50 protein-coding genes and 2 tRNA genes (2 of these 52 only partly in view) are annotated in these 57,055 nt (G+C 71.2%); 12 read left to right on the top strand and 40 right to left on the bottom strand.

The features are described 5' to 3' along the window. Positions 1–270, top strand: partial view of a transcription elongation factor GreA gene (gene greA, locus Q9S78_RS09750; protein WP_018188335.1) — the 3' portion only. 210 nt of this gene lie to the left of the window's left edge; only the last 270 of its 480 coding nucleotides appear in the window; its start codon lies off the left edge, out of view; the stop codon is at positions 268–270. A gap of 10 nt (positions 271–280) precedes the next feature. On the opposite strand, the gene ilvA is transcribed toward greA, so the two are convergent. From ilvA to Q9S78_RS09735, 3 genes are read right to left on the bottom strand one after another with little or no spacing between them, the layout of a single operon-like run. Continuing rightward, positions 281–1,528, bottom strand: coding sequence for a threonine ammonia-lyase (ilvA, locus tag Q9S78_RS09745; RefSeq protein WP_311870110.1), 1,248 nt, complete (start codon positions 1,526–1,528; stop codon positions 281–283). Next, positions 1,525–2,709 carry an AI-2E family transporter gene (locus Q9S78_RS09740; protein ID WP_311870109.1) on the bottom strand — a complete coding sequence of 395 codons (1,185 nt, stop codon included), beginning with the start codon at positions 2,707–2,709 and terminating at the stop codon, positions 1,525–1,527. The genes ilvA and Q9S78_RS09740 overlap by 4 nt, the downstream gene beginning before the upstream one ends. A 58-nt stretch (positions 2,710–2,767) precedes the next feature. Then, positions 2,768–3,334, bottom strand: a complete 567-nt coding sequence (locus tag Q9S78_RS09735) for a LemA family protein (protein ID WP_018188338.1) — start codon at positions 3,332–3,334, stop codon at positions 2,768–2,770. 112 nt (positions 3,335–3,446) lie between these two features. On the opposite strand from Q9S78_RS09735, the gene Q9S78_RS09730 reads away from it, so the two are divergent. Then, the gene (locus Q9S78_RS09730) at positions 3,447–4,259 is read left to right on the top strand and encodes a hypothetical protein (protein ID WP_311857090.1); all 813 of its coding nucleotides are present in this window, start codon (positions 3,447–3,449) and stop codon (positions 4,257–4,259) included. Positions 4,260–4,264: 5 nt separating this feature from the next. Here Q9S78_RS09730 and Q9S78_RS09725 read toward each other — a convergent pair. The 9 genes from Q9S78_RS09725 to Q9S78_RS09685 all read right to left on the bottom strand — a co-directional run bounded on the left by Q9S78_RS09725 (position 4,265) and on the right by Q9S78_RS09685 (position 11,649). Further along, a tRNA-Leu gene (locus tag Q9S78_RS09725) sits at positions 4,265–4,337 on the bottom strand. Positions 4,338–4,417: 80 nt separating this feature from the next. Then, on the bottom strand, positions 4,418–5,809 hold the full coding sequence (locus tag Q9S78_RS09720) for an NAD(P)/FAD-dependent oxidoreductase (RefSeq protein ID WP_018188340.1): 1,392 nt from the start codon (positions 5,807–5,809) through the stop codon (positions 4,418–4,420). Between the two features lie 32 nt (positions 5,810–5,841). Continuing rightward, positions 5,842–7,131 (bottom strand): S8 family serine peptidase, encoded by a 1,290-nt coding sequence (locus tag Q9S78_RS09715; protein ID WP_311870108.1) that lies wholly within the window; start codon positions 7,129–7,131, stop codon positions 5,842–5,844. After that, positions 7,128–7,598, bottom strand: a complete 471-nt coding sequence (locus tag Q9S78_RS09710; RefSeq protein ID WP_040570636.1) for a DUF501 domain-containing protein — start codon at positions 7,596–7,598, stop codon at positions 7,128–7,130. The genes Q9S78_RS09715 and Q9S78_RS09710 overlap by 4 nt, the downstream gene beginning before the upstream one ends. A gap of 87 nt (positions 7,599–7,685) precedes the next feature. Then, the gene (locus Q9S78_RS09705; protein WP_311870107.1) at positions 7,686–8,189 is read right to left on the bottom strand and encodes an FtsB family cell division protein; all 504 of its coding nucleotides are present in this window, start codon (positions 8,187–8,189) and stop codon (positions 7,686–7,688) included. 42 nt (positions 8,190–8,231) lie between these two features. Then, on the bottom strand, positions 8,232–9,512 hold the full coding sequence (eno, locus tag Q9S78_RS09700) for a phosphopyruvate hydratase (RefSeq protein ID WP_018188344.1): 1,281 nt from the start codon (positions 9,510–9,512) through the stop codon (positions 8,232–8,234). Positions 9,513–9,606: 94 nt separating this feature from the next. Then, on the bottom strand, positions 9,607–10,287 hold the full coding sequence (locus tag Q9S78_RS09695) for an O-methyltransferase (RefSeq protein ID WP_311857092.1): 681 nt from the start codon (positions 10,285–10,287) through the stop codon (positions 9,607–9,609). Between the two features lie 8 nt (positions 10,288–10,295). Next, positions 10,296–11,303 carry a DUF1648 domain-containing protein gene (locus tag Q9S78_RS09690; RefSeq protein WP_311857094.1) on the bottom strand — a complete coding sequence of 336 codons (1,008 nt, stop codon included), beginning with the start codon at positions 11,301–11,303 and terminating at the stop codon, positions 10,296–10,298. Next, positions 11,293–11,649, bottom strand: a complete 357-nt coding sequence (locus tag Q9S78_RS09685) for a GntR family transcriptional regulator (protein ID WP_018188347.1) — start codon at positions 11,647–11,649, stop codon at positions 11,293–11,295. The genes Q9S78_RS09690 and Q9S78_RS09685 overlap by 11 nt, the downstream gene beginning before the upstream one ends. Before the next feature lie 32 nt (positions 11,650–11,681). On the opposite strand from Q9S78_RS09685, the gene Q9S78_RS09680 reads away from it, so the two are divergent. Further along, positions 11,682–12,977: an APC family permease gene (locus tag Q9S78_RS09680; protein WP_311870106.1), complete on the top strand. Its 1,296-nt coding sequence runs from the start codon at positions 11,682–11,684 to the stop codon at positions 12,975–12,977. Here the strand turns inward: Q9S78_RS09680 and Q9S78_RS09675 are convergent. The 4 genes from Q9S78_RS09675 to Q9S78_RS09660 form a co-directional block, all read right to left on the bottom strand. Next, entirely contained in the window at positions 12,883–13,761 is an 879-nt protein-coding gene (locus Q9S78_RS09675) for an SGNH/GDSL hydrolase family protein (RefSeq protein WP_311857096.1), read from the bottom strand. The two genes, Q9S78_RS09680 and Q9S78_RS09675, sit on opposite strands and share 95 nt — an antisense overlap. Before the next feature lie 61 nt (positions 13,762–13,822). Further along, on the bottom strand, positions 13,823–14,275 hold the full coding sequence (locus tag Q9S78_RS09670; protein WP_020097053.1) for a YdeI/OmpD-associated family protein: 453 nt from the start codon (positions 14,273–14,275) through the stop codon (positions 13,823–13,825). Positions 14,276–14,306: 31 nt separating this feature from the next. Beyond that, positions 14,307–15,563 (bottom strand): histidine--tRNA ligase, encoded by a 1,257-nt coding sequence (locus Q9S78_RS09665; RefSeq protein WP_311870700.1) that lies wholly within the window; start codon positions 15,561–15,563, stop codon positions 14,307–14,309. A gap of 57 nt (positions 15,564–15,620) precedes the next feature. After that, positions 15,621–16,268 carry a nucleoside triphosphate pyrophosphohydrolase gene (locus tag Q9S78_RS09660; protein WP_020097051.1) on the bottom strand — a complete coding sequence of 216 codons (648 nt, stop codon included), beginning with the start codon at positions 16,266–16,268 and terminating at the stop codon, positions 15,621–15,623. Positions 16,269–16,333: 65 nt separating this feature from the next. Between Q9S78_RS09660 and Q9S78_RS09655 the strand changes: the two genes are divergently transcribed. Beyond that, the gene (locus Q9S78_RS09655) at positions 16,334–17,761 is read left to right on the top strand and encodes a basic amino acid/polyamine antiporter (protein ID WP_311870105.1); all 1,428 of its coding nucleotides are present in this window, start codon (positions 16,334–16,336) and stop codon (positions 17,759–17,761) included. Between the two features lie 72 nt (positions 17,762–17,833). Continuing rightward, the gene (locus Q9S78_RS09650; protein WP_311870104.1) at positions 17,834–20,506 is read left to right on the top strand and encodes a phosphoenolpyruvate carboxylase; all 2,673 of its coding nucleotides are present in this window, start codon (positions 17,834–17,836) and stop codon (positions 20,504–20,506) included. A gap of 59 nt (positions 20,507–20,565) precedes the next feature. Here the strand turns inward: Q9S78_RS09650 and mfd are convergent, their stop codons facing one another. The 3 genes from mfd to Q9S78_RS09635 form a co-directional block, all read right to left on the bottom strand. Continuing rightward, entirely contained in the window at positions 20,566–24,153 is a 3,588-nt protein-coding gene (gene mfd, locus Q9S78_RS09645) for a transcription-repair coupling factor (protein WP_311857104.1), read from the bottom strand. A gap of 53 nt (positions 24,154–24,206) precedes the next feature. Further along, the gene (pth, locus tag Q9S78_RS09640) at positions 24,207–24,791 is read right to left on the bottom strand and encodes an aminoacyl-tRNA hydrolase (RefSeq protein ID WP_311870103.1); all 585 of its coding nucleotides are present in this window, start codon (positions 24,789–24,791) and stop codon (positions 24,207–24,209) included. Between the two features lie 66 nt (positions 24,792–24,857). Further along, positions 24,858–25,487: a 50S ribosomal protein L25/general stress protein Ctc gene (locus Q9S78_RS09635; RefSeq protein ID WP_020097047.1), complete on the bottom strand. Its 630-nt coding sequence runs from the start codon at positions 25,485–25,487 to the stop codon at positions 24,858–24,860. 487 nt (positions 25,488–25,974) lie between these two features. Here Q9S78_RS09635 and gnd point away from each other — a divergent pair, with 487 nt between their 5' ends. From gnd to Q9S78_RS09615, 4 genes are all read left to right on the top strand, one after another. Beyond that, positions 25,975–27,564, top strand: a complete 1,590-nt coding sequence (gnd, locus tag Q9S78_RS09630) for an NADP-dependent phosphogluconate dehydrogenase (protein WP_311870102.1) — start codon at positions 25,975–25,977, stop codon at positions 27,562–27,564. Between the two features lie 80 nt (positions 27,565–27,644). Beyond that, complete coding sequence (locus tag Q9S78_RS09625) at positions 27,645–28,043, top strand: VanZ family protein (protein WP_081626473.1); 399 nt, start codon at positions 27,645–27,647, stop codon at positions 28,041–28,043. 49 nt (positions 28,044–28,092) lie between these two features. Then, on the top strand, positions 28,093–28,818 hold the full coding sequence (locus tag Q9S78_RS09620; protein WP_311857108.1) for a response regulator transcription factor: 726 nt from the start codon (positions 28,093–28,095) through the stop codon (positions 28,816–28,818). After that, positions 28,815–30,299 (top strand): sensor histidine kinase, encoded by a 1,485-nt coding sequence (locus Q9S78_RS09615; RefSeq protein ID WP_311870101.1) that lies wholly within the window; start codon positions 28,815–28,817, stop codon positions 30,297–30,299. The genes Q9S78_RS09620 and Q9S78_RS09615 overlap by 4 nt, the downstream gene beginning before the upstream one ends. Before the next feature lie 102 nt (positions 30,300–30,401). Here the strand turns inward: Q9S78_RS09615 and Q9S78_RS09610 are convergent, their stop codons facing one another. The 7 genes from Q9S78_RS09610 to Q9S78_RS09580 all read right to left on the bottom strand — a co-directional run bounded on the left by Q9S78_RS09610 (position 30,402) and on the right by Q9S78_RS09580 (position 39,707). After that, a complete protein-coding gene (locus Q9S78_RS09610) occupies positions 30,402–31,955 on the bottom strand; it encodes an FAD-dependent oxidoreductase (protein WP_311857110.1) in 1,554 nt (517 codons plus the stop codon). Then, positions 31,952–32,818 (bottom strand): FAD:protein FMN transferase, encoded by an 867-nt coding sequence (locus Q9S78_RS09605; RefSeq protein WP_311870100.1) that lies wholly within the window; start codon positions 32,816–32,818, stop codon positions 31,952–31,954. Before Q9S78_RS09605 ends, Q9S78_RS09610 begins: the two co-directional genes overlap by 4 nt. Then, a complete protein-coding gene (locus Q9S78_RS09600) occupies positions 32,815–33,294 on the bottom strand; it encodes an FMN-binding protein (RefSeq protein ID WP_018188365.1) in 480 nt (159 codons plus the stop codon). Before Q9S78_RS09600 ends, Q9S78_RS09605 begins: the two co-directional genes overlap by 4 nt. 165 nt (positions 33,295–33,459) lie before the next feature. Next, complete coding sequence (locus Q9S78_RS09595; RefSeq protein ID WP_020097039.1) at positions 33,460–34,497, bottom strand: ribose-phosphate diphosphokinase; 1,038 nt, start codon at positions 34,495–34,497, stop codon at positions 33,460–33,462. Then, positions 34,469–35,941, bottom strand: coding sequence for a bifunctional UDP-N-acetylglucosamine diphosphorylase/glucosamine-1-phosphate N-acetyltransferase GlmU (gene glmU / locus Q9S78_RS09590; protein WP_311870099.1), 1,473 nt, complete (start codon positions 35,939–35,941; stop codon positions 34,469–34,471). The genes Q9S78_RS09595 and glmU overlap by 29 nt, the downstream gene beginning before the upstream one ends. A 1-nt stretch (position 35,942) precedes the next feature. Continuing rightward, positions 35,943–36,014 (bottom strand) — tRNA-Gln (locus Q9S78_RS09585). A gap of 69 nt (positions 36,015–36,083) precedes the next feature. Further along, the gene (locus Q9S78_RS09580; protein WP_311870098.1) at positions 36,084–39,707 is read right to left on the bottom strand and encodes a glycosyl hydrolase 53 family protein; all 3,624 of its coding nucleotides are present in this window, start codon (positions 39,705–39,707) and stop codon (positions 36,084–36,086) included. An 86-nt stretch (positions 39,708–39,793) separates the two neighbouring features. Here Q9S78_RS09580 and Q9S78_RS09575 point away from each other — a divergent pair, with 86 nt between their 5' ends. Beyond that, positions 39,794–40,291, top strand: a complete 498-nt coding sequence (locus Q9S78_RS09575; protein WP_311857118.1) for a MarR family winged helix-turn-helix transcriptional regulator — start codon at positions 39,794–39,796, stop codon at positions 40,289–40,291. 7 nt (positions 40,292–40,298) lie between these two features. Beyond that, positions 40,299–41,219 (top strand): pseudouridine synthase, encoded by a 921-nt coding sequence (locus Q9S78_RS09570; RefSeq protein ID WP_311870097.1) that lies wholly within the window; start codon positions 40,299–40,301, stop codon positions 41,217–41,219. Here Q9S78_RS09570 and Q9S78_RS09565 read toward each other — a convergent pair whose 3' ends face one another. From Q9S78_RS09565 to mgrA, 4 genes are all read right to left on the bottom strand, one after another. Beyond that, positions 41,220–43,028, bottom strand: coding sequence for an ABC-F family ATP-binding cassette domain-containing protein (locus Q9S78_RS09565; RefSeq protein ID WP_311870096.1), 1,809 nt, complete (start codon positions 43,026–43,028; stop codon positions 41,220–41,222). Between the two features lie 66 nt (positions 43,029–43,094). Next, positions 43,095–44,405: a GNAT family N-acetyltransferase gene (locus Q9S78_RS09560; protein WP_311870095.1), complete on the bottom strand. Its 1,311-nt coding sequence runs from the start codon at positions 44,403–44,405 to the stop codon at positions 43,095–43,097. Positions 44,406–44,442: 37 nt separating this feature from the next. Next, positions 44,443–45,369, bottom strand: a complete 927-nt coding sequence (locus tag Q9S78_RS09555) for a 4-(cytidine 5'-diphospho)-2-C-methyl-D-erythritol kinase (protein ID WP_018188375.1) — start codon at positions 45,367–45,369, stop codon at positions 44,443–44,445. Next, positions 45,366–46,439, bottom strand: coding sequence for an L-glyceraldehyde 3-phosphate reductase (gene mgrA, locus Q9S78_RS09550; RefSeq protein ID WP_311870094.1), 1,074 nt, complete (start codon positions 46,437–46,439; stop codon positions 45,366–45,368). The genes Q9S78_RS09555 and mgrA overlap by 4 nt, the downstream gene beginning before the upstream one ends. 93 nt (positions 46,440–46,532) lie before the next feature. Between mgrA and Q9S78_RS09545 the strand changes: the two genes are divergently transcribed. Then, complete coding sequence (locus Q9S78_RS09545) at positions 46,533–48,101, top strand: stealth family protein (protein WP_311870093.1); 1,569 nt, start codon at positions 46,533–46,535, stop codon at positions 48,099–48,101. Here the strand turns inward: Q9S78_RS09545 and Q9S78_RS09540 are convergent. From Q9S78_RS09540 to Q9S78_RS09495, 10 genes are all read right to left on the bottom strand, one after another. Then, a complete protein-coding gene (locus Q9S78_RS09540; protein WP_311857127.1) occupies positions 48,061–48,975 on the bottom strand; it encodes a phosphodiesterase in 915 nt (304 codons plus the stop codon). The two genes, Q9S78_RS09545 and Q9S78_RS09540, sit on opposite strands and share 41 nt — an antisense overlap. Before the next feature lie 153 nt (positions 48,976–49,128). Beyond that, complete coding sequence (rsmA, locus tag Q9S78_RS09535; protein WP_311870092.1) at positions 49,129–49,968, bottom strand: 16S rRNA (adenine(1518)-N(6)/adenine(1519)-N(6))-dimethyltransferase RsmA; 840 nt, start codon at positions 49,966–49,968, stop codon at positions 49,129–49,131. Between the two features lie 67 nt (positions 49,969–50,035). Continuing rightward, positions 50,036–50,647 (bottom strand): hypothetical protein, encoded by a 612-nt coding sequence (locus Q9S78_RS09530; protein WP_311870091.1) that lies wholly within the window; start codon positions 50,645–50,647, stop codon positions 50,036–50,038. 24 nt (positions 50,648–50,671) lie between these two features. After that, positions 50,672–51,976, bottom strand: coding sequence for a glutamate-1-semialdehyde 2,1-aminomutase (gene hemL, locus Q9S78_RS09525; protein ID WP_311870090.1), 1,305 nt, complete (start codon positions 51,974–51,976; stop codon positions 50,672–50,674). Then, entirely contained in the window at positions 51,973–52,968 is a 996-nt protein-coding gene (hemB, locus tag Q9S78_RS09520) for a porphobilinogen synthase (protein ID WP_020097025.1), read from the bottom strand. Before hemB ends, hemL begins: the two co-directional genes overlap by 4 nt. After that, positions 52,965–53,735, bottom strand: coding sequence for a uroporphyrinogen-III synthase (locus Q9S78_RS09515; RefSeq protein ID WP_311870089.1), 771 nt, complete (start codon positions 53,733–53,735; stop codon positions 52,965–52,967). Before Q9S78_RS09515 ends, hemB begins: the two co-directional genes overlap by 4 nt. After that, on the bottom strand, positions 53,732–54,643 hold the full coding sequence (hemC, locus tag Q9S78_RS09510) for a hydroxymethylbilane synthase (RefSeq protein WP_311870088.1): 912 nt from the start codon (positions 54,641–54,643) through the stop codon (positions 53,732–53,734). Before hemC ends, Q9S78_RS09515 begins: the two co-directional genes overlap by 4 nt. Continuing rightward, positions 54,640–55,878 carry a ferrochelatase gene (locus Q9S78_RS09505; protein WP_311870087.1) on the bottom strand — a complete coding sequence of 413 codons (1,239 nt, stop codon included), beginning with the start codon at positions 55,876–55,878 and terminating at the stop codon, positions 54,640–54,642. Before Q9S78_RS09505 ends, hemC begins: the two co-directional genes overlap by 4 nt. After that, positions 55,875–56,561, bottom strand: coding sequence for a hydrogen peroxide-dependent heme synthase (hemQ, locus tag Q9S78_RS09500; RefSeq protein WP_311870086.1), 687 nt, complete (start codon positions 56,559–56,561; stop codon positions 55,875–55,877). The genes Q9S78_RS09505 and hemQ overlap by 4 nt, the downstream gene beginning before the upstream one ends. After that, on the bottom strand, positions 56,551–57,055 hold the final stretch of the coding sequence (locus tag Q9S78_RS09495) for a protoporphyrinogen/coproporphyrinogen oxidase (RefSeq protein ID WP_311870085.1). 857 nt of this gene lie beyond the right edge of the window; 505 of the gene's 1,362 nt are visible here — the last part of the coding sequence; its start codon lies off the right edge, out of view; the stop codon is at positions 56,551–56,553. Before Q9S78_RS09495 ends, hemQ begins: the two co-directional genes overlap by 11 nt.

Here is a 57,055-nt window from a genome sequence, read left to right as displayed (position 1 = left end):
GACGCGAAGGTGGGCGTCGCGCCCGAATCCGACGGCACGGTCCTGTCGGGAACCGTCGTCACTGCGATCGTCGCTGGCGGCGAAGAGGTGTTCCTCCTCGGCAACCGCGAGATCGGCGCGAACAGCGAGCTCGACGTCTACAGCGAGGCATCCCCCCTCGGCGAAGCCATCATGGGCCTGCGCGAGGGCGAGAAGACGAGCTACACCGCCCCGAACGGCAAGGAGATCTCCGTCGAGATCGTGAAGGTCGAGACCTACACCGGTCAGTGACCGGGCCCGGTCAGTTCGGGACGACTGTCGGCGCGTAACCGGCGTCCTGCAGGATCGCGAGAACCTGAGCGCGGTGCTCCTCGCCGCGCGTCTCGACGCTCAGCTGCAGGATGACCTCGCTGATCTGCAGGCCCTGTCCGTGGCGGGTGTGCAGCACCTCGATCACGTTCGCTCCCACGACCGACAGCAGCTCGGACACCCGTGCGAGCTGACCGGGACGGTCGGGCAACGGGATCTGCAGGGTCATGTACCGACCGGAGGCCGCCAGGCCGTGCGCGACGACGCGCTGCAGCAGCAGCGGGTCGATGTTCCCTCCCGAGAGGATCGCCGCGGTCGGACCCGACGCGACGACCTTGCCGGTGAGGATCGCGGCCACTCCCACCGCGCCGGCGGGCTCGACGACCTGTTTCGCGCGCTCGATCAGTACCAGGATCGCGCGGGCGATGTCGTCGTCGCTCACCGTGACGACCTCGTCCACGAGGTCCCGGATGATGTCAAACGGGATCGTGCCCGGACGCTTCACGGCGATCCCGTCCGCGATCGTGGGCGACGTGTGCTCCGCGTCCAGCGGACGGCCGGCGAGGAGCGAGCCCGGGTATCCCGCGGAGTTCTCCGCCTGCACGCCGATGACCCGGATTCTGCGACCTTCGGCGGCGGCGCGCGCCTTCACGGCCGCGGCCACGCCGGCGGCGAGCCCTCCCCCGCCGATGCCGACGACGACGGTCTCGAGCCCGGGGATCTCATCCATGAGCTCGAGGCCCAGGGTCCCCTGGCCGAGGATAATGTCGTGATTGTCGTAGGGAGGGATGAACACGGCGCCGGTGCGCTCGGCGAACTCCTGCGCGAGGCGGAGCGGCGTCTCGACCGTCGCCCCCTCGAGGATCACGTCCGCGCCGTATCCGCGCGTCGCGAGGAGCTTGGGTACCGGCACGCCCAGGGGCATGAAGATGGTGGCACGGATGCCGAGGGTCTGCGCCCCGAGGGCGACCCCCTGCGCGTGGTTGCCGGCGGACGCGGCGACGACGCCACGAGCCCGTTCCTCCTCGGTGAGGCGGGACAGCCGGTAGGTCGCACCGCGGATCTTGAACGAGCCGGTGCGCTGAAGGTTCTCGAGCTTCAGGTGCACGGGGGCGCCGAGGACTCCCGACAGGAAGTCGGAGCCCTCCACGGGGGTGCGCGAGACGACACCGGCGAGCTCGGTCGCGGCGGCCTCGAACTCCGCCAGGGTGGGGGCGGCGATCTTCGCCTGTTCGCTCACGCGGTCATCCTCCTGCTTCGCGGCACGGTGCTCCAGATGAGGTCGTCAGGACCGGCATCCACGGGCTTCTCCCACCCTCGCCGCGAGAGGTAGAGCCAGACCACGTTGACGAACGCCGCCAGCGGGACGGCGAACACCGCACCCGCGATCCCGGCGATCATCGCTCCCCCTGCCACGGCCAGCACGACGGCCAGCGGGTGGACCTTGACGGCTGCCCCCATCAGGAGCGGTTGCAGGATGTGGCCCTCTATCTGCTGGACGCCGAGGACGATGACGAGCATCCAGAGGGCGATCCACGGCCCGTTGTAGACGAGGGCGAGGAACACGGCGAGAGCGCCCGTCAGCACCGCTCCGACGAAGGGGACGAACGCGCCGAGGAAGACCAGCACGCCGATCGGGGCCGCGAGCGGCACCCCGAGGAGGGCCGCGCCGACGCCGATGCCGATCGCGTCGATCGTGGCGACGAGCAGCTGGGTGCGGGCATAAGTGATCACCGTGCGCCATCCGGCCCGGCCGGCGCCGTCGACGGCGTCACGGGCGCGCTGGGGGAACAGCCGCACGACCCAGCGCCAGATGCCGCCGCCGTCGGCGAGGATGCAGATGAGGATGAACAGCGTCAGCAGGATGCCGGTGGCCACATGCCCGATCGTCGACCCGATCGCCAGCGCACCCGACCACAGCAGCTGCGCTTGCTCCTGGAGCATCCCGAAGCCCTGCCTGACGGCGTCGTCGATCTCGCGCCCGGTGAGGTGGAGCGGACCGTCGATGAGGTAGTCCCGGAACTGCCCGATCCCCGCGATCGTGCGGTTGCGAACGGATGCCGCATCCTGCGTGATCTGCCAGATCGCCACCCAGAGGAGTCCGCCGATGATGGCGACCGTGACGAGCAGGGTGATGACGAGCGCGAGCCAGCGCGGTAGACGCCGCAGCAGGAGGGTGAACATCGGCCACACGAGAGCGGTGATGAGGATCGCGGCCAGGAGCGGGATGATCAGCAGCCGCAGCTGGATGACGATCCAGACCATGACGGCGATCGCCGCCGCCAGGACGAGGAAGCGCCACGCGTAGGCGGTCGCGATCTTCAGGCCGCGCGGGACAGTCCCCGACACGTCGGTGGACACCGTGCGTGCACGGAGGGAGTCGAAGAAGCCGTTGCGGGGCTTGTCGTCGGTGCCGCTCACTGGCTCATCCTAGGACGCCCGGCCATGCGGGACGGCGCGCCCCCGCCCGGCGTCGCAGTCAGAACTGAATCCTCGGCGGCTCGGCGATCGCCGCACCGTCGACGACCTCGAAGAACTCCCGCTCGCCGAAACCGAGCCGGCGGGCGAAGAGGTTGTTCGGGAACACCTTGATCTTCGTGTTCAGTTCGCGGACGCCACCGTTGTAGAAGCGGCGCGACGCCTGAATCTTGTCCTCGGTGTCGACGACCGCCTGCTGGAGCTGGAGGAAGTTCTGGCTCGCCTGCAGCTGCGGATAGGCCTCCGCGACGGCGAACAGCGACTTGAGCGCCTGCTGCATGTGGCCCTCGGCCACACCCGCGTCCGCGGGCGTGGACGCCGTGAGCGTCTCGGCACGCGCCTGCGTCACGTTCTCGAAGACCGCCTTCTCGTGAGCGGCGTAGCCCTTGACCGTCTCGATGAGGTTGGGCAGCAGGTCCGCACGGCGCTTGAGCTGCACCGTGATGTCGCTCCACGCCTCATCCACCCTCACAGCCAGGGCGACGAGGGAGTTGTAGGTGGCCCACAGGTAGACGCCGACGATGACGAGGAGGGCGACGACGACGAGGACCGGGATGAGGTATTCCATGAATCTCCGATCGATAGCCTCATCATCCTAACGACGGGGACGTCTCCTGTGCGGACCGCGAGCGTCTGTTCCCAGGCGTTGCACACGGGATGCGGCTTGTAGGGTCGCAGGTGTGACGGGTCTGCAGACGCATCGCTCCCTCCGCCTCGCCCTCGTCGGGATCGTGGTGGCCATCGCGGCATCCGTCCTCTTCCAGATGGCGCAGGACGGTTGGGTGCCGCTCCCCTCGATCAGCGCCTACTTCTACTCCCCCGCCCGAGGCGTGTTCGTCGGCGGCCTCACCGCTGCGGCCGTCGCGCTGCTGGCACTGTCGGGACGCGATGCGGAGTCGATCCTGCTCGACGTCGCCGCCGTCTTCGCCCCGCTCATCGCCATCGTCCCGACCGGCTATCGCGAGAGGGCGTTCGTGCCCGACGACGTCCTGCCGACCGTCCGCAACGGCGTGGGCGTCTACATCGTGATGGTCGCGGCCGCCGTCGTCCTGGGGATCGTGCTCGCCGCCCGGGGTGGGATCGCACGGCGGCGGGTCGTGATCGTCGGGAGCATCGCGGTGGTCACCGCGGCCTCGCTGGGCGTCCTCACGTTCACGCCCGGACTCTCCCGGGGCTTTCCCTTCGCCGGGGGCGTCAACCTGCACCTCGTCGCGACCGTCTGCTTCTTCGCGATGTTCGCCGCCGTTCCGCTCGTCACCGTGTTCGGCGGCGGAGAGCGCCCCGCATCCGTCTACCGGCGGGTGTACACGGCCGTCGCGGTCGTCATGGTGGCGGCGCTCGTCCTGACGATCATCGCCGCGATCCGGCATCCCCAGACCGTCGGAGTGCTCATCGGCGAAGCGATCGCGCTCGGCGCCTTCGCCGTGTTCTGGACGACCCAAACGATCGAACGCTGGCGGGATGCCGATCCCCCCAGCATCCTGGCGGGATGAGACCGTACCCCCACTGGGACTCGAACCCAGACTGAAGCGATTTTAAGTCGCCTGCCTCTGCCGTTGGGCTATGGGGGCCCGTGGCCAGGGTATCCCGGCCGCAACGAGAGCGACCCCCGGCCGGCAGGCGCCGGACGGGGGTCGTTCGAAGGGGTCGATCAGCTGGCGACCGTACCGGTCTTCTCCGCGGCGACCGACTTCGGGTCGATCGGGGGTGTCTCGGGAGCCGCCGGGCGCGGACGCGACGCGAACCGCTCGAAGACCTCGCGCGGGTTCTGCAGCGTCTCGAGCGAGACGTTGTCGCGGCCGAGCCAGAAGTTCTGCCACCAGTCGCCGACGACGCGGAACTTGCGCTCGAAGGTGGGCATGGCCAGGCCGTGGTAGCCGCGGTGCGCGATCCAGGCGAAGAAGCCCTTGACCGCGATCTTGCCGGACTGGAACACGCCGTTGTAGAGACCGAGGCCGGCGACGGCGCCCAGGTTCTTGTGGAAGTACTCCTTGGGCTCCTCGCCCCGCAGCACGGCGACGACGTTCTTCGCGAGCAGCTTGCCCTGGCGGACGGCGTGCTGTGCGTTCGGGACGCAGAAGCCCCCCACACCGCCACCGCTCAGGTCGGGCACTGCCGCGACGTCACCGGCCGCCCAGGCGCCCTCGACGAAGGCCTCGGGCGTTCCGACGCGGAGGTCGGCCCGCGTGTTGATGCGGCCGCGCTCCTCGACGGGGAGGTCGCTGCCGCGGACGACGGTCGGGTTCGCCATGACGCCAGCGGTCCAGATGATGACGTCGGTCGGGATGACCTGGCCGGTGGAGAGCTCGACGTTGCCGTCGACGGCGCCCTTCACCTGGGTGTCGAGGTGCACGTTCGCGCCGCGCTTGGCGAGGTCCTTCAGGACCCACTCGCTCGTCTTGAGCGACACCTCGGGCATGATGCGGCCCATGGCCTCGATGAGGTGGAAGTGGGTCTCCTCGAACGTGATGTTCGGGTAGTTCTTCAGCAGCGCACTGGCGAAGGCGCGCGTCTCGGCGAACACCTCGATGCCCGCGAATCCGCCGCCGACGACGACGACCGTGAGCAGGCGGTCCCGCTCGGGGCCGGCCGGGAGGTTCGCGGCGCGGTCGAAGTTGGTGAGGATGCGGTCGCGGATCGCGACGGCCTCTTCGACGGTCTTCAGCCCGATGGCGTTCTCGGCGATGCCGGGGATCGGGAAGGTGCGGGAGACGGCGCCGGCGGTGACGACGATCTGGTCGTACTGCTCCTGCCAGGGCTCGCCGTCCTCGGGGGTTACCGTGGCGGTCTTGCTCGCGTGGTCGATGCCGGTGATCTTCGCCGTCACGACGCGCGTGCGCTTCAGGTGACGACGGAGGCCGACCACCACGTGGCGGGCTTCGATCTCGCCGGCCGCGACCTCGGGGAGGAACGGCTGGTAGGTCATGTACGGAAGCGGGTCGACGATCGTGACCTCGGCCTCACCCTTGCGGAGGTGCTTCTCGAGCTTCCACGCCGTGTAGAAACCGGCGTAGCCGCCTCCGACGACCAGAATCTTGGGCACAGTGGTAGTCACAGTCGGAAGAACTCCTTGATTCAACGGCTCGGCGGTCGCGGGGTGCGCGCCGATCGGATGCGCCGGGCAGCAGCGGTGACCCCGAGCACGACCAGTATAGTCCCCAGGCTGAGAACGACGAGCGGCACCGTACCGTAGCGCAGCGTGTCACTGCTCGGCAGTAAGGGCGACACGGCATCGCTCCTGGGCTCGGCGGCGGGAAGCGGCGCGACCTCATACGGCGTCGGCGTGGCGCTCGGCGCGGGAGAGGACTCGGCGCGACGGTACAGGCGGATCCAGTCGCGCAGGTCGTCCGCGGGGTTCGCCGAGACCGGGGGGACGGACGCCGTCACCGCTTTGGCGGCGTTGATGAGACCGTATCCGTACAGCGCACTGGGTACCTTCTTCACCCGGTCGGAGGGGGTCGCCGTCTTGATGAGCCTGTTGATGACGTTGCCCGCGCTCAGCTCGGGGTGGGCCGAGCGGACCAGCGCGGCGACACCTGCCACGATCGGAGCGGCGCCGCTCGTCCCGTCCCAGATGACGAGGTCGCCGTTGGCGGAGACTCCCAGCAGTTCCTCGCTGGGGGCGGAGATGCCGATCGTGATGCCCTGAGTGGATGCCGTGTTGCTGGCGCGACCCTCGCGGTCGACACCGCCGACGGTGAGGACGCCCGGGATCGTCGCCGGGGCGCCGACCTCCTCGGTGCCGCTCTCGCGATTGCCCGCGGCGACCACCACGACCACGTCGTGGTCGAACGCGTAGAGGAAGGCGTCATCCCACGCGCGATCCCAGTCGAGGGTGTTCGTGGTGAAGGAGAGGTTGATCACGTCTGCGCCATGGTCGACCGCCCAGCGGATCGCTTCGGCGACCTGGTCGACGAAGGGCACGCTCGCGTTGTCTCCGAAGCCGATGGACAGCGACAGGAGGTCGGCTTCCGGCGCGACCCCCGTCATCCCCTTGTCGGGAGCGGTGCCGCGACCGGCCGCCAGGGACGCGACCCAGCTGCCGTGGTTGCGGTCCTCGTCACCGACGGGGGTGCGACCGTCGGCCGTGCCCACGCCTGAGAAGTCGGCCCCGCCGACGACGGCACCGTCGAGTTCCTTCGGGCCTCGTCCGATGCCGGTGTCGATGACGGCGATCGTCGTCCCGGCGCCCTTGGTCGTCTTCCAGGCGTCGGCGATGCCGTACTCCTTCAGCCAATACTCCATGTTCCGCACCGGGTCTATCGGGGCGGGCGACGGGGACGGCGTCGGTGCGGGCGCGGCGGCGGTCAGGAGGATGGACACCCCTACGACCGCGGCGGCGAGGGCGGCGCGGGCTCCCCTCATCCGGTCGTCCTCGGCGTCGCGCAGGTGCAGCGCTCGGGCGACCAGGTGCCGCGGGCGAGGGCGAGGTCGCCGATCGGGTTGACCCCGGGCCCGGCGGCGAGCGAATGCGCCGCGAGGGCGTGGAGGCACTTGACGCGGGTGGGCATGCCTCCCGCCGACACACCGGAGATCTCCTCGACCGAGCCGTGGACCTCCCGATCGGCGAGGTACGCGGCGTGCGCGGCCGCGTACGCGGTTGCGAGATCGTCATCCGCGGCGAGGTCGTCGTTGAGCTCGCGCATGACCTGCGTGGCCTCCAGCGCCGACATGGCCGCCGTCGCCCCCGGGTGGGTGAGGTAGTAGAAGGTGGGGAACGGCGTGCCGTCGGGGAGCCGCGGCTCGGTGGCCACCACCGTCGGGTTGCCGCAGACGCAGCGCGCCGCGATGCCGATGACACCGCGCATGGGCCGGCCGAGCTGTTCACGCATGGTGTCGTGGTCGGCAGCGGAGGCGGGCGTGAGCGTCGGATGGGGCACCGCTCAAGGGTACCCGGCGTCGCGCGCGGGGGCTGGGCGTCAGCCCGGGGCGACGGTCTTGGCCAGGCCCGCCTCGGTCACCGACCGCAGGAACTGGGTCATCCAGTCGTGCCGGGTCTCCTGCACACTCCCGCTGACGGGGCGCTGCTCGGGCTGGATCGTGTCCGAGGGCAGATCGTCCGCCACGAGGTAGACGACCTCGCCGGGGCGCCGGTAGTACAGCCGCTCGCGCGCCTGCGCGACGATGTACGCCTCGTCACGCCAGCGCTCGCGTTCCGTCTTCAGCTGCGCGATCTCGTCCTGCGTCGCCTTCACGTCGTGCGTCAGCGCGGCGATCTGCTGCCGCTGATCGACGTAGGTGCCGATCGTCGGCACGAGCACGAAGGCCGCCAGGACGACGAGGCCGAGCATGATCCCCATGAACCCCGACATCCGGATGCCGCCGACCCAGTCCCGGACGTCCACGCGACGCGTCGTGGAGCCTGCGTCGCGGGCGCGCCGACCGCGGGAGACACGGGAAGGGGGAGCCGATGGCGTATCCATGGCTCCCCCTTCTCGTGGATGTCGGTGCAGTGCGCTCGCGGGTCAGGCGGTGAAGCGCGGGAACGCGGCGGCGCCGATGAACTCCGCTGCCTCGCCCAGGTCTTCCTCGATGCGCAGAAGCTGATTGTACTTCGCGACGCGCTCGCTCCGAGCGGGCGCGCCCGACTTGATCTGACCCGAGTTCACCGCGACGGCGAGGTCGGCGATGGTGGTGTCCTCGGTCTCGCCGGAGCGGTGCGAGAGCATCGTGGTGTAACCGGCGCGGTGCGCGACATCGATCGCATCGAGCGTCTCGCTGAGCGTGCCGATCTGGTTCACCTTGACGAGGAGCGAGTTGGCCGCTCCCCGCTTGATGCCGTCGGACAGACGCTGCGGGTTGGTGACGAACAGGTCGTCCCCGACGAGCTGCACCTTCTTGCCGAGGCGCTCGGTGAGAGCGGTCCAGTTGTCCCAGTCGTCCTCGGCCAGCGCGTCCTCGATCGTGACGATCGGGAACGAGTCGACGAGGTCGGCGTAGTAGTCGACGAGCTGCTCGGCGGACCAGTCCTTGTTCTCGAGGCGGTAGACGCCGTCGTTGAAGAACTCGGTGGCGGCGACGTCGAGGCCGAGGGCGATCTCGCGCCCGGGGGTGAAGCCGGCCTTCTCGATCGCCTTGACGAGGAAGTCGAGGCCCTCGCGGTTGCTGGGGAGATCGGGGGCGAAGCCACCCTCGTCGCCCAGGCCCGTGGCGTAGCCGGCGGCCTGCAGTTCCTTCTTCAGGACCTGGTAGACCTCGGCGCCCCAGCGGAGCGACTCGGAGAAGCTCTCGGCGCCGATGGGGGCGAGGAAGAACTCCTGCATGTCGATGCCGTTGTCGGCGTGCTCGCCGCCGTTGATGACGTTGAACAGCGGCACGGGCAGGACGCGCGCGTTGGGTCCGCCGAGGTAGCGGTAGAGCGGGAGGTCGGCGCTGTCGGCGGCGGCCTTGGCCACGGCGAGCGAGACGCCGAGGATGGCGTTCGCACCGGTGCGCGACTTGTTCTCGGTGCCGTCGGTCGCGATGAGGATCTCGTCGACGATGCGCTGCTCGCTGGCCTCGACGCCCTCGATGGCGGGTCCCAGCTCGTCGATGACGGCGTTCACGGCCTTGAGGACGCCCTTGCCGCCGTAGCGGCTCTTGTCGCCGTCGCGGAGTTCGTACGCCTCGAAGGCGCCGGTGGACGCGCCGGAGGGGACGGCTGCGCGCTGGACGATGCCGTCGTCGAGCAGAACCTCCACCTCGACGGTCGGGTTGCCGCGCGAATCCAGGATCTCGCGTGCGCCTACTGCCTCGATCAATGCCACGGGGGTTTCTCCTTGCTTGTGGAGGATGGAACGGGAGCGTCGTCGGTCCGTCCTCGAGTCTAGTGAGGCGAGGGATGCCGCACAGGACCGCGCGTCACACGAGGATCGCGATCGCCACGCCGTCCCAGCCCTTGCGGTCGAGGGTCTGGAGCGCCGTCGCCTCGAACCGCGGATCATCGCGGAGAACCGCGAGTCCCGCCCGGACGCCGTCGACCTGGGCCCCGGCATCCGTCTCGACGACATGACCGGAACGCACGACGTTGTCGACGACGACCACCGTCCCGGGGCGACCGAGCCGCGCGGCCCAGTCGAGGTACAGCGCGTTGGATTCCTTGTCGGCGTCGATGAAGACGAGGTCGAAGGGTTCGTCGCCGGCGAGGGTCGGGAGGACGTCCGCACCGCGCCCTTCACGCACCTCGACCCGGTCGGCGACACCGGCGCGAGCCAGGTTGCGGCGCGCGACCTCCGCGTTGTGCGGTTCGGCCTCGATCGTCACGACGCGCCCACCCGCGGGCAGAGCGCGGGCGAGCCAGATCGTGGAGTACGCGCCGAGGGTTCCGACCTCGAGGACGCGCCGGGCACCGGCGATCCGCGCCAGCAGGTGCAGGAGCTTCCCGGTCAGCGGCGCCACCTCGATCTCCGGCATCCCCTCGTCGGCCAGGGAAGCGATCGAGGCGGACAGCGCCTCGTCGGGGGCGACCAGGGTGCCCGTCAGGTACGCGTCGACGTCGTTCCACCGCTCGGCGGTGGGGTCGTGGGGAGAGGGATGCGCCATGCCGCCACTCAATCGCCCCGCCGCCCGGCCGTCAATGCGGCGTAGGCGTTCAGCAGGCCCGCGGCGGTGGCCGCGTCGTCGACGGTGACCGTGAGCGTCTGCCCGTCGTGGCGGTGCACGCGGACGCCCTCACCCGACCGGAGGACGACGCCGCGGCCCTGCGCCGACCGGCGGATGCCCCACCCGCCGAACTCGCCCATGGGCGACACCTGGACGACCTCGGCCGACATGACGTCGTCGATCGGGACATGGACGCGGGGCCATCCGGCGGCCGACACCGCGGTGAGACCTTCGGGGTCGACGCGCACGTGGTAGCGGAGCGTCACGGCGAACAGGACCGCGAGCACGATGACGACGCCGAGCGAGATCCACGACGCCGCGGGGTCCGCCAGGAGCACGACCGGCACCGCCGCGGCGACCCCGATGACGGTGACGACCGAGAGCACGACGACTCCCGCGCGGGCCAGCGAGACGCCCTGCAGCCAGACCACCCGCTCCCCCGGTCGGACGTCCACCTCGGCGGAGGTGCCGCCCGGGGTGGGGCGCCACGGTGCGTGGGGTTGGATCGCCCACCCCACGGCGCCGGCGGCGAGCGCGGCGATCATGACGCCGGGCAGCAGGAGCGGGGGCAGCACCGCGGCGGCATCCGCTCGTCCCGTCTGGATGCCGAGGGTCGCCGCCCCCAGCCCCGCCACGAGCACCGCGATGAAGACCGCCACGGCGCCGAGCAGCCGGTACGAGGAACCGTGATCGCCCCGACGGAGACCACCGACGCCCAGGGCGAAGACCGCCACAGGGATCGCGCCTCCGATGAGAGCGGTGACGAGGGGCATCAGCCAGGACGGCGAGAAGCCGTTGGCCCGCCCGGTCCACCCCCAGTGGGTGGCGATGGTCGGCGGGACCTGCGGCAGCAGGACGAGTTGCACGGCGATCGAGGCGACGACGACGACGACCGGGATCACGAGAGCGACGAGGGTGAACCGGCGGCGGACGACGGTCGGGCGGTCAGTGGTCACGAGCAGCCTCCTTGACGAGGGCGGACAGGGTGTCGGGCGAAACGCCGAGGGATCGTGCGCGGTCGACCAGAGCGGTGATCTCCGCCCCGAGGCCGGCGAGGGCCGCACCGGCAGGGGTCACGACGGCGCCCCTGCCGCGGCGGAGGTCGACGAGCCCTTCGTCGCGGAGATCCTGGTAGGCGTGAAGCACGGTGTGGAGGTTCACCCGGAGCGCGTCGGCCACTTCGCGTGCGGCCGGGAGCCGCTCGCCGTCACTCAACCGGCCGGCGGTGATGTCGGCGCGGAGGGCATCGGCGATCTGCGCGAACAGCGGCACCGAGCTCTGGGGGTCGACACGGATCAACATGCACTAATTATAGCGCAACTATAACTATCAAGATGTTCTCCTCGGTTCGGTACGCTCACGCCGTGTCCTCCCCCGCCCTCGCTCGTCGTCTCGGGCTCGCGGACGCCGTGGTCATCGGTCTCGGCGCGATGATCGGCGCCGGGGTCTTCGCCGCGTTCGTCCCTGCGGCGCAGGCGGCCGGGACGGGACTCCTCGTCGGGCTCGGGATCGCCGCACTCGTCGCCTTCGGCAACGCCACCTCGACGGCGCAGCTCGCGGCGGTGCATCCGACATCCGGCGGCGTCTACGCCTACGGGCGCGCGGAACTCGGACCCTGGTGGGGCTTCATCGCCGGGTGGGGCTTCGTGATCGGGAAGACCGCCAGCTGCGCGGCGATGGCCCTGACGTTCGCCGCCTATGTCGCTCCCGCCGGGTGGGAACGCCCCGTCGCGGCGGGGGCGGCCCTCGCCCTCGGCGCGGTGAACCTCTTCGGCATCACCCGCACCGCTCAGGTGGCACGCATCCTCGTGACCATCGTTCTGCTGGTGCTCGGCGTCACCGCCGTCGCCGGGTTCGCCTCGCCGCCTGCGCAGACGGCGGCGACGGCGTCGGGGTGGTTCGGCCAGGGGTGGTTCGTCTCGGGGCCGCTCGGCATCCTCCAGGCGGCCGGGCTCCTGTTCTTCGCCTTCGCGGGGTACGCCCGCATCGCGACCCTCGGCGAGGAGGTCAGGGACCCCGCGAGGACGATCCCGCGGGCGATCGTCCTCGCCTTCTGCGGCGCACTGGTCGTGTACGCCGTGATCGGCGTCGCCGCCCTCCGCGTCCTCGGCCCGGACGGCCTCGCCGCCGCGAGCGCACCCCTCGTCGACGTCGTCCGCGCCGCAGGATGGGATGCCGCCGCCCCGATCGTCCGCGTCGGTGCGGCCGCGGCATCCCTCGGCGCCCTGCTCGCCCTCATCGCCGGGATCGGACGGACCTCGTTCGCGATGGCCCGGGAGGGCGACCTGCCGCGGTTGCTCGCGGCGGTCGACCCGCGGTGGCACGTGCCGCGGAACGCCGAGATCGCCGTCGTCGCGGTGGTCGTGGCCGTCGTCCTGCTCGGCGACGTCCGAGGGGCGATCGGCTTCTCGTCGTTCGGCGTCCTGACGTATTACCTCGTCGCGAACATCGCGGCCTTCCGACAGCGGGGCGGAGCGCGGCGCTACCCGCGCATCCTGCAGGTCCTGGGCGGGGCCGGATGCGTCGCGCTCGTGGTCACCCTGCCATGGCCGTCTGTCCCCGTCGGGATCGCCGTGCTGGTGGTGGGACTGGGATATCGGATGCTGCGCCTTCGACGCCGGGCTGCCTGAGGGCGTCCCTCACGACCGGGACGAGCGCCTCCGCCGTCCGGCGATATCCGAGGGCGCTCGGGTGGAAGCGATCCAGGCTGAACATGCCGTCGGGGTCGATGCGGAAGAAGGGTCCGACGGCCCGTCGCAGGGACACGACCCCCGCCCCCTCCGCGCGGGCACGGTCTGCCTGCGCCGCAGCGAGCTGCTGCGACGCGCGCGACCCGATCGTCCGCAGCGGCTGCGGCACGGCACGGAGCGCGCCGAGGTCGGGGCAGGTTCCCACGACCACCGCCGCGCCCGTCCTCCGGAGGCGGCGGACGGCATCGGCGAGGTGTCCGGTCGCCACCGGCACCGGCACGCGGTGCGTGACGTCGTTGCCGCCCACGACGATCACGGCGACGTCGGCGCGGTAGTCCTTGGGGAGCGAGGCGAGCTGCCCGGCGAGGTCGGCCGATTCGGCGCCGACCACGGCGGCCGTCCGCAGTCGGACGGGACGGTCGAGCTCGCCGGCGAGGCCCTTCGCGAGTCGGCCGCCGAGCGTCTCCTTGCGGTGCTGGGCCCCGAGCCCGGCAGCGATGGAGTCGCCGAGGAGCAGGAGGTCGACCGGCTCACCGCCCAGGCCCGGCCGCCACACGCGGTCGGCCTCGGGCGGAGCGTCGCCGAGCGGCTTGCCGATGCGCCGCCGGGCGATCGCGGCTTGCCGCGCCAAGCCGGCACGGGCGCCCAGCAGCAGTGCGCCGGCGACCCCTCCGGCGGAGGCGATCAGGGTGAGTCGGGCCGGAACCCGCGTCGATCGTGGCACCCGCTGAGCACACACCCCGACGGTGAACGTCGCACGACGTCCCGGTGACGAGTCGGGGACGTCAGGCGCTTCCCGGTGAGCGCAGCGTGTCGATGGCGCCGGCGATCCGCTTCTCGCGGGTCTCCGCCTTCTTCGCCTCGACGACGGAGCGCACCATCTCCTTCCGGCGCGACGGCGCCAGGGCGTCGAAGGCGGCGCGGACCTGCGGCTCGGCATCCAGAGCGCGTTCCAGGTCTTCCGGGACCTCGACGGCACGATCCTCGCCGTCGAGGTCGATCTGCGCATCGACCTCGTCGCCGATCTCGACGCCGAGCTCGGCGCGCGCGGCCTTCGACATGCCGATGAGGTTTCGCCCGCCCATGACGCTCAGCCGCAGGCGTGCACGTCGCCCCCCGATCGTGACGACGACCGCGGCGCGCTTGCCGCCGCCGAGGTCCTCGACCTGCTCGTCGGTCAGTTCGATCGCGGTCGCGGGCCCGTTCTTCGGCAACACCGTGCGGACGTGGAGGGTCATGGCCGCACGCTAGCAGCGCGGACCCGCCGTGTCACCCGAGGGGGCGCGTCTCGAGCGCCGACGATTCGGCGCCGGCCGATACGGTCGCGAACGACGTGTAGCCGTCGGCCGCGGAGCGCTCCAGCAGACCCTTGAGGTTCTTCGTGCGCTGCTCGAGGCGCACGCGGGCACCCTGCGAGACGAAGAAGGCCTTGTGGGTCGCCAGTTCCACGAGCGGGACGTCGCGATCGGCGATGAGGACGACGGCAGCGGATGCCGCATCCTCGGCCGCTCCCACGAGATCGACGATCCGCTCGAAGCCGATCGAGAACCCGACAGCGGGCACGTCCTGCCCGAGGAAGCGTCCGATCATGCCGTCGTAGCGACCACCGCCGCCGAGCGAGTACGACACCGACGGGTGCGCGAGCTCGTAGATCGTGCCGGTGTAATACCCCATGCCGCGCACGAGGAACGGGTCGAAGCGCAACGGCACGTCCGTCTCGCCGCGGGCGGCGGCGACGGCCTCGCCGATGCCGACCAGGTGCGCGACCACGTCATCGGGGACCCCGGCGGGCAGCGCCTTGCGGATCTGCGCCTCGCCGAACGGGAGGTACTCGCGAGTCTGCGGGCGGGTCAGGAACGCCTCCAGGGCGGCGACGGCGGGCTCGTCCGCGCCCCGGCCGCGGAGCTCGGCGACGACGCCCTCGGCACCGACTTTGTCGAGCTTGTCGATCGTGATGAGGACACCCGCGCGGTCGGCGTCGGCGAAACCGAAGACCGCCAGCATCGCGTCGAGCGCTCGGCGGTCGTTGATCCGGATCGTGCCGCCCTCGAGGCCGAGCGCATCGAGGACGTCGAGGCTCGCGGTGAGGAGCTCCACCTCGGCGCGCGGCGTCGCGTCGCCCATGATGTCGATGTCGCACTGCACGAACTGGCGGTAGCGACCCTTCTGGGGGCGTTCCGCACGCCAGACGGGCGCGATCTGGATCGCGCGGAACACCGACGGGAGCTGAGCCCGGTTGGTCGCGTAGAAGCGCGCGAGCGGCACGGTCAGGTCGTAGCGCAGACCGAGGTCGGACAGCGCCGCCGGGTCGCCCGCGGCATCCCGGATCGCGTCGGCGTCGAGACCGCGGCGGAGGACGTTGAACGCGAGCTTCTCGTTGTCGCCGCCGATCCCCGCGTGCAGACGCTCGTAGTCCTCGACGACGGGCGTCTCGATCTCGTCGAACCCGTGGGCGCGGTAGCGGTCACGGATGACGGCCAGGACGCGCTCGCGGCGGGCCTTGTCGGCGGGGAGGAAGTCGCGCATACCGCGCGGCGGGTTCACGGAGGGCACGGGTCCATTCTTCCAGACCGCGACGAGACGTCAGGAGGACTCGGCCGCACGCACCGCGTCGGCGAGGGTGCGCAGGCGCTGCCGCAGGGCGCGCTCGGCATCCCATCCCTCCGAACGGGCGAAAGCCACGAGGGCGAGGAGCGCGTCACCGAGCTCGGCTTCGCTCGCGAGCGCCGCCGGGGCCGGGGCGGGGATCACGTCCACCTGCGCCGCCTTCCCCAGCATCTTCTGGGCGAGCGCGAGCGACGGCATGTGCGTCGACACCCCGTCGAGCACGCTCGTGCGCGTCTTCTTCTCGGCGGCCTTCGCGGCGTTCCAGTGGACGAGGACCTCCTCGGGCGTGGTGGCGATCGCGTCGCCGAACACGTGCGGGTGCCGGCGGATCATCTTCTCGGCGAGCGCGTCCGCGACGTCGTCGATGTCGAAGGGGTCACTCTCATCCCGGGACGCGATCTCGGCGTGGAAGAGCACCTGCCAGAGCAGGTCGCCGAGCTCCTCCTTGAGGTCGTCGCGCGTTCCCGTCTCGACGGCGTCGACGAGCTCGGCCGCCTCCTCCTGCAGGTACGGGACGAGGTCGTCGTGGCCGATCCGCTGCGTCCAGACGCACCGGTCGCGGACGGCGTGCATCGTCAGAGCGGCGCGGCGCAGGCCGTTCGATGCGGGCAGGGAGTCTGGCATGACCGCAACGATACGAGGGATGCCGGGCCGCGGCATCCGTGCACCGCCCGACGTACCCTGGTCCGATGACTTCCCCCGTCTCCACGGTGCCTGCGGTCGGCGGGACCCGCGTCTCGATGTTCACGCTCTCCACGTTCGTCGTGGGATCGATGATCGGCGCCGGGGTCTTCTCGCTCCCCTCGACCTTCGCCGAGTCGACCGGTGTCGCCGGCGCGCTCATCTCGTGGGCGATCGCGGGAAGCGGGATGCTGATGCTCGCCCTCGTCTTCCACCGGTTGGCGCTCCGCCGTCCCGACCTCGACGCCGGGATCTTCAGCTACGCGAAGGCCGGTTTCGGCAACTACCTCGGCTTCTTCGCGGCGTTCGGTTACTGGGCGAGTGCATGCGTCGGCAACGTCTTCTACTGGGTGTTCATCACCTCCACCCTCGGCGGCGTCTTCCCCGCCCTCGGCGAGGGCAACACGGTCCTCGCCGTGGCGGTCTCCTCGGTCGGCATCTGGCTGTTCTTCCTGCTCATCCGCCGCGGTGTACGGCAGGCGGCCTCGCTCAACCGCATCGTGACTGTCGCGAAGGTCCTGCCGATCGTCGTCTTCGTCGTGCTCTGCCTGACGGTGTTCGACCCCGCCGTCTTCGCCGCGAACTGGGGCGGCAGCGACATGACCGGTCTCGGCGAGCAGATCCGGGCGACGATGCTCGTCACGGTGTTCGTCTTCATCGGCATCGAGGGCGCGAGCGTCAACTCCCGCCACGCCCGCCGTCGCAGCGACGTCGGGCGGGCGACCGTCCTCGGGTTCCTGAGCGTCCTCGCCGTCTTCGCCTCCGTGACGATCGTGTCGTACGGCATCCTGCCCCGCAGCGATCTCGCCGGGCTGCGGCAACCTTCGATGGGTGGCGTGCTCGAGCAGGCGGTCGGCGGCTGGGGCGCGGTCTTCGTCGCCGTGGCGCTCATCGTCGCCGTGCTCGGCGCCTATCTCGCATGGACGCTGATGGCCGCCGAGGTCCTCCTGTCGGCGGCGCAGGCCGGCGATCTGCCGGCCTTCCTGCGCCGCACGAACCGGAACGACACGCCCATCGGCGCGCTGACCCTCTCGACCGTGCTCGCGCAGGTGATGCTCGTCGTCGTCCTGTTCGCGCAGAACGCGTTCGACGCCGCGCTCGAGCTCACGAGCGCGCTCGTCCTCATCCCGTTCTTCCTCTCGGCGGCCTACGGGCTGAAGCTCGCGATCCAGGACGGTGCGTCCCGCCGTGCGGGCGAACTCATCGTCTCCGCCGCCGCGACGCTCTACACGGCCTACCTGCTCTGGGCGGCCGGGCTCACCTACCTGCTGCTGTGCCTCGTCATCATCGTGCCGGGCACCGTCCTGTACGTGATCGGGCGTCGCGAGCAGAAGGCCCGCGTCTTCACCCCCGTCGAGCTCGGGCTGTTCGTCCTCGCCGCGGCCGGAGCGGTGATCGCCGTCATCCTCATCGCCACCGGGGCGATCTCGATCTGATCCGACCGCGGGTCGGCGTCGTGCGCCGTCATGGTGTCAGGAAGCCCCGAGAACCCCCGCTAGCGTGAGACGGTGCACGAACTCACGAACACCGAAGCGATCGACCTCGTCGGACGGTACGAGGCCGAGCAGAAGATCCCCGAACAGATGCGCGCCGACGTGCGCGTCCTCGGCTCGCTCCTGGGCCGCGTGCTCCGTGAGAGCGGCTCGCCGGGCCTGTTCGAGGATGTCGAGCGCCTGCGCATCGCCACGATCCAGGCCTACACCGACGACACCCCCGAGGCGTTCGCGCGGGCGGCCGCCATCGCCGACTCGTACACGCTCGAGCGGGCGGAGGAGGTCGCGCGGGCCTTCACCTGCTACTTCCACCTCGTGAACCTCGCCGAGGAGCACCAGCGCGTCCGCATCCTCCGCGAGCGCGGCGGCCGCGTCGAGGAGAAGGACGCGAGCGACTCGATCACCGCCGCCTACCGGAGCCTCGCCGAGGAGATCGGTGAGGATGCCGCCCGCGAGCGCCTGCAGGGTCTCCGCTTCCACCCGGTCTTCACGGCGCACCCGACCGAGGCCCGTCGCCGCGCGGTCTCCTCCAGCATCCGGCGTCTCGCCGAGCTCCTCGCCGACCGCGACACGACCGACGCCGACAGCGCTGACCGCCGCCGCGCGGAGCGTCGCATGCTCGAAGAGGTCGACACGCTGTGGCGGACCGCGCCGCTGCGCTCCGAGAAGCCGTCGCCGACCGACGAGGTCCGTTCGGTCATGGGCGTCTTCGACGAGACCCTCTACACCGCGATCCCGCACGTGTACCGCCGCGTCGACGACGCGCTGCAGGGCGAGGATGCCGGGGCCCGCCCGCCCCTCGTCCGCCCGTTCGTGCGCATCGGCTCGTGGGTCGGCGGCGACCGCGACGGCAACCCGTTCGTGACGGCGAAGACGACCCGCAAGGCCGCCGCCATCGCGAGCGAGCACGTGCTGCTGGGGCTCGAGCGGACGGCGGGCCGCGTCGGACGCACCCTGACCCTGGACGCGACGTCGACCCCGCCGACGCCCGCCGTCCGGGCGCTGTGGCAGAAGCTCAAGGACGCCGATGAAGACGCCGCGGCCGAGATCGCCAAGCGCTCCCCCAACGAGCCGTACCGCCGCATCCTGCTGCTGCTCGCCCGCAAGATCGCGGCGACCCGTACCCGGAACGCCGACCTCGCCTACGCCGACCCGGAGCACCTGCTCGCGGACCTGCGCACGGTGCAGGACGCGCTCGTCCAGGCCGGCGCGCCCCGCCAGGCCTACGGCCACCTGCAGCAGCTGATCTGGCAGGTCGAGACGTTCGGCTTCCACCTGGCCGAGCTCGAGGTGCGTCAGCACTCCGCCGTGCACGCGAAGGTCCTCGCCGAGCTCGAGCAGGGCGGGTCCGACCGGTCGGAGCTGGCCGAAGAGGTGCTCGAGGTCTTCCGCACGATCGCGTTCCTGCAGGAGCGCTACGGCCCCCGCGCCGCGGGACGCTACATCGTCTCCTTCACCCGCTCGGCCGACGACCTCGCCGCCGTGCACACGCTCGCGCGGCACGCCGTCGGCCCCGACGGCACTCCCCCGGTGCTCGACGTGATCCCGCTGTTCGAGACGTTCGCGGACCTGCAGGCGGCCCCCGGCATCCTGGCGGAGATCGTGGAGCACCCGCAGTTCGTGTCGCGCCTCGCGGCGACGGGACGGCGCCTCGAGGTCATGCTCGGGTACTCCGACTCGTCGAAGGACGTGGGGCCCGTCGCCGCGAACCTCGCGCTGTACGAGGCTCAGGCCGAGATCTCGGCGTGGGCGGTCGCACAGGGCATCGAGCTCACCCTCTTCCACGGTCGCGGTGGTGCCCTCGGGCGCGGTGGCGGCCCCGCGAACTCCGCGATCCTGGCGCAGCCGCCGCACTCCGTCGACGGCCGGTTCAAGCTGACCGAGCAGGGCGAGGTCATCTTCGCCCGCTACGGCGACCGCTCGATCGCGATGCGCCACATCGACCAGGTCGCCGGGGCGATGCTCATGGCGTCGGCACCGTCGATCGAGGAGCGCAACCGGTCGGCCGCCGAACGATACGCCGACGTGGCCCGGATCATGGACGCGGCATCCCGTGAACGGTTCTTCTCACTCGTCAAGGCGCCCGGCTTCGCGCCGTGGTTCGCCCAGGTCACGCCGATGGAGGAGATCGGGCTGCTCGCGCTCGGGTCCCGGCCCGCGCGCCGCGGCCTGTCGGTCGAGTCCCTCGAGGACCTCCGCGCCATCCCGTGGGTGTTCGCATGGACGCAGGCGCGCATCAACCTCGCCGGCTGGTTCGGCCTCGGCACGGCGCTCGACGCCGTGGGCGACGAGGATGCGCTCCGCGAGGCGTACGAGCAGTGGCCGCTGTTCCGCACCCTCATCGACAACGTCGCCATGAGCCTCGCCAAGACCGACGACCGCATCGCGCGGCACTACCTCGAGCTCGGTGACCGCGACGACCTCGCGGCGCTCGTGCGCGACGAGATGGCCCTCACGCGCGCCTGGGTCGTGAAGCTCACCGGCGGGACCGAACTCCTCTCCAACCGTCCGGTCCTCGGCCGCGCGGTGAAGATGCGGAGCCCGTACGTCGACGCCCTGTCCCTCCTGCAGCTGCGGGCGCTCCGCGGCCTGCGCGACGCGGCGGGCGGCGAGGTCGACCCCGATCTGCAGCGTCTGCTGCTGCTCTCGGTGTCGGGGGTCGCCGCCGGCCTGCAGAACACCGGCTGACCCCCCCTGCGATCGACGAACGCCCCGCTCCGACACGTCGTCGGGCGGGGCGTCTCGTTTTAGGCCGTGGCGTCGTCGGCCGGCAGCGGGAAGATCTGGTCGAGCAGCGTGCTCGTCCAGGCGACGAGGTCGGCATCGGCCAGAGCCTCTCCCCCGGCGGTCGGCAGCGGGACGACCATGGCCTCGCCGCCCGAGACGACCTTCGACTTCGGGTGCAGGCGCTGCAGGCGCACACGGATCGAGTCCGCGAGGTGCGCCGGCGCGATCCGGAGGTTCGGTCCCATCGCCACGACGTCGGACAGCCCCGACTGCGCGGCACGGCGACGCAGTCGTGCGATCGCGATCAGGCCGTCGACCTCTGCGGGCGGCGTACCGTAGCGGTCGCGGAGCTCCTCGAGGACGAGGTCGATCGCGTCGGCCGTAGCCGTGACGGATGCCGCCGCGGACAGCTTCTGGTAGGCCTCCAGACGCAGCCGCTCGCTGTCGATGTACGACTCGGGGATGCGCGCCTGAACGGGCAGCTCGAGGCGCAGCTCGGTGGGGCCCTCGGTGTCCTCGCCGCGGAATGTCGCGACCGCCTCTCCGATCATGCGGAGGTAGAGGTCGAATCCGACGCCGGCGATGTGGCCGGCCTGTTCCGCCCCGAGCAGGTTTCCCGCGCCGCGGATCTCGAGGTCTTTGAGCGCCACCTGCATGCCGGAGCCGAGGTCGTTGTTGACGGCGATCGTCTCCAGTCGGTCGGCGGCGGTCTCGCTGAGCGGCTTGTTCTCGTCGTACAGGAAGTACGCGTAGGCACGCTCGCGGGCACGACCGACGCGGCCGCGCAGCTGGTGCAGCTGGGAGAGGCCGTACTTGTCGGCGCGGTCGATGATCATCGTGTTCGCGTTGGCGATGTCGAGACCGGTCTCGATGATCGTGGTCGACACGAGCACGTCCGCCCGGCGCTCCCAGAAGTCGTCGACGACCTGCTCGAGCGCGTGCTCACCCATCTGACCGTGGGCGACGGCGATGCGCGCCTCGGGCACGAGCTCCGCCAGCTGCGCGGCCACCCGCTGGATCGAGGAGACCCGGTTGTGCACGAAGAACACCTGTCCCTCGCGCAGCAGCTCGCGTCGGATCGCTGCGGCGATCTGCTTGTCGCTGCGGGGCCCCACGTAGGTGAGGATCGGATGCCGCTCCTCCGGCGGCGTCGCCAGCGTCGACATCTCGCGGATGCCGGTGACCGCCATCTCGAGCGTGCGCGGGATCGGGGTCGCGCTCATCGCGAGGATGTCGACGTTGGTCTTGAGCTTCTTGAGGGAGTCCTTGTGCTCGACGCCGAAGCGCTGCTCCTCGTCGATGATCATGAGGCCGAGGTCTTTGAAGGCGACCTTCTCGGTGAGGATGCGGTGCGTCCCGATGACCATGTCGATCGTGCCGTCGGCGAGCCCGGCGAGGGTGTCCTTGGCCTCCTTCGCCGTCTGGAACCGCGAGAGCGGACGAACCTTGACGGGGAATCCGGCGAAGCGCTCGGAGAACGTCTCGAGGTGCTGCTTGGCGAGGAGTGTCGTCGGCACCAGCATCGCGACCTGCTTGCCCTCCTGGATCGCCTTGAAGGCGGCGCGGACGGCGACCTCGGTCTTGCCGAAGCCGACGTCGCCCGAGAGCAGGCGGTCCATCGGGATCGGCTTCTCCATGTCGGCCTTGATCTCGTCGATCGTCTGGAGCTGATCCGGCGTCTCGGCGAACGGGAAGGCCTCCTCGAGCTCGCGCTGCCAGGGCGTGTCGGGACCGAACGCGTAGCCCTTCGACGACATCCGCGCCGAGTAGAGCTTGACGAGCTCGACGGCGATGTCGCGGACGGCCTTGCGGGCCTTGCCCTTGGCCGCAGCCCAGTCCGACCCGCCCATCTTCGAGAGCTGCGGCGCCTCGCCGCCGACGTACCGCGAGAGCAGGTCGAGCTGATCGGTGGGGACGTACAGCTTGTCGCCGGGGTGCCCGCGCTTGGAGGGCGCGTACTCGAGGACTAGGTACTCGCGCTTGCTCTTCACGGCGTTCCGCCCGCCCGACGACACCTCGCGCTGGACGAGTTCGACGAACCGGCCGATGCCGTGGGTGGAGTGGACGACGTGGTCGCCCGGTGTCAGCTGGAGCGGGTCGACGACGTTGCGCCGACGCGAGGCGAGCTTCTTCACGACGCGGTTGTCGCCGCCGATCGTCCGACCGTAGAAGTCGCTCTCGGTGAACACGGCCAGCTTCGCGTCGGCGAAGAGGAACCCGGCCTCGAGCGTCGCGACGGTCGACACGGCGATCCCCGCGTCGGGGACCTCGGTGATCGCCTCGGCGGTCCGCGCCGCGAGACCGCGCTCGGACAGGACGTCGCGCGAACGGTCGACGAGCCCCGCACCCGAGGCGGCGACGACGACGCGCCAGCCGGCACCGAGGAGGTTGCCGATGTGCTCGCTCGCCCCCTCGACGTTGCCCTGGAACGACGGGACGGCGGTCGCGGGGATCCGGACCGCGGCATCCGCACGTTCGACGAGGCCTTCCTCGGCCGCATCCGCCGCACCGGAGTCGAAGGTGCTGAGGCTCCACCAGACGCCGCCGCGGGCCGATGCCGCCTCGCGCAGCTCGGGCAAGGTCAGGAAGTCCCCCGCTCCGAGGTCGACGGGGCTGTCGGCTCCCGCCGTCGCGGCGCTCCAGGCGGCCTCGAGGAACTCGCGGTTCGTCTCGGAGAGGGTCATCGCGCGGGTCACGGCACGCTCGGGGTCGACGACCGCGACGGCGGCACCCTCGGGGAGGTAGTCCACGAGCGGCAGGACGGCGTCGGCGACGGCGGGGAGGAGCGATTCCATGCCCTCGACGGGGATGCCCTCGCTCATCTTCTCGAGCATGGTGCCGAGCCCCGGCATCCGATCCCGAAGGCCCGCAGCCCGCTCGCGCACGGCGTCGGTGAGGAGGAGTTCGCGACTCGGGAGCAGGGTCACGTCGCGCACGTCACCCGGCAGCGAGCGCTGGTCGGCGACCGAGAACGCACGGATCTGGTCGATCTCGTCGCCGAAGAAGTCGACGCGGTACGGGTGATCGGCGACAGGGGGGAAGACGTCGAGGATGCCGCCGCGCACGGCGAACTCGCCGCGGCGCGAGACCATGTCGACCCGGTGGTAGGCGAGGTCGACGAGGCGGTGGACGATGTCGTCGAGCTCGAGGCCGCGCGAGCCGAGCTCGAGCCGGACGACACCGGCATCCGTCAGTCCCGCCGCGATCGGTTGCAGCGCCCCGCGGACGGATGCCGTGACCACGAGGGGCGTGCGGCCGTCCCAGTCCGCCGCCTCTCGGAGGACGCTGAGGCGCCGGCCGACCGTCTCGGCGCTGGGGCTCAACCGCTCGTGCGGCAGCGTCTCCCATGCGGGCAGGTGCCGGACGGCGGCGTCGGGGAGGAGGCACTGCACGGCGGCGCCGATGCTCTCGGCGCGGCGCCCGGTGGGTGCCACGAGGAGCAGCACGGGAGGCCGACCCGACGCCACGCGGCGTTCGAGCAGCGCGGCCAGGAGCGGGGCATCGAGGCCCGTCACCGCCGAGAAGTCGACATCCGAGTCGGCGCCGTCGAGGGCCTCCCGGAAGCTGTCAGCCTGTTCGAGGGCGCGCACGATCCCGGGAATTGTCACCGGGGAAGTCTACGCGGCGCATCGGACATCGGATCCGCCGCGGTCGAGGCGACTTAGGCGCGCGGTGCGTGGTGCCGCTGCTGCGCGGCGAGCAGGCCTTCGTCGACGAGTTGCTCGACGGCATCCGCCGCATCCCCGATGGCGATGGGGAGGTTGGGCCGCTCGACGGCACCGAACGGGTCGAGCACCCAGTCCGCCGGATCCTGACGTCCGGGCGGGCGACCGATGCCGACGCGGACGCGCGGGAAGTCGGGGGTGCCGAGGGCCTTCGCGACGTCCCGGACGCCGTTGTGGCCGCCGTGCCCGCCGCCGACCTTGAGCTTGAGCGAGTCGAACGGGATGTCGAGCTCGTCGTGGACGACGACGACGCGCTCCGGGGGCACGGAGTAGAACGCCGCGAGCGCCGACACCGGACCGCCCGAGACGTTCATGAACGAGTTCGGTTTGGCCAGCACGAGCTTCGCCGCCCCCGGACGCAGCCATGTCTCGGCCACCCGCGCGTTCGCCTTGTGCGACCGCAGGGACTCGGAGCGTCGCCGCGCGAGCTCGTCGATCACCATCTGCCCGACGTTGTGACGGGTCGCCTCGTAGCGGAGTCCCGGGTTGCCGAGTCCCACGATCAGCCAGGTGTCGGCCATGGAGAGTCCTTCCGACGACGAAGCCCGTCGCAGCGGATGCGGCGACGGGCTTCGAACGGTGATGTCTTACTCGGCGGATTCCTCGGCGGGAGCCTCGTCGGACGATGCCTCGGCACCCTCCTCGGACTCCTCCGCCTCGTCCTCGACCGGAGCCGGCGGCAGGGCGACACCGACGATGAGCGTCTCGGGGTCGGTCACCAGAACCGCACCACGGGGCAGCGTCAGGTCGGCGGCGGTGACGTGCGCACCGTCCTCGAGGCCCTCGACCGAGACCTCGACGTTCTGCGGGATGTGGGTGGCCTCGACCTCGAGCGTCACCGTGGTGTTCTCGAGGTTCGCGATGGTGCCGGGGAACGGCTCGCCGGTCACCGAGACGGGGATGTCGACCTCGATCTTCTCGCCCTTCTTCACGACGAGGAGGTCGATGTGCTCGATGATCTGGTGCACGGGGTCCTTCTGAACGTCCTTGACCAGCGTGAGCTGCTGCTTGCCGTCGATCTCGAGCTCGAGCAGCGCGTTGGCGCGGCGGATGAGCAGCGCGACCTGGTGGCCGGGCAGCGCGACGTGGACGGGGTCCGTGCCGTGGCCGTAGATGACGGCGGGGATCTTGCCTGCAGCGCGCAGACGACGGGCGAAGCCCTTGCCGAACTGCTCGCGCAGCTCAGCGACGACCTTGGTGTCGGTCTCGGTCACCATGAGTGTTCTCCTTGCGGGCCTTCTCGGCCCAGTCGATCGGGGCCGGTACGGCCTCGTCTGTCGTCGGGGCCGATGCGGCCCAGACATGGTCTGTGGTTCGACTCGAACGCGTGCGCGTGAGGAAAGCCGCGAAGCCTGCTTCACCGCGTCGATCACGGATGCCGTGCATCCCTCGCCGAAGTTCGAACCGAGTCTACCAGCGCGGTGGATACGATGGAACGTCAGTCCCCCACGCCCGGAACACGGAGGAACCCATGGACTACGGATGGATGTCGCACGCACTGCTCTGGTTCGTCGGAGCTCTGAGCACCGTGACCGCCGTCTGCGTCGTCGGCGCCTTCTTCTCCCTCGGCCGCAGCTACAAGGACTGACCCCGTCACACGAGACTCCCCCTCCGGGCCAGCGGATACAGTGACCGGGAGGGGCTTCGCCGGTTCCGGCATCAACCCCTGATCCGCTCACACCTCACGCAGACCTGGAGCTACGCATGTCGTCGTCCCCCTCTTCCACCGGACACTCCAACGACCAGGAGCAGGCTCCTCACGAAGCCACCCGGCAGCACGAAGGGGCTCCGCAGCCCGAAGAGGTCGACCGTCCCACGCACCCCGAGGCGTCCGCCACGGGCAGCGACTCCGGTGAAGCCAACATCGGCGTCGTCGGTCTCGCGGTCATGGGCTCCAACCTCGCCCGCAACCTCGCGTCGCGCGAGGGCAACACGGTCGCCGTCTTCAACCGTTCGCGCTCGAAGACCGACGAGCTGATCGAGGCCCACCCCGAGGCCGAGTTCGTCCCCGCCTTCACCTACGAGGAGTTCGCCGCGTCGCTGCAGAAGCCGCGCACCGCGATCATCATGGTCAAGGCCGGAAAGCCGACCGATGCCGTCATCGACGAGCTCATGCGTGTGTTCGAGCCTGGCGACATCATCATCGACGGCGGCAACAGCCTGTTCACCGACACCATCCGTCGCGAGAAGGCGGTCTCCGAGGCGGGCTACAACTTCGTCGGCATGGGTGTCTCGGGCGGCGAGGAGGGCGCGCTGAACGGCCCGTCCCTCATGCCCGGCGGTCCCGACGAGGCGTGGGTCACGCTCGGCCCGATCCTGAAGTCGATCGCCGCGGTCGCCGAGGGCGAGCCCTGCGTCACCCACATCGGCCACGACGGCGCCGGCCACTTCGTGAAGATGGTGCACAACGGCATCGAGTACGCCGACATGCAGCTCATCGCCGAGGCGTACGACCTCATCCGCCGCGGCACCGGCAAGACGCCCGCCGAGATCGCCGACGTCTTCGAGGAGTGGAACCGCGGCGAGCTCGAGTCCTACCTGATCGAGATCACCGCCGAGGTTCTCCGCCAGACGGATGCCACCACCGGCAAGCCCCTCGTCGACGTCATCGTCGACCAGGCCGGCGCCAAGGGCACCGGCGCGTGGACGGTGCAGACCGCCCTCGACCTCGGCGTCCCCGTCTCCGGCATCGCCGAGGCCACCTTCGCCCGGTCGCTGTCGAGCCACCGCGAGCAGCGCGACGTCGCCGGCGAGCTCCCCGGCCCCTCCTCCGAGGACTTCACCGTCCCCGACGCGGACGCCTTCATCGAGCAGGTCCGGCTCGCCCTCTACGCCTCGAAGATCGTCGCGTACAGCCAGGGCTTCGACGAGATCCGCGCCGGTGCCGCCCAGTACGGCTGGAACATCGACCTCGGAGCGGTCAGCAAGATCTGGCGTGGCGGCTGCATCATCCGCGCCCAGTTCCTCAACCGCATCGCCGACGCGTACGACGAGCAGGCCGATCTCCCCGTCCTGCTGACGGCGCCCTACTTCGTCGAGGCGCTCGGCCGCACCCAGGATGCCTGGCGCGAGATCGTGCGCGTGTCGGCGGCCGCCGGCATCCCGGCTCCCGCCTTCAGCTCGTCGCTGGCGTACTACGACGGCCTGCGCGCCGACCGCCTGCCGGCCGCCCTCATCCAGGGTCAGCGCGACTTCTTCGGCGCGCACACCTACAAGCGCATCGACAAGGACGGCACCTTCCACACCCTGTGGTCGGCTGACCGGACCGAGGTCGAGGCCGAGGACACCCACTGAGCCGCAGCGATACGGCGCTGCGGGTCCACCGCGTCGCCGCGCGCGTCGTCCTCGCGATCCTCACGGGTCTCTACGCCTGGATGGTCGCGTGGATGACGCTGCGCGCGGCCCCGTACGGCTCCGACATCGCCTCGGGTCTCAACCGGCTCCTGGCGTGGTTCGCCGAGCGGCCGTCGACCGCGTGGATCACGTTCGACCGCGTCGAGTTCGGTGCCAACGTGGCCATGTTCGTCCCGCTCGGGGTGATCGCGGTGCTGTGGTTCGGCGTGCGCGGCTGGTGGGCCGCTCCCCTCATCGGCGCGCTCGCGAGCGCGACGATCGAGACGCTCCAGGCTCTCCTGCTCGATGCGCGCGTGGCGGACGTGCGCGACATCATCGCGAACACCCTCGGGTCGGTCATCGGAATGTGCCTCATGCTGCTGCTCGCTTTCCTCCTCTCGCCGCCGAACCCGCGTCGGTACGAGGAATCCCGAGCGTGACCGAAGCGAAGGCATAGCCCGCTCATAGATATGTCATGAGAATGGAATCATGACGATGACTGCCCCCCTGCTCCAGCGCCCCGACGGCTCCCCTCTGCGCGTCCTCGTCGTCGACGACGAGCAGATGCTCACTGATCTGCTCTCGATGGCCTTGCGCATGGAGGGGTGGGAGGTCCGCACCGCCGGGTCGGGGTTCGACGCGCTGAACGCCGCGCGCGAGTTCGCGCCCGACGCGATGGTGCTCGACATCATGATGCCCGACCTCGACGGGATGTCGGTGCTGCAGCGCCTGCGCCAGGCCGGCGACGACGTGCCCGTCCTGTTCCTGACGGCGAAGGACTCGGTCAGCGACCGCGTCGCCGGCCTCACGGCGGGCGGTGACGATTACGTCACCAAGCCGTTCAGCCTGGAAGAGGTCGTGGCGCGGCTGCGCGGCCTCATGCGGCGGGCCGGGGCATCCGCCGGCACGGCCGACCCGATCCTCCGCGTCGGCGACCTGACCCTCAACGAGGACTCGCACGAGGTGTTCCGCGGCGACGACGAGATCGAGCTCACCGCCACCGAGTTCGAGCTGCTGCGCTACCTGATGCGCAACCAGCGCCGCGTCCTGTCGAAGGCGCAGATCCTCGACCGGGTCTGGAACTACGACTTCGGCGGTCGCTCGAGCGTCGTCGAGCTGTACATCTCCTACCTCCGCAAGAAGATCGACGCGGGCAAGGAGCCTCTGATCCACACCGTCCGCGGCGTCGGCTACATGATCAAAGCGAGCCAGTGAGCAGCAGCCCCCGCCGCCGTCGGCACCGGTGGAGTCTGCAGGCACGGCTCATCACCGCCGTCGTCTCGTTCGTCTCGGTCATCCTCATCACCGTCGGCCTCGGCACCGGGACGGTCCTCGAATCCGTCCTGCGCGAGAACCTCGACGCGAAGGTGACGCGCGCGCAGGACTCGCTCGTCATCGACCTGAACAGCCGCGCCGAGGCCATCCTCAGCCGCAGCCGGCCGGAGCGCGGCACCCTGCTCATCGTCAACAACATCGCCGGGCCGAGCGCGGCGTACATCGACGACGAGGGCGACGTCCGCACCCTCAACATCGGCCGTATCGCCAGCACCCCGCTCGACGAAGCCGGCTGGGCGGACGCGAACGTCGAGGGACTCGGCGACTACCGCCTGCACGTCCAATCGGCACCGTATTCGAGCATGACCACCGGGCTGCCGACCTCCGAAGTCACGAGCGTGAGCGCACGGATCGTCACGACCGTGGCGCTGCTCACGACCGGCGGGCTGCTCGTCCTCGCCGCGATCATCGCGCTTCTCATCCGTCGCGCCCTCGCCCCCCTCCGTTCGGTCGCCGCGACCGCCTCCCGCGTGGCGGCGATGCCCCTCTCCGAGGGGACGGTGCGTATCTCCGAGCGCGTCCCCGGCGAGGACACCGACACCCACACCGAGGTCGGCCAGGTCGGTCACGCCCTCAACACGCTGCTCGACCACGTCGAGACCTCCCTCGCCGCACGCCAGCGCAACGAGGAGCGCATGCGGGCGTTCGTCGCGGACGCGAGCCACGAGCTCCGGACACCGCTCGCCTCGATCCGGGGATACTCCGAGCTGTCGCTGCGCGGCATCCGTCAGGCTGAGTCGTCTGGGACGGCGGCTCCGGGCATCGTCGCCGAAACGACCCGTGAATCGCTCGAGCGAATCCAGGCGCAGTCGCTCCGGATGACGGCGCTCGTCGAAGACCTCCTGCTGCTCGCCCGCCTCGACGAGGGCACGGAGCTCGTCTACAGCGCCGTCGATCTCACCCGCCTCGCCGTCGAGGCCGTCTCGGACGCCCGCGTCGCGGGCACCGACCACGAGTGGGTCCTGGACGTCGCGGACGAACCGGTCATCGTCGCCGGTGACACGGGGCGCCTGCACCAGGTCGCCGCGAACCTCCTGGCCAACGCCCGCGTGCACACCCCTGCGGGCACCCGCGTGACGACGACGGTGGAGACCCGCGACGGCGAGGCGGTCCTGCGCATCCACGACGACGGTCCCGGTATCGACCCCTCGATCGTCGACGACCTGTTCGAGCGCTTCAGCCGCGCGGACTCATCGCGCGCCCGCCAGACCGGCGGGACGGGCCTCGGTCTCTCGATCGCCCGGGCGATCGTCACCGGCCACGGCGGGCGGATCGTCGTGGCATCCGAACCCGGTTCGACGACCTTCGAGGTGCGTCTCCCCGCCCGGCCCGACTCCCCCGCCGACTCGTCGGCAGCGTAGCCCCCGCCCCTCAGGGGGGTAGCAACACGTGAGGTCCCACTCCGGCCGGGAATCGAGACGGCTTTCCCGGCCGGAGTGGGACCTCACGCACGCGCCGCGGGCTCAGTACCCGCTGAACGCGTCGGTCGTGATCGACTTCGCCCGCTCGAGTGCGGGGGTCAGCGTCGCGATGAGGGCGGGCGGACCCGACACGTACGCATGACGCCCGGCGATGTCGGGCACGAGGCGCAGGAGGCTCTCGGCGTCGAGTCGTGCCCCGCCGCCCCACGTCCACCCGACGGGCAGGTGAGCGGGCTCGTCGCGGGTGATCACGATGACCGGGATGCCGGCCGCCTCGAGGTCCTCGCGGAACGCGAGCTCCTCGCTCGCAGACGCCACGTAGACGAACACGACGTCACGACTCTCCTGCGTGAGCCTGATGTGCCGCAGCTGCGACACGAACGGCGTCACGCCGATGCCGGCGGCGACCATGAGGACGGGCGCGTCGGTACGGCGCGGAAGCACGAAGTCCCCCCAGATGCCCGTGATCGCGAGCTCGTCGCCGGGCTCCACCGTGGCGATCGCCTTCTTATAGCTCGACTGGGATCCCTCGCGCATCGCGATCTTGACGAGCGGCAGTTCGGCAGGTGAAGAGAGGATGCTGAACTCCCGCCGCGTGCCACGGGAATCCGCACGCGCGTGCGGGACTTCGAGCTCGAGGTACTGACCCGGCGCGAAGCGAACGGGACGCTCGGTTCGGAAGCTGTACTCGCGGACGCTCGGCGTCACCGCCGTCCGCTCCACGATCGTCAGCCGGACAGCGGTGCGCATCGCGAAGACGAAGGCGACCAGGTTGCCGATGAGGAGCGCACGCTCCTGACCGAGCGTGATGGCACCCAGCGAGATCGGCCATCCCGCCAGCACACCGACCACCGCGGCGACGGTGAACTGCTGCCAGCGTCGCGGCGGCAGCGTGAGGGGCTCGGACAGCATGAACGCGCCGAGGAAGAGGAAGGGCGAGGACAGCACGAGGCTCGTGAACGTCATCCCCGGGTCGAGGGCGAAGCCTGCGGCCTGCGCCTGCACGATCGTGCGGACAAGCCCCACCGCGATCGCGATCACGAGGAACAGTCCCACGACGCGGACCTTCTCGGTGCGGACCAGGACCGCCAGTCCCAGCAACAGCACCGGTACGACAAGCGCGGGGCTCCCGACCCACCAGGCCGATGCACCGAGGTCGGGGGCCCAGATGCTGACGATGGTGAGTGCGGTCGCTCCGGCGGCGGCCGGGTTGAGGATGTGACGTCCCTGCCAGGCGATGACGTACTTCGACAGCGACGCGATCGCGCCGGCGATCACGAGGCCGAGCAACGCCAGCGGCTCGAGCGAGGGCCGCAGGACGAACACCAGGATGAGTGCCGTGATGAGGGCCGACTCGATGCGCCACGGCCGACGGACGATCCGCTGGGCGATCGCGTCGACGGCCGCGATCGACACCGCGAGGACGGCGACCGACACGATGAGCGCGAGGGGGTCGACCGACACGGCGCCGGTGAACGAGAGCACCAGCGCGATGACGGCCAGCGCGGACAGCGCGAGGAGGACCAGGCGGTACATCGACAGCCGGCCGAGGACGCCGAGGAGACGATTCCAGGTGGCACTGAGAGACGAGATCACGAGAACAACTCCGCTTCGCATTGGGGGGACCACTCGACGGAGCCGTCGGTGCGCATCCGCACCCACCCGACTCCCCATCCGGCGGCCAGCTGGGGGCCGCCGTCGAAGAACAGCGCGGTGGCGACGGCATCCGCCGTCATCGCATCGCGCGCCACGGCCCAGGTGGCCGCGTATTGCCGCACCGGCTGACCGGTGCGCGCGTCGAGGACGTGATGGAGACCCTCGCCCCACGCGCGCCTGTTGACGGCGGATGCGCAGAGGGCGGCATCCGTCACCGACCAGACCCCGATCGCCACGGAGGCGTCGTACGGGTGCTCGAGGGCGATCCGCTGGGTCGTGCCTCGGATCGCGATGTCGCCGCCCGCATCGACGACCGCAGCGCCCGCGGGCACCCGCGTCAGGACGAGGTCGGCGAGCCGGCCCTTGCCGAGCGCGCCGACGTCGAGCAGGGCGGGTTCGGCGAGGCGCAGGGTGCCGTCCGACCACGTCACCGATCGTCGCCAGTCGGGCGGAGCCGCCACGGCTCCACGGTCGACGAGCGAGTAGGTCGCGTCGTATCCGCGGCGGGCGAGGCTCTCCCCCACGAGGGGGTTCACCGCACCCGAGGTGGCGGCGTCGAGGGCGTCGTAGGCGTCGAGCATGGCGGCCGCGTCAGCGGGCGCCGGTACCCCTCCTCCCGTCTGCGACAACCGCGTCACGAGCGAGTCGGCACGGAAGCGCGACCACTCGCGGTCGAACGCGCCGATGGCGTCCGTGATCTCATCACGGACGCCATCGTCGAGAGGGGAAGCGGCGTCGATGCGCCAGAGCGTCCCGATCGCCTCGAACGCCCAGGAATGGGCGAGGGGCGCGGTCGGGGTCATGACGCGGCTTCGGTCCGGATCTCCTTGACCGCCGCGTTGAACCCGCCGCTGGTGAGCGACGAGCCGCCGACCTTGTCGACCGTGAGGTCGGCGAGCTTCTTGCCGACGGCGACATCCTTGATGCCACCGATGAACTCTCCCTGGTACCTCTTGGATTCCTGAGCCTGCGGCTCACCCGTGACCTCGACGTCGGTCACCACGTCGGACGCGACCGTCAGGGTGACCGAGATCTTCTCGATGGTCTCGGGGGTCTGATAGGTGCCGTCAGCCGTGTAGGTGCCGTCCTTGAAGCTGGTGGACCCTGTCGACGAACCGCTGCCGGCGTCGGCCGAGGCGGCGGGATTCTGAGAGGCGGTGCCGGAGTCGGCGGTGGACGTGGTCTGGCCCGCGCATCCGGCGAGCAGAGCGAGGCCTGCGACGGATGCGGCGGCTGCACCGACGCGGAGCGGTCGGGGTACGGCTGTGGTGCGGATCATGAGTGGTCCTCCTTGGGTCGTGCCCGCCCGGTCTGGAGCGAAGGGCGATGACTCCAGGAAATCGATCCCGGACATGGCGATGCTTGCAGAAGCCTATGCATCGGCTGACAACGAAGGCCGCCCGGTGAACGAGACGCTACCGGACGGCCGACGGATGAGGAAGATTCAGGCTGCGCCGTCGAACATGCTGGTGACGGAGCCGTCCTCGAACACCTCGCGGATCGCGCGGGCCAGCAGCGGCGCGATCGGAAGGATCGTGAGAGCGGGGAACCGCTTCTCGGCGGGCAGCGGGACCGTGTCGGTGACGACGACCTCATCGATGGAGGGGTCCTGCAGGCGCTCCACGGCGGGGTCGCTGAAGATCGCGTGCGTCGCGGCCACGATGACACGCTCCGCGCCGTTGGCCTTGAGGGCCTGCGCCGCCTTCACGATGGTGCCGCCGGTGTCGATCATGTCGTCGACGAGCAGGCACACGCGGCCCTCGACCTGACCGACGATCTCGTTGACCGTGATCTGGTTCGCGACGTTGGGGTCGCGACGCTTGTGGATGATGGCGAGGGGCGCGCCCAGGCTGTCGGACCAGGTGTCGGCGACGCGGACGCGTCCGGTGTCGGGCGACACGACGGTGAGCTTCGCGCGGTCCTCGGTAGAGAGGGTGTTCTCGAAGTACTCGAGGAGGACGGGCTTGGCGAACAGATGGTCGACGGGACCGTCGAAGAAGCCCTGGATCTGCGCGGCGTGCAGGTCGACGCTCATGACCCGGTCAGCGCCCGCGGTCTTGAACAGATCCGCCACCAGGCGCGCGCTGATCGGCTCGCGCCCGCGGCCCTTCTTGTCCTGCCGGGAGTACGGGAAGTACGGCGCGACGACGGTGATGCGCTTCGCGGATGCCCGCTTGGCGGCATCCAGCATGATGAGCGTCTCCATGAGCCACTCGTTGACCGGCGGACCGAAGCTCTGGATGAGGAAGAAATCGCACCCGCGGATCGAGACCTCGAAACGGGTCAGGATCTCGCCGGAGGCGAAGGTGCGGTGCTCCGTGGGCACCAGCTGGGTGCCGAGGGCTGCGGCGACCTCGGTCGACAGCTCCTCGTGCGAGCGTCCCGACGCGACGACGAGACGCTTCTTGGTCTTGGCCACCAGTCCCGGCGCGATTCCGCGCTCGGTGTCGAGGTCAACCGTGTGCTGCTTCTTGCGACCCATCGCCAGCTTCCTGTGCGGACCGGACACGAGCCGCGGCTTCTGCCGCTCCCGTTCCCGGTCGATTGTTCTCGACCCACCCGGCGATGTTCCGCTGGGGGGCGATGCTGAGGGCGAGGGCGCCGGCCGGGACATCCTTGCGGATCACGGCTCCTGCACCCGTCTTCGCGCCCTCACCGATCCTAACGGGCGCGACGAACACGTTGTGCGAGCCGGCGTGGACTTCGTCGGCGATCTCGGTGCGGTGCTTCGAGATGTCGTCGTAGTTCGCGGTGATCGCCCCGGCGCCCAGGTTCACGTTGCGGCCGATCGTCGTGTCGCCGACGTACGACAGATGCGGGACCTTGCTGCCCTCGCCGATCGTGGAGTTCTTCGTCTCGACGAAGGTGCCGATCTTGCCGCGTTCGCCGAGCTCGGTGCCCGGGCGGACGTAGGCGAAGGGACCCACGGTGGCTCCCGCGCCGATGACCGCGAGCGTCGCGTCGGTGCGGGTCACGGTTGCTCGCGCGCCGATCTCGCAGTCCACGAGGCTCGTGTCGGGCCCGATCGTCGCACCCTCCGACACGCTCGTGGAGCGGAGGATGTGGGTGTTCGGCAGGACGGTGACGTCGGGCGCGAGGGTCGCGGTCACATCGATCCAGGTGGTCGCCGGGTCGAGGACCGTGACCCCTTCGAGCTGCCACCGGCGGACCGTGCGGGCGTTGAGGAGGCGTCCCACCTCGGACAGCTGCACGCGATCGTTGACGCCGTACGTGACGGTGACGTCCTTCGCGACGGATGCCGCGACCCGCCCGTCCGCGCGACGCAGGAGCGCGACGATGTCGGTGAGGTACTTCTCCTGCTGCGCATTGTCGGTGCCGACGTGGGGCAGGTGCTGGCGGAGCGCCGCAGCGGCGAAGACGTACATGCCCGCATTGACCTCGGCGACGGCGGCCTCGTCGGGCGAGGCATCCTTCTGCTCGACGATGCGGGCGACGCTGCCGTCGCTCTCGCGGATGATGCGGCCGTACCCGGTCGGGTCGTCGACGACGGCGGTCATGAGCGTCGCCCCCGCGCGGACGGCGCGGTGTTCGGCGACGAACGCGCCCAGGGTCTCGACGTCGGCGAGCGGGCAGTCGCCGCTCAGGACGAGGACGTCGCCGTCGAAGCCGCCGAGCGCGTCGAGCGCGACCTCGACCGCGCGGCCGGTGCCGGGGATCTCGTCCTGGTCGACGACGACCACCTCGGGCGCGACGCCGAGCACGGCGTCGGCGACCAGGTCGCGCTCGTGGCGGACGACGACGACGACGTGCGCGGGAGCGAGGTCGCGGGCGGTGTCGAGCACGTGGCCGACGAGCGGGCGCCCCCCGATGCGGTGCAGCACCTTGGGGAGGGAGGACTTCATCCGCGTGCCCTGGCCGGCGGCGAGGATGACGACGGCGAGGCGCGGATCGAGGTTGTCGGTCATGCTCCGCCGCCAGGATTCGAACCTAGACCTCACAGCTCCAAAGGCTGTCGTGCTGCCATTACACCACGGCGGACCGCAGCCGACCGGGGGTCCGGCGGCCGCCTGACAAGTCTGCCATGCGGCCGCCGTCCCTCCGGGCGCGTCAGCGACGCACCGTCACCGTGAGCGGCGTGCTCGTGCTCGTTCCGGCGGCGTTGCGGAACTCCACCCTGTACGCGTGCGATCCGCGGCTGACGCCGGATGCCGCATAGGTCGCCTGCTGCGCCTTCGGCGTGCGCGCCGCGAGGTCGCCCTCCGCGACGACGCGGCCGTCCTCGAAGACCCGGTAGGAGGTCGCGTTCGTGCCCCACCACAGGTTGGCGGTGACCGTGAAGGTGCCGTCGCCGTCGTGGTTGTCGTGGCTGAGGACGGGGATGCCGGGGGCCGCGGCATCCACCACGACCGTCATCTCGGCGGTGCGGGTCTCACCGCGGGTGTTCGCCAGCACCGCGGTGTAGCGGTAGGTGCCGTCCGCGCGGCCCGTGACCGGGACTCGGGCGGTCTGCGCCCACGTGCCCCGGTACGCAAGGGGCACGGTGTCCAGGAGCCGGCCGTTCTCGTAGAACCGCACCGACGAGGCGTTCTCGCCCCACCACAGGTTCATGGTGAGCGTGTAGTCGCCGTCCTTGAGCCCCGTATCGTACCCGTTGTCGTTCGACAGGGTCGCCGTCCCGGGTCGCGCCGTCGCGGTGTCGGCGTCCGTCCGGACAAGGCCGGCGCGGACGTCGACGAGGAGAGCCCGGGCACGATCCACCTCGGCCGCGGTGGGCCAGGCGGCGGCCACGACGATGCGGGCCTTCTCGACGGCCGCCGGGATCCGCGCCGACGACCACGCGGCGTACGGGGCGGTGTCGAGAGCCTCGAGGTCTCCGATCCCGGCGGCGAGCTCGCCGGTCGAGACGCGCTCGCCGGTGCGGACGACCCGGATCTGATCGACGGTGCCCCACGCCTCGGCGGGCAGGTCGGCGGCGACGCCGACGGTGAGGATCCCGTCGGCCCCGACCGTGACGGCCGGAGTCGTGCCGGTGCGGAACTGCTGCCAGCCCTCCAGCGGGACAGGAGCATCGACGGTGCGACCGCCGGTCGTCGCGGTCACCGTGAGCGCGCCGTTCCCTTCACCGTCTCCCTGCTCACCGTCTCCCTGCGCGGTCGCAGAGACGGCATACGTGCCGGGCGTGACACCCGCGATGCGCTGCGTCACGGCGAAGCGGTACGCGGACCCGGACCAGAACGACACCGCACGCGCGCCGGCTGAGGCATCCGTCGTCGCGCCGATCGTGGCGCCGGTGCCGGTCACGGTCCACGGCGACGCGTCCGAGGACTCGAAGCCCCCGTCGCGCACCCAGGCGGCCACCGTCACGGTGACGGCCGCGGTCACGTCCGTGCCGGCGGCGCGGCCTCTCACCTGATACTCGCCGGGGCCGGTGATCCACGAGACCGCGTCCGACCAGGTCGCGGGTGCGGTGCGGACCGCCCCGTCCCACGCGCGGACGGTCACGGAGGCGGGCAGTCTCACCGGCTCGCCTTCGCCGACCGTCACGGCGACCGGCAGCACGACCGGTGCCGGTGCCTCACCAACGAGCACGAGGCCGTCGAAGGCGGCCGTCAGCGCGGCCTCGGCGGCGGTGACGCGATCAGCGCTCGGCGCGGAGGACGACAGGACGAGACGCGCGATCCGAACGGCCTCGTCGAGCGTCTCGATCGATCCCGTGGTGGCGGCCGAGCGTTCGACGTCGTCCGCGCGGTCCACGAGCGCTCGCAGGCCCGCGGTGTCCACCGCGTCGGCCGCTCTGGTGAGCACGAGGTCGTCGAGCGTGCCCCAGGCGCCGGCAGGGAGGGATGCCGCCACCTCGACGGTCGCGCTGCCGCCCTCGGCGACCGTGACGGCGTCCGTCACGGGAGTCGACCAGGCACGCCAGCCGTCGAGCCCGAAGTCGGCTGAGGCCGCCGCATCCCCGGACGAGACGGTCAGTCGGACGTTCCCGCCGCTGCCCTCACCGTCGCCCTGCAGCGCCCCCGATGCGGAATAGCGACCGGCGGGGAGCCCCGACACGGTCTGACGGAGCGTGTAGGTGTAGGCCGATCCGGAGTAGAAGTGCGCCGATCGCTCCCCCGTGCGGGGATCGTCGGTGGCCCGCAGGGCCAGTCCCTCACCGGTGACGCGCCACATCGACACGTCCGCGTCCTCGAACCCCGGGTTCCGCAGTCCGTTCACGGGACGGATGACCACGGTCACCGTCGTCGCATGGCCGGACGACGTCGTGCCGCCGAGCGTGTACGTGCCGGGCCCGCCGATCCACTCGGCATCCCGCGACCATTCGACCGTCTCGTCGTCGACGGATCCGTCGTTGAAGGTGACGGCGACCGTGGCGGGGAGGACGATGTCGTCCCCGTCGGTGAACGAGACGGTCGGGTCCTCGACGTCCACGACCTCGCGCGGGGCGACGGCGCCGGTCCGCGCGTAGGAGAACACGTTGAGGGATTCGAGCGGGGTGCCGTCGGGCGCGAAGAGCGCCTGGTTGTCCCAGGCGGATCCGCCGTACCAGCGCCCGGCGTCCTCGGGTTCGTACTCCCCCGCGAAGCTCGACGCCCACCCCGACCCGTCCCGCTCCCACAGGACCTTGTTCTGCGCGAGGCGGTCGGGCGGACCGACGGGGAGCCAGGCCGGCTCCCAGTAGAAGACGCCGATGCCGGCGTCACCGACGTCCACCACTGCCTGGATGACGTTCCGCACCGCGGTCGCCTGACCCTGCACCGAGACGGGGTACTGCGTCGCCTCGGAGGGGAGGTCGATGACGTTGCCGTGGCCGTCGGCGTCGTCGAGCGTGTGCGCCCACGACGTCTCGGCGACCATGACCTTCTTGCCGTAGGTGTCGGCCACCTGCCGGAGGACCGAGGTCAGATTCGCCGTGCTGCCGTGCCAGAACGGGTAGTACGACGAGGCGAAGACGTCGTAGTCGACGCCGTACGTCTTCAGGTTGGCGGCGTACCCGGCGTACCTGCCCGCCGTCTCGGGGTTCGTGAAGTGCACGGCGACGAGGGCGTCGGGATACACGTCGCGGACGGCGGCCGACCCGGCCGAGAAGATCTTCGCCATCCCCGGCCACCCGGTGACCCCCGCGACGGCGTTGTTGGTCTCGTTGCCCACCTGCACCATGTGCACATCGACGCCGGCGTCGGCGAACTCCTCGAGGGCGTCGGCGGTGTAGTCCCTCGTCTGTGCGGCCTTCTCGTCGACGCCGAGGTCCCGCCATGCCTTCGGAGCCTGCTGCTTCGCGGGGTCCGCCCAGAAGTCCGAATAGTGGAAATCGACGAGGACCCGCAGCCCCGCCTCGGTGGCGCGGCGACCAATCTCGACGGCACGATCGACGTCGACGTCGCCACCGCCGTACCCGTTGCCGTCCGCGTCGAACGGGTCGTTCCACACCCGGACGCGGACGTCGGTGACGTCGTGGTCGGCGAGGACGTCGAACAGGTCGGCCGGCTCGCCCTCGTCGTCCCGGAACACGACGCCCGAGGCCTCGAGGGAGAGCACGGACGAGACGTCGACGCCGTTGATGAAGTCGGCAGGCAGGCCGTCGACCTTCGGGACGACGATGCCCGCGTCGACGGGTCCCTCGGCGGCCGAGGCGACCGGTGCGGTGATCACACCGGCGCTCAGCATGCCGAGGAGGAGGGCGGTCGTGGCGGTGGCGGCGGTCGTCCGCCGGGCGCGCGATGCAGGCATCGAGGTGATCCTCTTCGATCTCGGCGGTCACGTCATCGCCCGCCTGTTACCGGTCACAGTAGCAGGCGCTCTGCGATGATGAGGAGATGGTCCCCGAACATGACGAGGTCGACCGGATCGTGAGCGCGTGGGTCGCGCAGCGACCCGATCTCGACTTCTCCCCCCTCGAGGTCCTCTCGCGCGTGGACCGGCTGTCGCGCCATCTCGACCGTGCCCGCCGCGAGGCGTTCCACCGCAGCGACCTGGAGCCGTGGGAGTGGGATGTGCTCTCCGCGCTGCGCCGCGCCGGCGAGCCGTACCGGCTGAGCCCGAAGCAGCTGCTCCAGCAGACCCTCGTCTCGAGCGGCACGATGACGAACCGCATCGACCGGCTCGTGGAGCGCGGCCTCGTCGTCCGCGCCGCCGATCCCGGTGACGGCCGCGGCGTGCTCGTCACCCTCACCGAAGAGGGACGCAACCGGGTGGATGCCGCGATCACACGACTCGTCGATGCCGAAGCGGAGCTGCTGGGCCAGCTCTCGCGTGCCGACCGCGAACGCCTCGCAGGGCTCCTGCGCAAACTCAGCCTCGGCTTCGACGCCTGAGTCCGCGATGGCGATGCGCGCTCCGCTCCCCGTCCGCGACGGGGTGGGTCCCACCCGGCTCCGAGTACCCCGGACGGGACCATGGGCCACGATCGCGGAGTACGTGACGGGACGGTTCTCGCACATCGACCCGGAGGTCCTCCTCGGCCGGTTCGATCGCGGTGATGTGGTCGCGTTCGACGGCACGCGGCTCTCGCGGGAGACGCCGCTGGGAGCCGAGGACTTCGTCTGGTACTACCGCGAGCCGCCCGACGAGCCCGCCATCCCTTACGACGTCACGGTCCGTCACCTCGATGACGACCTGCTGGTCGTGGACAAGCCGCATTTCCTCCCGACGACCCCGGGCGGCGGGTTCCTCATGAACTCCGCCCTCGTGCGACTACGGCAACGGTTCGACAACCCCGACCTGACGCCCATCCACCGACTCGACCGCGCAACCGCCGGTCTCGTCATGTTCTCGGTCCGCCCCGCGACCCGCGGCGCGTACCAGACGCTCTTCGCCGACCGCGCCGTCGAGAAGGTCTACGAAGCGGTGACGACGATCCCGGGCAGCGGGATGCCGCCGCTCCCCCTCGTCGTCCGCTCGCACCTCACGAGCACACGCGGAAGCCTCCGCGCGATCGTCCACGAGGACCGCGAACCGAACGCCGAGACGCTCGTGGAGGCGATCCGCATCGGCGAGACGGCGGCTCACCTCCGGCTGCGCCCGCGCACGGGACGCATGCATCAGCTGCGCTCCCACCTCGCCGGGATCGGGCTCGGCATCCTGGGCGACCGGTTCTACCCGGACCTGCTGGACGAGGCGCCGGACGATCCCGAGCGCCCGCTGCAGCTCCTGGCCCGTGAACTGCGGTTCGTCGATCCGCTCAGCGGCGAACAGCGCGAGTTCACCACCGGCCTCGCGCTGCGCGAGGCCGACCGCGTCTGATCAGCCCAGCTCTTCGCTGAGCTCGAACCAGCGGTCCTCCGCCTCGGCGACCTCGGTCTCCATGGCCGCGATGTGGTGCATCTTCTCGCCGAGACCGACGTAATCGCCCTGGTCGTGGTCGGCGAGGGCCGCCCGGGCCTTCGCGATCTGGTCCGACAGCTTCTTGATGCGACGCTCGAGGCTCGTGACCTCCTTCTCCGCCGTGCGACGATCAGCGCCCGACAGAGCGGATGCCGTCGGTGCCGCGGCATCCGCCTTCTGACCGCCGGGAGTCGCCGCACCCGTCGCCTGCGGCTGGCTCGCGCGCAGGCGCAGGTACTCCTCGATCCCGCCGGGGAGGTGGCGGAGACCGCCGCCCATGACGGCATACTGCTGATCGGTGACGCGCTCCATGAAGTAGCGGTCGTGGGACACGACGATGAGGGTGCCCGCCCAGGAGTCGAGGAGGTCCTCGATGGCGGCGAGCATGTCGGTGTCGAGGTCGTTCGTCGGCTCGTCGAGGATCAGGACGTTCGGCTGGTCGAGGAGGATGAGCAGCAGCTGCAGGCGTCGCTTCTGACCGCCGGAGAGGTCCTTCACGGGGGTGGAGAGCTGCGCCGAGGCGAACCCCATCCGCTCGAGGAGCTGCCCGGGGGTGAGCTCCTGCGCCTTCGAGCCGGCACCAAACGTGTAGGTCGTCCGCAGGCGCGAGACGACGACGCGCACCGGCTCGTTCAGGTGCGGGTCGAGCTCGTCCATCCGCTGCGTGAGGGTCGCGACCTTCACGGTCTTGCCGTGCTTGACCCGTCCGCTGGTCGGAAGGACGGTGCGTGAGACGAGGCCGAGGAGCGTCGACTTGCCGGCGCCGTTGACACCGAGGATGCCGGTGCGCTCCCCCGGCGCGATGCGCCACTCGACGTCCCTGAGGATCTCACGGCCGTCGTAGGCGACACCCGCATCGAGGATGTCGACGACGTCCTTGCCCAGACGCGCCACGGCGAGGGACTGCAGCGAGACCCGGTCACGGATCTCGGGGACGTCGGCGATGAGCTCGTTCGCCGCGTCGATCCGGAACTTCGGCTTGGTCGACCGCGCGGGGGCACCTCGCCGCAGCCATGCGAGCTCCTTGCGGGCGAGGTTCTGCCGCCGCGCCTCGATCGTGGCGGCCTGGCGGTCGCGCTCGACCCGCTGGAGTATATACGCCGCGTAGCCGCCGTCGAAGGGCTCGACGATGCGGTCGTGGACCTCCCACGTCTTGGTGCACACCTCGTCGAGGAACCACCGGTCGTGGGTCACCACCATCAGGGCACCCGATGACGGCGACCAGCGGCGCTTCAGGTGCTCGGCGAGCCAGGCGATCCCCTCGACGTCGAGGTGGTTTGTGGGCTCGTCGAGGGCGAGGACGTCCCAGTCCCCCGTGAGCAGCTGGGCGAGCGCCACCCGACGGCGCTGGCCACCCGAGAGCGTGCCGATGGCGGCATCCCAGTCGAGGTCCGACAGGAGACCCGCGATGACGTCGCGCACGCGCGCGTCCCGCGCCCACTCGTGCTCGGGGCCGTCGCCGACGACGGCGCGTCCCACCGTGAGGTCGTCGGGAAGGACGTCGCTCTGCTCGAGGACGCCGATCGTCACGCCGCCGCGCACGGTGACGCGTCCGGAGTCGGGGTCGCGGCGACCGGCGAGCATCGCCATGAGGCTCGACTTGCCGTCGCCATTGCGGCCGACGATTCCGATGCGGTCGCCCTCGTCGACGCCGAGTGAGACGCCGTCGAAGACCACTTTGGTCGGGTATTCCAGGTGCAGGGCCTCGGCCCCGAGAAGATGTGCCATCGCCTCCAGGCTACGCGGCGCCGCCTGACCGCTCGGCGTACGCCGCCCCGCTGGTCCCGACCACGGTCAGTACCAGAAGCTCAGCCGCGGCGGCGTCGTCGCCGCAAAGACCCGTGCGACGCGATGCGGGTCGTCGGTCTCGACCCGTCCCGCGCGAGCGAGAGTCACCGGGGACACGGCGCCGAGGAGCATCGCCGAGAGCTCTTCGACACCGAGACGCACGAGCGGGACCCCGAGGGGCGGGTCATCGACGACGTCGACGCCGGGCGTCTCGCCGGCCGTCAGGACGAAGGTGCCGTCGGCGATGCCGAGCGCATCGGTCACCTCCAGGGCGATGACGTCCTCGACGTCGTAGCTGCGGGCGGCCAGCGTCGCCGGGACGTCGAGCACGCGGAGATAGTGGTGGTCCCGGCTCGTGATCCGCGCGGCGCGCTTGTTGTCGATCATCCACCAGAGCGGCTCGTCGACCGAAAGTTCGCTGGCCCGGACGGTGCCGACCAGGTCGAGGGTCAGCAGGAAGCGCCACAGGCCGGCGTAGGCGGCATCCGTCCCTGCCACCACTCGCGACACCGTGGCGGTCGAGGCAGCCCAGTCATCGTCGTCCTCGGTGATGCTGTAGACGGCGACGCCTTCGACCTCGCCCGCCGGCGAGCGGTACTGGACGACGCGCAACTTGTCGGCCTTCTCGGCGTCGGCGCGCGTCCCGAACGTGCGGTCCCAGTGCCCGCCGGGCATGGTGATCTCGCCCGGGGTGGACAGACGGATCCGCTCGTACAGGTCGGTCGCGGCATCCCGACCCTGCTCGCGCGTGATGTAGTCGATGCGCCCCGGGGCGACCGGGCCGATCCATCCGGTGCGGCGCGGGGAGATCTCCCACGACGTGGCGGTGACCGCGGGGGCGAAGCCGAAACGGCCGTAGATTCCGGACTCGCTGACGGTGAGGCCCGCGATCGGGAACCCGAGCGAGACCGCGGTGCGCAGTTCGCCGCGCATGAGGGTGCTCAGGATGCCGCGACGCCGGTGCGTAGGCGCGACGGTCACCGCGCTGACGGCGCACATCGGAACGGCCGACCCGCCGGGCAGGGTGAGCTCGGTCCCCCACGACGCGAAGGTCGCGACGGGGACGTCGGTCTGCACGCCGGCGGCGTCGTACACGCCGATCTTGCGGCGGTAACCGTTGCGGGCGAAGGACTCGGTGTACTGGGCCTCGGTGGGCTCCCCGCCCAGGAAGCCGCGGGCCACGGCATCCTGCCAGCGATGGGTGCCCTCCTGATCGTCGTCACCGACGCGCGCTGCGCGGAGGCCGCGCGCGTCCAAGGTGGCGGTCAGGTCGTCGTCGAGAGCGGCCGAGTGGAACTGGTCATCGAGAGAGCTCATCCCCCCAGGCTAGGGGGACGTGCCGACACGGGCGAGGTCAGACCACGCGCGCGCCGGCGACGGGACCCGTCACCGCGTGGACCTCGTGGCCTCGCGCCGCGAGTTGCTCGGCGATCCGCTTCGCGTGCTCCGAGTCCGCGGCGAGGAAGGCCGTGGTCGGCCCGGAACCCGACACCAGCCCGCCCAGCGCACCGGCGTCGAGCCCCTCGTCCAGGAGGACGGCGAGGTCGGGTCGCAGGTGGACGGCGGCGAGCTGCAGATCGTTGCGGATCGCGGTTCCCAGCGCCGCGGCATCCCCTGAGCGCAGCGCTCGGAGGACCGCGGGGTCGACCGACGGCAGGGCACGGTCGGGGGCGATGTCGGCCTCGGAGCGGAGGCGATCGAGCGTCCCGTAGACCTCGGGCGTCGAAAGTCCGCCGCCGTCGGCCACCAGCACCCACGCGAAGAACCCGCGCCCCAGGGCGGGGGCGAGCTCGTCGCCGCGCCCCGTCCCGACCGCGGTGCCGCCGAGCAGGGCGAACGGGACGTCCGCGCCGAGCTGAGCGCCCAGCGCGTGCAGTTCGGTCGAGCTGAGCCCCCCGTCGACGAGCTCGTTCACCGCGACGAGAGCAGCGGCAGCATCGGCCGACCCGCCTCCCATGCCGCCGGCGACCGGCACGCCCTTGTGGATCTCGAGACGGATGCCGCCCTCCCACCCGACGGCGTCCGTCACGAGGCGCGCCGCGCGGAGCGCGAGGTTCGACTCGTCGAGCGGGACGCCCGATACGTCGACGTCGCCGCTCACGGAGAGACTCGTGACGTCGGCATGCGACGCCCAGACATCCTCGAACAGCGAGACCGCCTGGTAGACGGAGGCGACGTCGTGATAGCCGTCGTCGCCGACGGGGCCCACCTCGAAGAAGAGGTTGAGCTTGCCCGGCGCGCGCACGTGCACGCGCCGGGACGTATCGAGGGACAGACTCACGCGTTGGCCGAATCGGCCCACAGGTCGACGTCGATCGCGCCCGACAGTTCGTCGATGCGGGCGAGCTCGTCGTCGTCGAACGGCGCACCGTCGACGGCGGCGAGGTTCTGATCGAGCTGCTCGGGGCGCGAGGCGCCGATGAGCGCAGAGGTCACCACCTCATCGCGCAGGACCCACTGGATGGCCATCTGCGCGAGGGTCTGGCCGCGCTGCTGAGCGATGTCGTTGAGCGACCGCAACGTGTCGAGCGCCTTCTGGTTCAGCTGACCGTCGGGCAGCGAGAAGCGGCTCTGGGCGCGTTCGGCGCGGCCGTCGCCGAGGTACTTGTCGGTGAGCAGGCCCTGCGCGAGCGGGGTGAACGCGATGGCACCCATGCCGGCCGTCTTGAGCGAGTCCGTCAGGCCGTCCTCGACCCAGCGGTTGAGGATCGAGTACGAGGGCTGGTGGATGATGAGCGGCGTGCCGAGGCTCTTGGCCACGGCGACGGCCTCTTCGGTGCGCTCCGCACTGTAGGAGGAGATGCCGACGTAGAGGGCCTTGCCCTGGCGGACCAGGGTGTCGAGGGCGCCGATGGTCTCCTCGATCGGCGTCACGGGGTCGGCGCGGTGCGAGTAGAAGATGTCGACGTAGTCGACGCTCATGCGCGTCAGCGACTGCTCGGCGCTGGCGATGAGGTACTTCCGCGAACCGTAGTTGCCGTAGGGGCCGGGCCACATGTCGTAGCCGGCCTTGGAGGAGATGATCAGCTCGTCGCGGTACGGTGCGAAGTCCTCGCGCATCATGCGGCCGAAGTTCGTCTCGGCCGAGCCGAACGGCGGGCCGTAGTTGTTCGCGAGGTCGAAGTGGGTGACGCCCCGGTCGAAGGCGTGCCGGAGCAGAGTACGCTGGTTGTCGAAGGGGATGTTGTCCCCGAAGTTCCACCAGAGTCCCAGCGAGATCGCCGGCAGATACAGGCCGCTCGAGCCGACCTGGCGGAAGGCCCCCGCATCGTAGCGGGAGGACGCCGCCTGAAAGGGGCGGTGGGTGTCGCCATTGCGCGACGAGGGGAAACGGTCCGCGTAATCGGTCATCACCCCAGGCTAGCGATGCCGGACACCCGAAACGTCGGCGAAACGACCGCCACTTACTCTTGCTCGACCGAATATGCACAACAAGGAGAACATATGGCGCGACTGACTGCACTGCCGTCCGAGGGTGGTTCCTGGACCGCACTCCTCGAACGCGAGGACATCGTCCTCGTCGGAGGCATGCTTCATCTGCGCCATGACGACACCACTCCCGAACAGGCTCGCATCGACGACCTGCTGCTGATCGCCGGTGCGTTGTCGGATGCCGGCATCCCACACCTCCTCATCCGTCACTCCCGCGCCGTTCCCGGTCTCGTCGTCGACCTCGCTCACCGCGACCGCGCCCTCGCGGCGCTGACGGACCAGGCCGTCACCGAACCGCTGTACGCGAAGGCCAAGGGAGGCACGCCCGTGCCCTTCGGCGAGCTGCGGCTGCGCGCGTCGGGCCCGTCGTCGCTGCGCGTGTTCCGTCCGCGCATCGCCGGCGAGCTGCGCTACGGCGCCGGCCACGGCGTGCGGGTCGAGTTCTGGCGCTTCGGCGAGGAGCTCGTCGAGGCTCCGCACGCCAACGACCTCACCCGGCGCGCCTTCGCGGCGGAGGACGTCGAGCCGATGACCGTCGAGCGCTACGGCCGCACGTGGCAGACGCTGCACGGGATGTTCGACCCTCACCCGGGCGAGGTCACCCACGAGATCGACATGGTCTTCTCCTGGGTCGACGGATCGTCGTCCGAGTTCCAGCGCCAGCGCGCGGCCCAGCTGTCGGAGTACGTCGTCGGCGACGGCGACGACGGACCCGCCCGGTACCGCCACGTCGACGAGCTGCGGTACGCCCTGCGCAGCGTCCACATGTACGCGCCGTGGGTGCGACGCATCTTCATCGCGACCGACTCCCCCGCCCCCGCGTGGCTGCTCGACCACCCGAAGGTGACGATCGTCCGGAGCGAGGAGTTCTTCGAGGACACCTCGGTGCTCCCCACGCACAACTCGCACGCCGTCGAGGCGCAGCTGCACCGCATCGAAGGGCTGTCGGAGCACTTCCTGTACTCGAACGACGACATGTTCTTCGGCCGCCCGCTGTCGCCCGAGCTGTTCTTCTCCCCCGCTGGCGTCTCGTCGTTCGTCGAGTGCGACGTCCGCATCGGCACCGGGCCCCGCCGCGTCGCACGGAGCGGTCACGACAACGCGCTGCGCCTCAACCGCGAACTCCTCAAGGAGCGCTTCGGACGCACGATCGTCCGCGACCTCGAGCACTGCGCGGCACCGCTGCGCCGCTCGGTGATGTTCGAGCTCGAGCAGGAGTTCCCCGAAGAGATCCGGCGCACCGCGGCATCCCGCTTCCGCTCCGCGACCGACGTGTCGGTGACCAACTGCCTGTACCACTACTACGCGCAGTTCACGGGGCGTGCGATCGCGTCGACCGCGCCGCGTGTGCGGTACTTCCAGACGACGCAGGCCGCGTCGCTGCGACGGATGGAGCGCCTCGCCGAGCGCGGAGACGTGGACATGTTCTGCCTCAACGACGGCGGCGACCTCGAGGTGCCCGAAGCGGTGCGCGTGCGCGCGGTGACGGGTCTGCTCGAGCGGCTCTTCCCGGTCCGCGCGCCCTGGGAGGATCCTGCGGTCAGCGCAGCGCCGGCACGCCCGGTCGAGCTGCACGCGTGACGGAGCCGGTGACGCCCGCCTCGCGCAGGCGTCGCTGAGCCTCGGCGGGGTCGATGTACTCCAGCGGCCGCGGCACGTCGATCGGCACGACCGAGTGGACGACCGTGTCGTCGTAGACGTGCACGAGGTTGTACGCCTGCGCGCCGTCCTGCGGACGCGAACCTCCGACGGGGACGGTCAGATCCTGCGCGTAGCACGTCGACGACGCGACGGACACGGGGATCCCCGCGAACGTCGCGAACGTCGAGTAGTGCAGGTGCCCGGCGATGATCGCGCGGACGTCCGTGCCGCGCAGGACGTCCGCCAGCCGGTTCTGGTCGCGCAGCTCGACGCTCGCCGCGAGCGGGAGGACGCTCGGGACCGGCGGGTGGTGCATCGCGAGGACCGTGCCGAGCGGCGCGGGCGTCGCGAGCACGCCGCGCAGCCACGCGAGCTGGGCGTCGGAGAGCTCGCCGTGGTGGTGCCCGGGCACGCTCGTGTCGAGGGTGACGATGCGGAGCCCGTCGAGCTCGTCGACCCGGTCGTAGGGTGCCGTCGGATCGGCGGGCGTCTGATCGAGCAGGTGCTCGCGGAAGGCGCCGCGGTCGTCGTGGTTGCCCATGACCCACAAGAGCCGTGCGTCGAGCCGCTCGGCGAACGGCTCGACGAGCGCGCGGATCGCGTCGTACGCAGCGGCCTCGCCGAGATCGACGAGGTCCCCCGTGAAGACGATCGCGTCGGGAGCGATGCCGCTGGTTTCGATGGCGTCGAGAGCGGCGGTCAGCGATGCCTCCCCGTCGACGCTCTCGAACAGGCGAGGTCCCGGGCCACGCAGATGCGTGTCACTCAGGTGGAGCAGGATCCGTTCGGCGGCCGGATGCTCGGCGCGGCGCATGGTCACTTCTTCCGTCAGTGCGAGAGCTCGGGTGCCCCCGCCGTGCTCTGAAATGTTACCGGCATGTTTCGGGAACACGGGGTGAATGACGCGCGAAGTCTACGAGAACGGGGGTGGGTGTCGCTTCGAGAGGAGACGACGGATGCCGAGGGCTCACGCGCGGGCGATGCGGACGAAGTCCTCGATCGTGAGTTCCTCGCCGCGCGCGGTAGGCGCCACGCCGGCGCGTTCGAGTACCTCGCTGGCCGCGGCGGACGACCCGCCGAGGACGGCGGACAGGGCCTGGCGGAGCATCTTGCGCCGCTGTTGGAACGCCGCGTCGACGATCGCGAAGGTGCGGAGGCGCTCCTCCTCGGTGCCGCGGGCCGCGGCATCCCGTTCGAAGCCGACGAGGACGCTGTCGACGTTGGGGACCGGCCAGAAGACCTGGCGGGAGACGGTGCCGGCGAGGCGCCAGCTGCCGTACCAGGCGGCCTTGACGCTCGGGGCGCCGTAGACCTTCGAACCGGACGGGGCCGCGAGGCGTTCGCCGACCTCGGCCTGAACCATGACGACGCCGCGCTGGATGGTCGGGAAGTGCTCCATGAAGTGCAGGAGCACCGGAACGCTGACGTTGTACGGCAGGTTCGCGACGAGGACGTCGGGGTCGCCCGGGAGCTCGCTCACGCGAAGGGCATCCTGCGCGACGACGGTCAGCGCGCCGTCGGGGACGCCGTGCGCCGCGGCGGTGGCGGGCAGGCGCTCGGCGAGGCGGTGGTCGATCTCGACGGCGGTGACCGGGGCGCCGGTCTCGAGGATGGCGAGGGTCAACGAGCCGAGACCCGGCCCCACCTCGACGACGCGGTCGGCCGAGGTCACGCGCGCGGCCGTGACGATCTTGCGGACCGTGTTGGCGTCGACGACGAAGTTCTGCCCGAGCTTCTTGGTGGGGGTGACGTCGAGGTCGGCGGCGAGGGCGCGGATCTCGGCGGCTCCGAGGAGGGTGACGGGCATGGGTTCCAGCCTAGTTGCCGGGCTCCCCGGACCCCGCCGCCGTCCGCGCTTCCTGATGATCGGCGGCTCAGCCGCCCTCGCCGCTCGGGTCGACGGGAGCGCCGTCCCCGTCCTCCGGAATGTCGCCGCGCTCGACGGGTCCGCCGCGATCATGGCGTCGTTGCACCTCGGCGAACATCCGATCGACCTCCGCGACGGTCGGAGCCCGCAGGCCCGCGGCGGCCTCTTCCAGATCATCCCGAGGTGCGCCGAGGCCGTCGCCGCCGACGATCACCACCGTTCGGCCCTCCTGGACGACGGCGAACTCGTCGATCCCCCCGGCCGACCGGTGCCACGTCGCGCCGTCCTGAATGCAGGCGGCCTCGCCGCCGCCCCACAACTGCTGAGCGGCGCAGCCGTCGGCATCCATCTCCCCCGGATCGGTGCGCACGGTGATCATGTCGCCCGTGCCGGGCTTCGCCCACGTCGCGGTCATGCCGCCCTCGTCCGTCTCGTTCACGGACTGCGGCGCCAGGTCGTATCCCTCGATCGTCGTCGTCACCACGAGCGCGGGGTCGACACCGAGGTGCGAGACCCGTTCGGCGATCTCGGCGGGCGTCGCCGCAGCCGCCGCGCCGCACCCCGAAAGTCCGATCGCCACGAGGGCCGCGGGCAGGGCGAACAGCAGGCGACGAGGCATGCGGCTCACCCTAGCCCCGCGTCCTCAGCCGGCGGCCGCCTTCGCGGCGGCGGGCAGGGCGTCGACGATCCGGGCAATGGCCGCATCGTCGTGCGCGGCCGTGACGAACCACGCCTCGAACGCCGATGGCGGCAGCGAGACGCCGCCATCGAGCATCGCGTGGAAGAACCGGCCGTAGGCGTCCGCGTCCTGCGAGGTCGCCGTCGCGTAGTCGGGCACGCCGTGCACGACGGACTCGCCGAAGAAGATGCTGAACAGGGTCCCCGCCCACTGCACGACGTGCGGCACCCCGGCATCCGTGAGCGCAGCGGATGCCGCGTCCGCGACGGTGTGCGCCACCGAGTCGAGCGTGCGGTACACCGCGTCGTCGGCGTTCGAGAGGGTCGCGAGTCCCGCGGCGACGGCGACCGGGTTCCCCGACAGCGTGCCGGCCTGGTAGACGGGGCCGCTCGGCGCGAGGAGGTCCATGATGTCGGCACGACCGGCGACCGCGGCGACGGGGAGCCCGCCGCCGATGACCTTGCCGAAGGCGATGAGGTCGGGGACGATGTGCTCCCCCGCCGCATCCAGCACACCGGCGTAGCCCGAGCGCGAGGACCGGAAGCCGGTGAGCACCTCGTCGCTGATGAGGAGCGCGCCGTTGCGGTGCGCGATCTCCGACAGGAACGCCGTGAAGCCGGATGCCGGGGGCACGACGCCCATGTTGGCGCCGGCGGCCTCGGTGATGATCGCGGCGATCCGGCCTTCGTGAGCGCGGAAGACCTCCTCGACGGCGGCGCGGTCGTTGTAGCCGATGACGAGCGTCTGCGCCGCGATCGGCGCGGGGACGCCCGCCGATCCGGGCAGCGCGAGGGTCGCGAGACCCGAGCCGGCCTGCGCGAGCAGGCCGTCGGAGTGGCCGTGGTAGTGCCCGGCGAACTTGACGAGCAGATCGCGGCCGGTTGCGGCGCGCGCGAGGCGGATCGCCGTCATCGTCGCCTCGGTGCCGGTCGAGACGAGGCGGATCCTCTCCGCGGCGGGGACGCGCGAGCGGATCTCCTCGGCGAGCTCGGTCTCGGCGGCCGTCGGCGCGCCGAACGAGAGTCCGCGGCGGGCGGCCTCGACGACCGCGTCGACCACGGCGGGGTGCGAGTGGCCGAGGAGGGCGGGCCCCCAGCTGGCGACGAGGTCGACGTAGTCCCGGCCATCGGCATCCGTCACGTAGGCGCCCTGCGCAGACACCATGAACCGCGGCGTCCCGCCGACGGACCCGTAGGCGCGGACGGGCGAGTCGACACCTCCGGGGATCACTCCGCGGGCACGGTCGAACAGCTCCTGGTTGCGGCTCATGCGAGTTCCTTCCCGGCGCGCAGCCAGTGCGCGACCTCGACGGCCCAGTAGGTGAGGATGACGTCGGCGCCGGCCCGGCGGATGCCCAGCAGACTCTCGCCGATGGCCCGCTCGCGGTCGATGAGGCCCGCCGCGGCGGCGTGCTCGATCATCGCGTACTCCCCCGACACCTGGTACGCCCACACCGGCACGTTCGAGCGGTCCGAGACGCGGGCGAGCACGTCGAGGTACGGCATGGCGGGCTTGACCATGACGACGTCGGCGCCCTCGGCGATGTCGACGAGAGCCTCCTCGACGCCCTCCCGCGCGTTCGCGGGGTCCATCTGGTACGTCCGGCGGTCGCCCTGCAGCGTCGACTCGACGGCGTCGCGGAAGGGGCCGTAGAAGGCGGAGGCGTACTTCGCGGAGTAGGCGAGGATCGCGACGTGGGCGAAGCCGGCGGCATCCAGTCCTGCGCGGACCGCAGCGACCTGGCCGTCCATCATCCCCGAGAGGCCGAGCACGTCGGCGCCGGCGCGGGCCTGCGCGACGCCCATCTCGGCGTATACCTCGAGAGTCGCGTCGTTGTCGACCGAGCCGTCGGCGGCGAGCAGGCCGCAGTGTCCGTGGTCGGTGAACTCGTCGAGGCACAGGTCGGCCTGCACGGTGAGACGGCCCGCGGCGGCGCGCGCCGCGACGGCGATCGCCCGGTTCAGGATGCCGTCGGGGTCGGTCGCGCCGCTGCCGACCGCGTCGCGCATGGCGGGCACGCCGAAGAGCATGATCCCGCCTATGCCGGCTGCGGCCGCCTCGTCGACGACGTCGGCGATCGCGTCGAGCGGATGCTGCGACACGCCGGGCATGCTCGAGATGGGCTGCGAGGAGTCGATGCCCTCCTTCACGAACACCGGCAGCACGAGCTGCGAGGGGACGAGGTGGTGCTCGGCGGCGAGACGGCGGAGCGCGGGGGTGCCGCGCAGGCGGCGGAGGCGGCGGGTGGGGAACGAGGTCATGAGGACTTCTCCGAGGGGACGCGGGCGTCGAGCTCGGCGATCAACGCGTCGATGCTCTGGCTCTGGGCGGTGTGACCGACGGTGAAACCGAGGGCCGTGGCGTCGCGGGTCGTGCCGGGACCGATCGAGGCGACGAGGGTGGATGCCGGGAGGGTCCCGACCTGCCTCCGGAGCTCCCGGCCGACGCTCAACGACGTGAGGAGCACGACGTCGATCTCGCCGGAGCGGAGCCCGTCGGCGACGGCGGGGTCGAGGTCGACCCCGACCGTGCGGTAGGCGATGCAGACGTCGACGCCGAACCCGCGGACGTCGAGCTCGTCGCTCACGACGGCCTGGGCGAGATCGCTCCGGACGACGAGCGCGCGGCCCGTCCTCGACGGGGCCCGATCGGCGCACCATTGGGTGACAAGGGCGGTCGCCGAGGAGGCGCCGGCGGGGACGAAGTCGACCTCCCAGCCCGCGTCGGCGACGGCGCGGGCCGTCGCACGACCGACGGCGGCGATGCGGGTCGTCGCGGGGATCGCGACGGCGTGCTGGCGGAGCTGCTCGACGCTCGCGGCGCTCGTGACGAACAGCCACGCGTAGGCACCGTCGGCGAGGGCCGTGAACGCGCGGTCGCGGGCGGCCGTGTCGCGCGGCGGCGCCGACGAGATGAGGGGGGCGACGACGGCCTCCGCGCCCCGGGCGTGCAGGTCGACGCGGACGCGTTCCCCCCACGCCCCGGCGCGAGGCACCAGGACGCGAGCGCCGTGCAGGCCGCCGGTCATCGGGACGACCCGGCCAGGTCGGCGAGGTCGGCGGCACCGCCCTCGAGCAGTTCGGCGACGACGTCGGCCGCAGCCGCATCGACGTCGACGTCCGGATCGAGGAGCCGCGAGGCGGCGACCGAGCGGCGGCCGTCCTCGGCGTAGACGTGCGCGATCAGTGTCACGGTGTCGCCGTGATGCTCTGCGTCGATCGCGACGGGGGCGGCGCAACCGGCCTCGAGCCGGCGGAGCACGGCGCGTTCGAGGTTCGCGGCGAGGGCCGTGTCGGCATCCTCGATGAGGCGCACGGCGTCGGCGACGGCGGCATCCCCGTCGCGGATCTCGACGGCCAGCGCACCCTGCGCGGCGGACGTCGGCCAGTCGAGCACCTGCGTGATGGCGGCGTCGCGGCCGATGCGACGAAGGCCGGCCTCGGCGAGGACGATCGCGTCGTACTGGCCGTCGGCGACCTTGCGCAGGCGGCTGTCGACGTTGCCGCGGATGCCCTCGACCACGAGATCCGGGCGCCGGGCGAGCACCTGGGCGACGCGGCGCGGCGAGCCGGTGCCGACGCGGGCGCCGGCGGGCAGCTCGTCGAGCGACAGCCCGTCGCGGGAGTGCAGGACGTCACGCTGCGAGGCGCGGACCGGCACGGCGCCCACGACGATGCCGGGGAACGGCGCCGTCGGCAGGTCCTTCATCGAGTGCACGAGGAAGTCGCACTCGTCCCGCAGCAGCGCGTCGCGAAGGGCCGTGGCGAAGACACCCGTGCCGCCCATCTGCGCGAGCGGCCCCGTGAGGACGTCGCCCTCGCTGGTGATGGGGACGAGTTCGACGTCTCGACCGGATGCCGCGGCCACAACATCCGCCACGTGCTGCGACTGGGTCGTGGCCAGCAGGCTCGCCCGGGTCCCCAGGCGCAAGGTCACGGCGCCACGCCCGACAGCGCCGGCTGGAAGCCGAGCCGCTTGTTCTCGCAGCAGCCGGGACGGCAGACGTCGTACCAGGGACCGAGGTCCGTCACCGCGGGGCGCTCGGCCGCGGGCGTGCCCTTCAGGCGCTCCTCGACGAGGTCGACGAGACCGGCTACGTAGGTCGGGTGCGTGCTGGGGGTCGCGGTGCGGACGGCGACGAGGCCGAGCTCCTCCGCGGTCTCCATCGCCTCCGTGTCGAGATCCCACATGACCTCCATGTGGTCGCTCACGAACCCGAGCGGCACGATGAGGACGGCCTTGCGACCACGCCCCGGGAGCTCCTGCATCGCGTCGTTGATGTCGGGCTCGAGCCACGGCACCTGCGGCGGGCCGGACCGGCTCTGGAAGACGAGCTGCCAGGCGCCGGGGAACCCGAGCCGCGAGATGATCTCCTCGCCGACGGCCAAGTGCTGAGCGACGTACGCGCCGCCCGGGCCGAATCCGCGCTCGGGCGGACCCGAGCGGTCGGCGTCGGAGGTGGGGATCGAGTGGGTCGAGAACAGGATCTCGACCTCGTTCGCGAGGTCGGTGATGCCGCGCTCGGCGAGCTCGGCGATGCCCGCTCGGATCCCGTCGACGAAGGGCGCGACGAAGCCGGGGTGGTCGAAGAACTGACGCACCTTGTCGATCTGCACGTCGGTCTGGTGACCGGTGGCCTCGACGGCGTCCGCGAGGTCCTCGCGGTACTGCCGGCACGAGGAGTACGAGCTGTAGGCGCTCGTGGCGATGGCGAGGAGCTTCCGCCGCCCGTCGGCGACGGCCGCGTCGATCGCGTCGGTGACGTACGGCATCCAGTTGCGGTTGCCCCAGTAGACGGGCAGGTCGAGTCCGCGGGCCGCGAGTTCGGCGTCGAGCGCCGCCTTCAGCTCGCGGTTGTGCTCGTTGATCGGCGACACCCCGCCGAAGTGGCGGTAGTGGTGCGCGACCTCCTCGAGACGCTCGTCCGGGATGCCGCGGCCCGCCGTGACGTTCCGGAGGAACGGGATGACGTCGTCCTGACCCTCGGGCCCGCCGAAGCCGAGCAGCAGGATGCCGTCGTAGTCGACGGGGATCGTGGTGTGCGGATCGCCCGCGCGCGCGCCCTCGGTCGCGTTCGGGATGACGGCGCCCTCGGCGACGACCACGCCGCGCGCGCGTGGCGGCTTGGGACGGAACTCCGGGTTCACGGATCCGATGTTCTCTGCACTCATGACAAGACCTCCGCCAGTTCGTCGATCTCCACGCGCCGCCCGGTGTAGAACGGCACCTCATCACGGACGTGACGTCGCGCGTCGGTGGCCCGGAGCTCCCGCATCATGTCGACGAGGCTGATCGGGTCGTCACTCTCGAGCGGCAGCAGCCACTCGTAGTCGCTGAGCCCGAACGTCGACACCGTGTTCGCGACGACGTCGCGGAAGACGGCGCCCTTGCGGCCGTGCTCGGCCAGCATGCGCGAACGGTCCTCCTCGGGGAGCAGGTACCACTCGTAGCTGCGGACGAAGGGGTACAGGCAGAGCCACCCGCGCGCGTGTTCGCCGCGGAGGTACCCGGGGACATGGCGCTTGTTGAACTCGGCCTCGCGGTGCACGCCCATCGCGCTCCACACGTTCGTGAAGGAGGCGAGGACGGCGGTCCGACGCAGCTGCCGGAGCGCCTTCTGGAGGGCGGCGGGGTCCTCGCCGTGCAGCCAGACCATCAGGTCGGCCTCGGCCCGCATGCCGGTCACGTCGTAGAGCCCGCGCAGGGTCACTCCGTCCGGAGCGAACCCGTCCGCGACGGCGCGCAGCGCGTCGAGTTCGCCCGCAGTCGGCGTGCCGATGCGCGGACGCGGTCCCGCGAGGATCGCGAACAGGGTGTAGCCGAGGCCGGGATCAGGCGTCTCGTCAGTGGACATGACGTACTCCTTCGGAGGGGGTGGGAGGGGTGGTGAGGTCGCAGGCGAGGGCGCGCGCGTGCGGGATGACCGAGGCGAGCCCGGTCCCGGCCGCGACGGCTCCCGCGAGACGGACGCCGCGCTCCGCCGCCGCGGCGGCGACCGCCTGGCGAACGGGCGGTGTCGCGACGGCGTCGGGCCACGAGACGGGGACGACACGGCGGACGTCCCCCGGCGAGACCCGGACCCCGGTCAGGGTGCGGATGGCGGCGGCGGCACCGGCGGCATCCGTCAGCTCGTCGTGACGGCCCTCGCGAGCGGACAGCCGCACGAGGTGAGACCCGGCGGGGAGGGCTGCAGCGGCCCATTGCCACTTCGCGTCGACGTGGGTCAGGGCCTTCGCGGCGCAGTCGACGTCGGGGGCCGCGATCACGCCCGACCCGACGGGGAAGGCGTCGAACCCGTCCGAGGCAACCTCGGCGACGACGAGCCCGACGGGTGGCGCCGGTGCGACG

Origin of the sequence: Microbacterium aquilitoris (assembly GCF_031932285.1) — a bacterium.
Lineage (GTDB): Bacteria > Actinomycetota > Actinomycetes > Actinomycetales > Microbacteriaceae > Microbacterium > Microbacterium aquilitoris.
The sequence above is the reverse complement of the archived record's forward strand: the minus strand, read 5'-3'. Positions and strand labels throughout refer to the sequence as shown.

Excerpts from the sequence above, each read along its gene's own strand:
- Q9S78_RS09685 (WP_018188347.1), bottom strand. The coding sequence starts at position 11,649 with ATGTTGATCCGTGTCGACCCCCAGAGCTCGGTGCCGCTGTTCGCGCAG.
- Q9S78_RS09515 (WP_311870089.1), bottom strand. The coding sequence starts at position 53,735 with ATGACCGGCGGCCTGCACGGCGCTCGCGTCCTGGTGCCTCGCGCCGGG.
- Q9S78_RS09505 (WP_311870087.1), bottom strand. The coding sequence starts at position 55,878 with ATGAGTGCAGAGAACATCGGATCCGTGAACCCGGAGTTCCGTCCCAAG.
- Q9S78_RS09710 (WP_040570636.1), bottom strand. The coding sequence starts at position 7,598 with ATGCGTGAACAGCTCGGCCGGCCCATGCGCGGTGTCATCGGCATCGCG.
- Q9S78_RS09680 (WP_311870106.1), top strand. The coding sequence starts at position 11,682 with ATGTTCTCCTCGGTTCGGTACGCTCACGCCGTGTCCTCCCCCGCCCTC.
- Q9S78_RS09625 (WP_081626473.1), top strand. The coding sequence starts at position 27,645 with ATGGTCGCGTGGATGACGCTGCGCGCGGCCCCGTACGGCTCCGACATC.
- Q9S78_RS09655 (WP_311870105.1), top strand. The coding sequence starts at position 16,334 with ATGACTTCCCCCGTCTCCACGGTGCCTGCGGTCGGCGGGACCCGCGTC.
- Q9S78_RS09665 (WP_311870700.1), bottom strand. The coding sequence starts at position 15,563 with ATGCGCGACTTCCTCCCCGCCGACAAGGCCCGCCGCGAGCGCGTCCTG.
- Q9S78_RS09575 (WP_311857118.1), top strand. The coding sequence starts at position 39,794 with ATGGTCCCCGAACATGACGAGGTCGACCGGATCGTGAGCGCGTGGGTC.
- hemQ (WP_311870086.1), bottom strand. The coding sequence starts at position 56,561 with ATGTCCACTGACGAGACGCCTGATCCCGGCCTCGGCTACACCCTGTTC.
- Q9S78_RS09560 (WP_311870095.1), bottom strand. The coding sequence starts at position 44,405 with ATGAGCTCTCTCGATGACCAGTTCCACTCGGCCGCTCTCGACGACGAC.
- hemL (WP_311870090.1), bottom strand. The coding sequence starts at position 51,976 with ATGAGCCGCAACCAGGAGCTGTTCGACCGTGCCCGCGGAGTGATCCCC.
- Q9S78_RS09570 (WP_311870097.1), top strand. The coding sequence starts at position 40,299 with ATGGCGATGCGCGCTCCGCTCCCCGTCCGCGACGGGGTGGGTCCCACC.
- pth (WP_311870103.1), bottom strand. The coding sequence starts at position 24,791 with ATGGCCGACACCTGGCTGATCGTGGGACTCGGCAACCCGGGACTCCGC.
- Q9S78_RS09595 (WP_020097039.1), bottom strand. The coding sequence starts at position 34,497 with ATGGGTCGCAAGAAGCAGCACACGGTTGACCTCGACACCGAGCGCGGA.
- Q9S78_RS09565 (WP_311870096.1), bottom strand. The coding sequence starts at position 43,028 with ATGGCACATCTTCTCGGGGCCGAGGCCCTGCACCTGGAATACCCGACC.
- Q9S78_RS09605 (WP_311870100.1), bottom strand. The coding sequence starts at position 32,818 with ATGACCCCGACCGCGCCCCTCGCCCATTCCTGGGCGTTCGAGGCGATC.
- Q9S78_RS09695 (WP_311857092.1), bottom strand. The coding sequence starts at position 10,287 with ATGGCGCATCCCTCTCCCCACGACCCCACCGCCGAGCGGTGGAACGAC.
- mgrA (WP_311870094.1), bottom strand. The coding sequence starts at position 46,439 with ATGACCGATTACGCGGACCGTTTCCCCTCGTCGCGCAATGGCGACACC.
- Q9S78_RS09540 (WP_311857127.1), bottom strand. The coding sequence starts at position 48,975 with ATGCGCCGCGCCGAGCATCCGGCCGCCGAACGGATCCTGCTCCACCTG.
- glmU (WP_311870099.1), bottom strand. The coding sequence starts at position 35,941 with ATGACCGACAACCTCGATCCGCGCCTCGCCGTCGTCATCCTCGCCGCC.
- Q9S78_RS09600 (WP_018188365.1), bottom strand. The coding sequence starts at position 33,294 with ATGATCCGCACCACAGCCGTACCCCGACCGCTCCGCGTCGGTGCAGCC.
- Q9S78_RS09545 (WP_311870093.1), top strand. The coding sequence starts at position 46,533 with ATGGCGCGACTGACTGCACTGCCGTCCGAGGGTGGTTCCTGGACCGCA.
- rsmA (WP_311870092.1), bottom strand. The coding sequence starts at position 49,968 with ATGCCCGTCACCCTCCTCGGAGCCGCCGAGATCCGCGCCCTCGCCGCC.
- gnd (WP_311870102.1), top strand. The coding sequence starts at position 25,975 with ATGTCGTCGTCCCCCTCTTCCACCGGACACTCCAACGACCAGGAGCAG.
- Q9S78_RS09670 (WP_020097053.1), bottom strand. The coding sequence starts at position 14,275 with ATGACCCTCCACGTCCGCACGGTGTTGCCGAAGAACGGGCCCGCGACC.
- Q9S78_RS09580 (WP_311870098.1), bottom strand. The coding sequence starts at position 39,707 with ATGCCTGCATCGCGCGCCCGGCGGACGACCGCCGCCACCGCCACGACC.
- hemB (WP_020097025.1), bottom strand. The coding sequence starts at position 52,968 with ATGACCTCGTTCCCCACCCGCCGCCTCCGCCGCCTGCGCGGCACCCCC.
- Q9S78_RS09660 (WP_020097051.1), bottom strand. The coding sequence starts at position 16,268 with ATGCCAGACTCCCTGCCCGCATCGAACGGCCTGCGCCGCGCCGCTCTG.
- Q9S78_RS09635 (WP_020097047.1), bottom strand. The coding sequence starts at position 25,487 with ATGGTGACCGAGACCGACACCAAGGTCGTCGCTGAGCTGCGCGAGCAG.
- Q9S78_RS09715 (WP_311870108.1), bottom strand. The coding sequence starts at position 7,131 with ATGAGGGGAGCCCGCGCCGCCCTCGCCGCCGCGGTCGTAGGGGTGTCC.
- Q9S78_RS09735 (WP_018188338.1), bottom strand. The coding sequence starts at position 3,334 with ATGGAATACCTCATCCCGGTCCTCGTCGTCGTCGCCCTCCTCGTCATC.
- Q9S78_RS09705 (WP_311870107.1), bottom strand. The coding sequence starts at position 8,189 with ATGGATACGCCATCGGCTCCCCCTTCCCGTGTCTCCCGCGGTCGGCGC.
- Q9S78_RS09620 (WP_311857108.1), top strand. The coding sequence starts at position 28,093 with ATGACGATGACTGCCCCCCTGCTCCAGCGCCCCGACGGCTCCCCTCTG.
- Q9S78_RS09530 (WP_311870091.1), bottom strand. The coding sequence starts at position 50,647 with ATGCCTCGTCGCCTGCTGTTCGCCCTGCCCGCGGCCCTCGTGGCGATC.